The 57,671-nt window shown below is 69.4% G+C and carries 45 protein-coding genes and 1 pseudogene (1 of these 46 running past the window's edge); 27 read left to right on the forward strand and 19 right to left on the reverse strand.

The genetic code is table 11. The features are described from left to right. Positions 1-83: 83 nt before the first annotated feature. The 3 genes from ACIHFD_RS60420 to ACIHFD_RS60430 all read right to left on the reverse strand — a co-directional run bounded on the left by ACIHFD_RS60420 (position 84) and on the right by ACIHFD_RS60430 (position 2,557). On the reverse strand, positions 84-914 hold the full coding sequence (locus ACIHFD_RS60420; protein WP_397374652.1) for a hypothetical protein: 831 nt from the start codon (positions 912-914) through the stop codon (positions 84-86). Between the two features lie 73 nt (positions 915-987). Next, positions 988-1,998, reverse strand: a complete 1,011-nt coding sequence (locus tag ACIHFD_RS60425; RefSeq protein ID WP_397374653.1) for a CU044_5270 family protein — start codon at positions 1,996-1,998, stop codon at positions 988-990. Beyond that, on the reverse strand, positions 1,991-2,557 hold the full coding sequence (locus ACIHFD_RS60430; RefSeq protein WP_397374654.1) for an RNA polymerase sigma factor: 567 nt from the start codon (positions 2,555-2,557) through the stop codon (positions 1,991-1,993). Before ACIHFD_RS60430 ends, ACIHFD_RS60425 begins: the two co-directional genes overlap by 8 nt. Before the next feature lie 225 nt (positions 2,558-2,782). Here ACIHFD_RS60430 and ACIHFD_RS60435 point away from each other — a divergent pair, with 225 nt between their 5' ends. Then, positions 2,783-3,802, forward strand: a complete 1,020-nt coding sequence (locus ACIHFD_RS60435; protein WP_397374656.1) for a LacI family DNA-binding transcriptional regulator — start codon at positions 2,783-2,785, stop codon at positions 3,800-3,802. Here the strand turns inward: ACIHFD_RS60435 and ACIHFD_RS60440 are convergent. Then, the gene (locus ACIHFD_RS60440; protein WP_397374658.1) at positions 3,799-5,421 is read right to left on the reverse strand and encodes a glycoside hydrolase family 43 protein; all 1,623 of its coding nucleotides are present in this window, start codon (positions 5,419-5,421) and stop codon (positions 3,799-3,801) included. The two genes, ACIHFD_RS60435 and ACIHFD_RS60440, sit on opposite strands and share 4 nt — an antisense overlap. A gap of 127 nt (positions 5,422-5,548) precedes the next feature. Between ACIHFD_RS60440 and ACIHFD_RS60445 the strand changes: the two genes are divergently transcribed. From ACIHFD_RS60445 to yicI, 4 genes are read left to right on the forward strand one after another with little or no spacing between them, the layout of a single operon-like run. Next, a complete protein-coding gene (locus ACIHFD_RS60445; RefSeq protein WP_397374660.1) occupies positions 5,549-6,898 on the forward strand; it encodes an ABC transporter substrate-binding protein in 1,350 nt (449 codons plus the stop codon). Between the two features lie 51 nt (positions 6,899-6,949). Continuing rightward, positions 6,950-7,876, forward strand: a complete 927-nt coding sequence (locus tag ACIHFD_RS60450) for a carbohydrate ABC transporter permease (RefSeq protein ID WP_397374661.1) — start codon at positions 6,950-6,952, stop codon at positions 7,874-7,876. Further along, on the forward strand, positions 7,873-8,757 hold the full coding sequence (locus ACIHFD_RS60455; RefSeq protein WP_397374662.1) for a carbohydrate ABC transporter permease: 885 nt from the start codon (positions 7,873-7,875) through the stop codon (positions 8,755-8,757). Before ACIHFD_RS60450 ends, ACIHFD_RS60455 begins: the two co-directional genes overlap by 4 nt. 7 nt (positions 8,758-8,764) lie before the next feature. Next, a complete protein-coding gene (gene yicI, locus ACIHFD_RS60460; protein WP_397374663.1) occupies positions 8,765-11,002 on the forward strand; it encodes an alpha-xylosidase in 2,238 nt (745 codons plus the stop codon). Positions 11,003-11,009: 7 nt separating this feature from the next. On the opposite strand, the gene ACIHFD_RS60465 is transcribed toward yicI, so the two are convergent. Together ACIHFD_RS60465 and ACIHFD_RS60470 are read right to left on the reverse strand one after the other, a co-directional pair. Beyond that, the gene (locus ACIHFD_RS60465) at positions 11,010-12,626 is read right to left on the reverse strand and encodes a CocE/NonD family hydrolase (protein ID WP_397374665.1); all 1,617 of its coding nucleotides are present in this window, start codon (positions 12,624-12,626) and stop codon (positions 11,010-11,012) included. After that, positions 12,623-13,201 (reverse strand): TetR/AcrR family transcriptional regulator, encoded by a 579-nt coding sequence (locus ACIHFD_RS60470; RefSeq protein WP_397374666.1) that lies wholly within the window; start codon positions 13,199-13,201, stop codon positions 12,623-12,625. The genes ACIHFD_RS60465 and ACIHFD_RS60470 overlap by 4 nt, the downstream gene beginning before the upstream one ends. 71 nt (positions 13,202-13,272) lie before the next feature. Here ACIHFD_RS60470 and ACIHFD_RS60475 point away from each other — a divergent pair, with 71 nt between their 5' ends. Beyond that, positions 13,273-14,799, forward strand: a complete 1,527-nt coding sequence (locus ACIHFD_RS60475) for a carboxylesterase/lipase family protein (protein WP_397374668.1) — start codon at positions 13,273-13,275, stop codon at positions 14,797-14,799. Between the two features lie 33 nt (positions 14,800-14,832). Here the strand turns inward: ACIHFD_RS60475 and ACIHFD_RS60480 are convergent, their stop codons facing one another. Further along, positions 14,833-18,429 carry a LamG-like jellyroll fold domain-containing protein gene (locus ACIHFD_RS60480; RefSeq protein WP_397374669.1) on the reverse strand — a complete coding sequence of 1,199 codons (3,597 nt, stop codon included), beginning with the start codon at positions 18,427-18,429 and terminating at the stop codon, positions 14,833-14,835. Positions 18,430-18,567: 138 nt separating this feature from the next. Continuing rightward, the gene (locus tag ACIHFD_RS60485; RefSeq protein WP_363982578.1) at positions 18,568-19,584 is read right to left on the reverse strand and encodes a LacI family DNA-binding transcriptional regulator; all 1,017 of its coding nucleotides are present in this window, start codon (positions 19,582-19,584) and stop codon (positions 18,568-18,570) included. A gap of 197 nt (positions 19,585-19,781) precedes the next feature. Here ACIHFD_RS60485 and ACIHFD_RS60490 point away from each other — a divergent pair, with 197 nt between their 5' ends. From ACIHFD_RS60490 to ACIHFD_RS60505, 4 genes are read left to right on the forward strand one after another with little or no spacing between them, the layout of a single operon-like run. Beyond that, positions 19,782-21,050 carry an extracellular solute-binding protein gene (locus ACIHFD_RS60490; protein ID WP_397374670.1) on the forward strand — a complete coding sequence of 423 codons (1,269 nt, stop codon included), beginning with the start codon at positions 19,782-19,784 and terminating at the stop codon, positions 21,048-21,050. 5 nt (positions 21,051-21,055) lie between these two features. Next, positions 21,056-22,006: a carbohydrate ABC transporter permease gene (locus ACIHFD_RS60495; protein WP_397374671.1), complete on the forward strand. Its 951-nt coding sequence runs from the start codon at positions 21,056-21,058 to the stop codon at positions 22,004-22,006. Then, positions 22,003-22,809 carry a carbohydrate ABC transporter permease gene (locus ACIHFD_RS60500; RefSeq protein WP_364252504.1) on the forward strand — a complete coding sequence of 269 codons (807 nt, stop codon included), beginning with the start codon at positions 22,003-22,005 and terminating at the stop codon, positions 22,807-22,809. The genes ACIHFD_RS60495 and ACIHFD_RS60500 overlap by 4 nt, the downstream gene beginning before the upstream one ends. 17 nt (positions 22,810-22,826) lie before the next feature. Next, positions 22,827-24,494: an amylo-alpha-1,6-glucosidase gene (locus tag ACIHFD_RS60505; protein ID WP_397374672.1), complete on the forward strand. Its 1,668-nt coding sequence runs from the start codon at positions 22,827-22,829 to the stop codon at positions 24,492-24,494. Between the two features lie 3 nt (positions 24,495-24,497). Here ACIHFD_RS60505 and ACIHFD_RS60510 read toward each other — a convergent pair whose 3' ends face one another. From ACIHFD_RS60510 to ACIHFD_RS60530, 5 genes are all read right to left on the reverse strand, one after another. Further along, complete coding sequence (locus ACIHFD_RS60510) at positions 24,498-26,303, reverse strand: RICIN domain-containing protein (protein WP_397374673.1); 1,806 nt, start codon at positions 26,301-26,303, stop codon at positions 24,498-24,500. A 164-nt stretch (positions 26,304-26,467) separates the two neighbouring features. Beyond that, positions 26,468-27,709, reverse strand: coding sequence for an MFS transporter (locus ACIHFD_RS60515; RefSeq protein WP_397374674.1), 1,242 nt, complete (start codon positions 27,707-27,709; stop codon positions 26,468-26,470). 47 nt (positions 27,710-27,756) lie between these two features. Next, positions 27,757-28,317 carry a TetR/AcrR family transcriptional regulator gene (locus ACIHFD_RS60520; protein ID WP_397374676.1) on the reverse strand — a complete coding sequence of 187 codons (561 nt, stop codon included), beginning with the start codon at positions 28,315-28,317 and terminating at the stop codon, positions 27,757-27,759. Next, complete coding sequence (locus ACIHFD_RS60525) at positions 28,314-28,901, reverse strand: sugar O-acetyltransferase (RefSeq protein ID WP_397374678.1); 588 nt, start codon at positions 28,899-28,901, stop codon at positions 28,314-28,316. The genes ACIHFD_RS60520 and ACIHFD_RS60525 overlap by 4 nt, the downstream gene beginning before the upstream one ends. Before the next feature lie 164 nt (positions 28,902-29,065). Continuing rightward, positions 29,066-29,845 (reverse strand): TetR/AcrR family transcriptional regulator, encoded by a 780-nt coding sequence (locus ACIHFD_RS60530; protein ID WP_397374679.1) that lies wholly within the window; start codon positions 29,843-29,845, stop codon positions 29,066-29,068. A gap of 85 nt (positions 29,846-29,930) precedes the next feature. On the opposite strand from ACIHFD_RS60530, the gene ACIHFD_RS60535 reads away from it, so the two are divergent. Together ACIHFD_RS60535 and ACIHFD_RS60540 are read left to right on the forward strand one after the other, a co-directional pair. Further along, positions 29,931-30,875, forward strand: coding sequence for an ATP-binding cassette domain-containing protein (locus tag ACIHFD_RS60535; RefSeq protein ID WP_397374680.1), 945 nt, complete (start codon positions 29,931-29,933; stop codon positions 30,873-30,875). Continuing rightward, positions 30,872-31,690, forward strand: coding sequence for an ABC transporter permease (locus ACIHFD_RS60540; protein ID WP_397374681.1), 819 nt, complete (start codon positions 30,872-30,874; stop codon positions 31,688-31,690). The genes ACIHFD_RS60535 and ACIHFD_RS60540 overlap by 4 nt, the downstream gene beginning before the upstream one ends. A gap of 152 nt (positions 31,691-31,842) precedes the next feature. On the opposite strand, the gene ACIHFD_RS60545 is transcribed toward ACIHFD_RS60540, so the two are convergent. Further along, entirely contained in the window at positions 31,843-32,016 is a 174-nt protein-coding gene (locus ACIHFD_RS60545) for a CsbD family protein (RefSeq protein WP_350732907.1), read from the reverse strand. A 231-nt stretch (positions 32,017-32,247) separates the two neighbouring features. Between ACIHFD_RS60545 and ACIHFD_RS60550 the strand changes: the two genes are divergently transcribed. The 6 genes and pseudogenes from ACIHFD_RS60550 (at position 32,248) to ACIHFD_RS60575 (ending at position 37,722) form a co-directional block, all read left to right on the forward strand. Next, positions 32,248-32,379, forward strand: coding sequence for a hypothetical protein (locus tag ACIHFD_RS60550; protein WP_397374682.1), 132 nt, complete (start codon positions 32,248-32,250; stop codon positions 32,377-32,379). After that, positions 32,379-33,311, forward strand: a complete 933-nt coding sequence (locus tag ACIHFD_RS60555; protein WP_397374683.1) for an EamA family transporter — start codon at positions 32,379-32,381, stop codon at positions 33,309-33,311. The genes ACIHFD_RS60550 and ACIHFD_RS60555 overlap by 1 nt, the downstream gene beginning before the upstream one ends. Before the next feature lie 59 nt (positions 33,312-33,370). Then, positions 33,371-33,580 (forward strand): annotated as a pseudogene (locus ACIHFD_RS60560) (GntR family transcriptional regulator); the annotation flags it as partial. Positions 33,581-33,614: 34 nt separating this feature from the next. Further along, positions 33,615-33,866 (forward strand): hypothetical protein, encoded by a 252-nt coding sequence (locus ACIHFD_RS60565; protein ID WP_397374708.1) that lies wholly within the window; start codon positions 33,615-33,617, stop codon positions 33,864-33,866. A gap of 237 nt (positions 33,867-34,103) precedes the next feature. After that, on the forward strand, positions 34,104-36,278 hold the full coding sequence (locus tag ACIHFD_RS60570) for a beta-L-arabinofuranosidase domain-containing protein (protein ID WP_397374684.1): 2,175 nt from the start codon (positions 34,104-34,106) through the stop codon (positions 36,276-36,278). 139 nt (positions 36,279-36,417) lie between these two features. Continuing rightward, a complete protein-coding gene (locus tag ACIHFD_RS60575; protein WP_397374686.1) occupies positions 36,418-37,722 on the forward strand; it encodes a family 43 glycosylhydrolase in 1,305 nt (434 codons plus the stop codon). Between the two features lie 155 nt (positions 37,723-37,877). Here the strand turns inward: ACIHFD_RS60575 and ACIHFD_RS60580 are convergent, their stop codons facing one another. After that, a complete protein-coding gene (locus ACIHFD_RS60580; RefSeq protein ID WP_397374687.1) occupies positions 37,878-38,723 on the reverse strand; it encodes a DeoR/GlpR family DNA-binding transcription regulator in 846 nt (281 codons plus the stop codon). Positions 38,724-39,018: 295 nt separating this feature from the next. Here ACIHFD_RS60580 and ACIHFD_RS60585 point away from each other — a divergent pair, with 295 nt between their 5' ends. Genes ACIHFD_RS60585 through ACIHFD_RS60605 form a run of 5 tightly spaced genes read left to right on the forward strand, consistent with a single transcriptional unit; the run spans position 39,019 to position 44,327 of the window. Next, the gene (locus ACIHFD_RS60585) at positions 39,019-40,326 is read left to right on the forward strand and encodes an ABC transporter substrate-binding protein (protein ID WP_397374689.1); all 1,308 of its coding nucleotides are present in this window, start codon (positions 39,019-39,021) and stop codon (positions 40,324-40,326) included. Positions 40,327-40,355: 29 nt separating this feature from the next. Further along, positions 40,356-41,351, forward strand: coding sequence for a carbohydrate ABC transporter permease (locus ACIHFD_RS60590; protein WP_397374690.1), 996 nt, complete (start codon positions 40,356-40,358; stop codon positions 41,349-41,351). Then, complete coding sequence (locus tag ACIHFD_RS60595; protein WP_350732893.1) at positions 41,348-42,199, forward strand: carbohydrate ABC transporter permease; 852 nt, start codon at positions 41,348-41,350, stop codon at positions 42,197-42,199. The genes ACIHFD_RS60590 and ACIHFD_RS60595 overlap by 4 nt, the downstream gene beginning before the upstream one ends. A gap of 54 nt (positions 42,200-42,253) precedes the next feature. Then, entirely contained in the window at positions 42,254-43,114 is an 861-nt protein-coding gene (locus tag ACIHFD_RS60600; RefSeq protein WP_355208712.1) for a ketose-bisphosphate aldolase, read from the forward strand. A gap of 1 nt (position 43,115) precedes the next feature. Then, the gene (locus ACIHFD_RS60605; protein WP_397374691.1) at positions 43,116-44,327 is read left to right on the forward strand and encodes an ADP-dependent glucokinase/phosphofructokinase; all 1,212 of its coding nucleotides are present in this window, start codon (positions 43,116-43,118) and stop codon (positions 44,325-44,327) included. A 378-nt stretch (positions 44,328-44,705) separates the two neighbouring features. On the opposite strand, the gene ACIHFD_RS60610 is transcribed toward ACIHFD_RS60605, so the two are convergent. Further along, the gene (locus ACIHFD_RS60610; protein ID WP_397374692.1) at positions 44,706-45,065 is read right to left on the reverse strand and encodes an MEKHLA domain-containing protein; all 360 of its coding nucleotides are present in this window, start codon (positions 45,063-45,065) and stop codon (positions 44,706-44,708) included. A gap of 279 nt (positions 45,066-45,344) precedes the next feature. Between ACIHFD_RS60610 and ACIHFD_RS60615 the strand changes: the two genes are divergently transcribed. Both ACIHFD_RS60615 and ACIHFD_RS60620 read left to right on the forward strand, forming a co-directional pair. Then, a complete protein-coding gene (locus tag ACIHFD_RS60615) occupies positions 45,345-45,650 on the forward strand; it encodes a CHRD domain-containing protein (protein WP_397374694.1) in 306 nt (101 codons plus the stop codon). Between the two features lie 278 nt (positions 45,651-45,928). Beyond that, positions 45,929-47,179 carry an MFS transporter gene (locus ACIHFD_RS60620; RefSeq protein ID WP_363982508.1) on the forward strand — a complete coding sequence of 417 codons (1,251 nt, stop codon included), beginning with the start codon at positions 45,929-45,931 and terminating at the stop codon, positions 47,177-47,179. Between the two features lie 353 nt (positions 47,180-47,532). Here the strand turns inward: ACIHFD_RS60620 and ACIHFD_RS60625 are convergent, their stop codons facing one another. After that, positions 47,533-47,925, reverse strand: a complete 393-nt coding sequence (locus ACIHFD_RS60625) for a hypothetical protein (RefSeq protein ID WP_397374695.1) — start codon at positions 47,923-47,925, stop codon at positions 47,533-47,535. On the opposite strand from ACIHFD_RS60625, the gene ACIHFD_RS60630 reads away from it, so the two are divergent. Continuing rightward, a complete protein-coding gene (locus ACIHFD_RS60630) occupies positions 47,903-49,675 on the forward strand; it encodes a right-handed parallel beta-helix repeat-containing protein (protein WP_397374697.1) in 1,773 nt (590 codons plus the stop codon). The genes ACIHFD_RS60625 and ACIHFD_RS60630 overlap by 23 nt on opposite strands. 279 nt (positions 49,676-49,954) lie before the next feature. Here the strand turns inward: ACIHFD_RS60630 and ACIHFD_RS60635 are convergent, their stop codons facing one another. Both ACIHFD_RS60635 and ACIHFD_RS60640 read right to left on the reverse strand, forming a co-directional pair. Next, positions 49,955-54,040, reverse strand: a complete 4,086-nt coding sequence (locus ACIHFD_RS60635) for a DddA-like double-stranded DNA deaminase toxin (RefSeq protein ID WP_397374698.1) — start codon at positions 54,038-54,040, stop codon at positions 49,955-49,957. 89 nt (positions 54,041-54,129) lie between these two features. Next, positions 54,130-56,502 (reverse strand): S1 family peptidase, encoded by a 2,373-nt coding sequence (locus tag ACIHFD_RS60640; RefSeq protein WP_397374700.1) that lies wholly within the window; start codon positions 56,500-56,502, stop codon positions 54,130-54,132. A 557-nt stretch (positions 56,503-57,059) separates the two neighbouring features. Between ACIHFD_RS60640 and ACIHFD_RS60645 the strand changes: the two genes are divergently transcribed. Then, positions 57,060-57,671: the 5' portion of an alpha/beta hydrolase gene (locus ACIHFD_RS60645; protein ID WP_397374701.1), read on the forward strand. Its footprint extends 699 nt past the window's final position; 612 of the gene's 1,311 nt are visible here — the first part of the coding sequence; the start codon lies at positions 57,060-57,062; the stop codon falls past the right edge of the window.

Below are 57,671 nucleotides of genomic sequence, written 5' to 3' on the forward strand. Positions count from 1 at the left end.
TTTTATTTATTTACTGTTCTAACCTCCGCCCCCCCCCCCCCCCCCCCCCCCCCCCCCCCCCCCCCCCCCCCCCCCCCCGACGCTCAGAGCGCGAAGTCCAGCGCGAACTCCTGGTACACCCGCTCCGCGATCGCCCGCGCCCTGGGCGCGTACGCCGGGTAGAAGGTCTTGCCGCACTCCAGGTCGGCCAGCGCCGCCGTGACCTCCTTGTCCAGGTACGGCTTGGCCTGCTCAGGCGTCAGCCGGGGCAGCACGACGGCCCCCTTCGGCAGCGAGCCCTTGCTCTGGGCCCTGGCGACCTCGGTGGCCTCCTTCGCGAAGGTGGCCCGTCCCCGGTCGGCCAGCACCGACGGCCTGGTCTCGGCGACCTTCAGGCAGCCTCCGAACTCCTTGCCCAGCGCGGCCACCTTGGCGTCGGCGTCGAGCTCGCGCAGCCCCTTGGCGAGCGCCGAGTTCACGTCGGCGAGGAAGTCGTCCTGCGAGGTCACCGTCTTGCCCAGCACGGTCTTGACGGCCTTGGCGAAGCACTTGTCGTCCGCCGCCCGCCAGGCCTTGAGGTCCTTGGCCGACAGCGACATGAGGAGCTTGTCGTTCCTGCTCTCACCCATGTCCCGGTCGACCGCGGGGTCGCCGGGGAAGACGAGCCTGGACCAGACGCCGAAGCCGTACTTGGCGCGGTAGGCCCGCATCGCCTCGTGGTCGCCCGCGAGCCGGGCGCGCTCCTCCTTCGTCCGGTCACGCTTGATGACCTTCTCCGGCAGGTACGTGAGCCCCTGCTCCTTCATGCAGGCGGCCCGCATCGACTCGATCCTGGCCTTGTTCTCGTACGCGGCCTCGGTCCCCGGCGTGGCCGTGGCCAGGCCGCCGAACGAGGTCGCGAGCAGGGCGGTGGCGACCGCCTTGGCAACGAACATGATGATTTCCCTTCGTTTCCGGACATGCGAAACAGAACTCCCGGCGCGAAAGGCGCCGGATCGGGGGAAGGTCTCAGCAGGGGATGCGCAGCCGCGACGCCTTGGGCGACACTTCCGGCAGCGCGGTGACCAGATCGACGGTCAGCACGGCGGTGCCCGTCACCGTCCCCTCGCGGGAGGTGTAGACGCCCTCGGGCATCTTGACCTGGATGTCCCTGGTGTTCACCGTGCGTTCGCCCAGGTAGTGGTAGGTCTGCCGATCGAAGATCAGCTCGGAGCGGCGGCCGTCGCCCTCGTCCATGGCCACGGCGACGCCCGGCCGGCCCGCCGCGTCCACGGCATCGCCGATCAGGCGGATCCCCTTCAGCTCGGACGCCACCTGGAAGAGCGCGGCACTCAGGCTCGGACGCACCACCGACTCCGCGACCAGCTGCTTGAGCTCGGCCCACATCCGCGCCGGATCCCGGCCGGTCCGGGCCGCGAGCTTCGCGCGTACCGCTTCGACGTCGGTGGGCCAGGCGCCCAGCCGCACGTAGGCACGTTGGCCGGGGCAGGAGGACTCGTACAGGGTGTCCTCGGCGCCTCTGTCCCACAGCCACCGGGGCACCGGGTCGCCCGTGACGGACTCGGCCCGATCCCGGAGCAGCCAGGACTTGCCGGGGTCCGCGGGTTCCCAGCGCTCCTCGACCGCCGTCACCACGTAACCCAGCACCGGCCCGCCCGACGGGTCGCGCGTGTTGCGCGGGTCCTGGGTCCGCCTCTTCGTGTGCACGTACTGGCCGGGCCCGGGCACCAGGTCCCGCTGGTCGGCGGCGGCCTTAGCGGCCCGCTCCAGCACCGCCTGGGCGTTGGCCGGCGGCGTGGCCGACCCGCCCAGGACCACCTGCCCCGCGATGATCACAGCGGTGAGCGCCGTCGCCAGCAGGCCGACGGCGGCCAGCCGGAAGGCGTACCGGCGCCGTGGTCGTGTGCGCGGTGGGGCCGCCGCCCGGGCCAGCAGCGCGACGCGGGCGGCGGCCAGGTCACGCTCGGTGGCCTCGGGGGTGTCCGCCCACAGGCGGTCGAGCTCCGCCATCTCATCCATGATCGGTTCCCTCCAGGGCCTGGCGGACCTTCTTGCGCGCCCGGTTGAGCCGCGAGCGGACCGTCCCGACCGGGATGTCCAGCGCGACGGCCACTTCCTCGTACGTCAGCCCGACCCACGCCACCAGCAACAACGCGTCCCGGTCCCCGGTGCGCAGCCGGGCCAGCGCCGCGACCAGCGGCCGGTTGACCGCCAGCGTCGCGACGCCGTCCTCGACCAGGCCGCCGCCGATCTCCGCCGGGTCCAGGCCGCCACGCGCGTACGCCCGGTACCTGGCCAGCTCCCGGCGGTGCCGCTTGCCGATCACGTTCGAGGCGATGCCGTACAGCCAGGGCCGGGCATCGTTCTGGCCGGGCTGATAGCGGTGCCGGTGCTCGAAGGCCGCCAGGAACGTCTCCGACACCACGTCCTCGGCCGCGTCGGCGCCCAGCCTGCGGGCGGCGTAGCGGTGCAGCGCGGGGGCATGGCGGTCGAACAGCACGGCGAACACCTCGGGCTCCTCCCGGGACCTGCGGATCAGGTCCGGGTCGGCGGCCTCGGCCGTCGCCGGTTCTGCCATGAAACGGTCAGCTCCTTCATGCGGTGCCTTCCTCGGTGGGCACGGTCGCCTGTACTTACCGCCATGGCGCGAAAGAGTTCACGGACGACTCCGATGCCATGACCGCTTTGGGCGGGAGCGCCCGGCGGATGTGGCACCATCGAATCGGCACCGCGGCGCGCGGGCGGGTCGCTCGCGCCGCGCGGGCAGACGGGCCAGCACGGTGGAGGCCGGGAAGCGAAGGACATGAATCGGGCACCAGGCATGGTGGATGTGGCACGCGAGGCGGGCGTGTCGCACGTGACCGTCTCCCGCGTCCTCAACGACCACCCGTCCGTCCGCCCGGAGACCCGGGCTCGTGTCGAGGCCGCCATCGAGAAGCTCGGCTATCGCCGCAACAGCGTCGCCCGCGCGCTCAAGAGCCGCCGTTCCTCGACGATCGGGGTGGTGCTCGCCGGGGCCGAGCTGTACGAGCTGCCGCGCATCCTGCGGGGCGTGCAGACGGCGGCGCAGCGGGCCGGCTACTGGGTCAATATGGCCAGCTGGCAGGGCGGCACCACCAGAGACCTGGCCGAGACCCTGCAGCGGCTCACCGACCAGGCGGTCGAGGCCATCGCGGTCATCGCCGACCGGCCCATGGTGATGGACGCCCTGGCCGACATCGTGACCGGCGTGCCGATGACGGTGGTCATGTCCGGCAACGTGCCCAACCCGGACGTCGGCTTCGTCGAGCTCGATCAGGAGCTGGGCGCGCGGCTCGCCGTACGGCATCTGGTGGAGCTGGGGCACCGCCACATCGTCCACCTGACCGGCGCGCTGCGCACCTTCGACGCCCGAGCCCGCGTCGAGGGTTGGCGGGCCGCGCTGGAAGAGGCGCCGGAGGCCGGCGGCGAGTTCTTCGAGGGCGACTTCACCGGCAACAGCGGCTACCGGCTGGCCCACTACCTCGTCACCCGCCGCACCGGCGAGCCGCCGACGGCGATCTTCGCCGGCAACGACCAGATGGCCATGGGGGTGCTGGCGGCCTTCGCCGAGCTCGGTGTGAAGGTGCCCGGGGACGTCTCGCTCGTCGGTTTCGACGACATCGCGGGAGCGGCCTATCAGGTGCCCGCGCTGACCACGGTCCGCCAGGACTTCGTCGCTCTCGGCACGCGCTGCATCGAGCAGGCGCTGCGCATGATGCAGGGCGAGCCGGCCTCGTGCGAGCGGATCGCTCCCGAGCTCGTGATCCGGCGCAGCACGGCGCCGCCCAAGCCGCCCCGCTAGGCGGCCGTTTCGGGGTCGGGTTGGTAGTCGAACCAGTGGACCCGCGCCCGTCCGGCGCTCGCCTGGCCGTTGCCGGTGGCGTACAGACCCAGATAGACCCCGACGAAACCGCCCGCGCGCTCGGTGCTGAAGAAGGACCGTTCGATCGTGGCCAGGCTGATCCACTGCGCCGCCGTGAGGTCCCTGACTCGGAAGGTGTAGCCGGCCTCGTCGCCGTCGACCGCCAGCAGCACCTCGCCGGTCGAGACCGGGACCGAGGCCCGGCGGGTGCTCGTGCCCGCCTCCCGGACCGTCAGCACGACCTGCGCCTGCCCGCCGCCGTCCACGGTGAGGGCGAGCGTGGCGTGGTGGTCCTGGTGCTGGAAGACGGCCAGACCGGCCTCCTCCGACGGGCGGGCCGCGGCGAAGCTGATCCGGGTCCGCACGCCGAAGCGGACGTGCTGCTGGCGCCGGCCGAGGAAGGCCGGCACGCCGGTGGAGCTGAGGGCCTCGGGGGCAAGGTCGAGGTCGAGGCCGGACCCGTCGGCCGTGGGCCTGACGCGGTCGCCGGCGGGACCGCGCAGGCTGTTCCACTCCAGCCCGCCGAAGTGCGCCCGGCCGGCCGGAACAGTGGTGTCGCCGTCCGGTCGTCCGGCCGGTACGGCGGTGTCGCCGTCCGATTGTCCAGCCAGAACGGCGGCGTCGCCGTCCGGTCGGCTGGACGCGATCGACGGGAGCCGCTCCGACAGCCGCACGGCTCCCGACTCGGGGGCGAAGACGGGCCCGTGGGCGGTCCAGGTCACGGGCACGAGGAAGACCTCCCTGCCCAGCGTGTGGGTGCCCGCGATCGGCCGCACGCCGAGCGTCACCGCCCACCACTCGCCGACGGGGGTGTCCACCAGGTCGGCGTGGCCGACGTTGTGGATGGGCTCGCCCGGGCCGCGGTGCCGGTGGGTCAGCAGGGGGCTGCGCGGGTCGGTGACGTAGGGTCCGGTGACGGTGCCGGAACGCGCCGCGGTGACGCTGTGGTTGCTCTCGGTGCCGCCTTCCGCGGCGATCAGGTGGTACACCCCGTTGCGTTTGTACAGGTGCGGCGCCTCCACCCACGCCCCGCGCACCGCGCCCTGCCACAGCACGTGCGTGGGGCCGACGAGCTTGAGCCGGTCCAGGTCGAGTTCGCGCATCCACAACTCGCCGGGACCGCCCTGGACCGCGTCGCGGCAGGCGGTGAGCCAGCACCGGCCGTCGTCGTCGAAGAACAGCGACGGGTCGATGCCCTCGGCCTCCAGCGGCACGGGGTCCGACCACGGCCCGGCGGGGTCGTCGGCGGTCACGACGAAGGTGAGGCTCCCCTGCCGGTTCACGGCCACCGTGGAGACCACGTAGAAGGTGCCGTCGTGGTGACGGATGGTCGGTGCCCAGACGCCGTCGGAGACGTCCAGGCCCTCCAGCGCGAGCAACCCAGGCCGGTCCAGCACATGCGTGAGCTGACGCCAGTGCACCAGGTCACGGCTGTGGAAGAGGGGGAGTCCAGGAAAATAGGTGAATGACGAGGTGACCAGGTAGAAGTCCTCGCCGACCCGGCAGATCGACGCGTCCGGATAGCACCCGGGCAGGACCGGGTTGCGGAAAGCAGGCACGGGGGGGCTCCGAGAGGTCTCACAAAGAGGGGGCTTGACAGGATGACAACGTTAACATCAGGTTAGATCCCAACGCACGACCCGGCATTCCCGCCGAGGCGCACCACCCCTCGCCCAGGAGATCGTCATGACCCCACCGACCCCGCCCCGACGCCGCCGACCCCGGACGAAGCTCGGCGCCGCGGCGCTGGCGCTCGCCCTGGCGGCGTCGCTGGCCGCCTGCTCGTCCGCCGACACCCCCTCCTCGGAGACGGCGAGCGCAGCCGGGCCGGTCACGCTGGAGTTCTGGACCTGGAGCCTGAAAGGCAGCGATCCGGCGGCCAAGGCGATCGTCGACAAGTACCACCAGGAGCACCCCAACGTCACGATCAAGCTTTCGGAGGTCGGCGGAACCGCCGACACCGCCTCCAAGCTGCTGGCCGCGGACAAGGCCGGCGACACCCCCGACGTGGTGCAGCTGGAGTACCGCGGCCTGCCCGCCCTGGTCGTGGCCGGAGCCGTCAAGGACATCACCGCCGACGTGGCCGGCGCCCAATCCGGCATCGACCCCAACGTCTGGGCCTTGACCACGTTCAACAAGCAGGTCTACGGCGTGCCGCAGGACATCGGGCCGATGATGCTCACCTACCGCAAGGACCTGTTCGACAAGTACGGCGTCAAGGTCCCCACCACCTGGGCCGAGTACGCGAAGGCCGCCGAGCAGATCCACAAGAAGGATCCCGACGCCTACATCGCCGCCTTCGCCGCCACCCAGTTCGAGTTCTTCGCCGCCCAGGCCGCCCAGGCAGGCGCCCAGTGGTGGAGCACCGACGGCAACGCCTGGACGGTCGGCATCGACGGCGAGCCGTCCCTGAAGACCGCCGACTTCTGGGAGGACCTCGTGAAGCGGGACCTGGTCAAGGTCGAGCCGCTGCTCACGCCGGAGTGGAACGCCCAGGTCAACAAGGGCAAGATCCTCAGCTGGGCAGCCGCCTCGTGGGCGCCCAGCGTCATCCACTCCGTGGCACCCGACACCGCCGGCAAGTGGGAGTCCGCGCCGCTGCCGCAGTGGACGCCGGGCCAGACCGCCGTCCCGTTCCTGGGCGGGTCCGCCTACCTGGTGCCGTCCAAGTCCAAGCACGCCAAGGAGGCCGCGGCCTTCGCCGCCTGGCTCGGGGCCTCCGGCGAGGGCTCCAAGCTGCTCCTCAGCCTTGACATCTTCCCCGGCGGCAACGCGGGCCGCCAGGCGACGCTGACCCACGAGCCGCCTAAGCTGATGCCGCAGCAGAAGGACTTCTACCAGGTCACCGACCAGGTGATCAAGAACACCACCATCCCGGTGACCTGGGGACCCAACGTGAACGTCGCCCAGAGCGCCTTCGGTGACGCGCTCAACAAGGCCGCGCTCGACAAGACCTCCTTCCGCGCGGTCTTCCAGGCCACGCAGCAGGCCGTCGTCGCCGACCTGCAGAAGTCCGGCTACACCGTCACCAAGTAAGACGCCGAGGGCCCGGCCGGGCCCTCGGTTCGACCCCTCCCTGGACATCTCATGCCCGCCAGCTCCACCGGGCGACGCCTGCGCGTCCGCGCCGTCGCCACCCCGTGGCTGTTCGCCATGCCCGCGATCGTCTTCTTCGCCCTGTTCCTGATCATCCCGATCTGCTACGCCGTCTACCTGAGCTTCCGCGGCTTCCGCATCGAAGGCGGCGGCGCGTTCGGGCGGCGGGTGGAAGCCTTCATCGGGTTCGACAACTACGCCGCCGCGCTCTCCGACCCCGAATACGTCGCCGGGCTCGGCCGGGTCCTGCTCTACGGCGTCATCGCCATCCCCAGCGTGCTCGGCCTGGCCCTGCTGTTCGCGCTGCTGCTCGACACCCCCAGGGTGCGGGCGCGCGGCTTCACCCGCACCGCGATCTTCCTGCCGTACGCGGTGCCCGGCGTGATCGCCAGCCTCCTGTGGGGCTTCCTGTACCTGCCCAGCACCAGCCCGCTCACCTACATCGCCAGGCAACTGCAGGCCGGGCCGCTGGACTTCTTCGGCTTCCCCGCCCTGTACTTCTCGCTGGCCAACATCGCGCTGTGGTCCGGCGTCGGCTTCAACATGATCATCATCTTCACGTCGCTACGCGCCATCCCCACCTCCATCTACGAGGCGGCCCGCATCGACGGGGCGAGCGAGTGGCAGATCGCCTGGCGCATCAAGATCCCGCTGGTCGCCCCCGCGCTCGTGCTCACCGGCCTGTTCTCCGTGATCGGCACCCTGCAGCTCTACAGCGAACCCGCCACGCTGCGGCCGATGACGACCACGATCAGCGCCACCTGGGTGCCGCTGATGAAGATCTACCAGGAGGCGTTCATGAACGACAACCTCGGCGGAGCCGCCGCCGCCTCCGTCGTGCTGGCCCTGGGCATCCTCGCCATCTCGCTGCTCCTGCTGCGCTTCTTCCAGCGCCGGACCTTCGGGGACAACGCATGACCGCCGTGCCCCGTACCGGTGACCGCCAGTTCCACCGCCGCCGCCCAGCGTCGGCGCGGCGGCCGCGCCTCCCGCTGATCGTGCTGCTGCTCGGCGCGCTGTACTGCCTGACCCCGGTGGCCTGGGTGGTCATCGCCTCCTCCAAGACGCCGCGCGAGCTGTTCACCACCTTCTCCTTCGCGCCAGGCACCGGCATCCTCGACAACCTGGCCAACCTGAGCGCCTACGGCGACGGCCAGTTCTGGAAGTGGGGGCTCAACTCGCTGCTCTACGCCGGCGTCGGTGCGATCCTGTCGACGATGGTGTCGGCCATGGCGGGCTACGCGCTGGCCAAGTTCCGCTTCCGCGGGCGTGAGTTCCTGTTCTCGGTGATCCTCGCCGGCGTGCTCGTGCCCGGCATCGTGCTGGCCGTCCCGCAGTATCTGCTGATGGCCGCCGTCGGCCTGGCCGGGACCCACTGGTCGGTGCTGCTGCCGGTCATCATCAACCCGTTCGGCATCTTCCTGTGCCGGGTCTTCGCCGCCGCCTCCGTCCCGCAGAGCACGCTGGAGGCCGCGCGTCTGGACGGCGCCGGGGAGACCCGGATCTTCGGGGCCATCGTGCTGCCCATGATGGTGCCCGGGCTCGTCACGGTGCTCCTGCTGCAGTTCGTCGGCATCTGGAACAACTTCCTGCTGCCCTTCATCATGCTCTCCGACCAGGACAAATACCCGATCACCCTGGGCCTGTACACGTTCCTGGGCAAGGGCGCCGGGGACAGCGACCTGTACCCGCTGGTCATCATGGGCTCGGCCGTCTCCGTCATCCCGCTGATCGCCCTCGTTCTGGTGCTGCAGCGGTTCTGGCGCGCCGACCTGCTGGCCGGCGGATTGAAGGGATGACCCACCGATGAAGTTCACCGACGGGCTCTGGCAGCTGCGCCCCGGCGTCACCGCGCTGTACGCGGCCGAGGCGTACGACATCGCCACCGAGGACGGCGCGTTCACCGTGACCGCGCCCACCACCGTCATCCACCGCCGCGGCGACACCCTCAACCGGCCGGTCCTCTCGCTGAGGCTGTCGTCACCGCTGGCGAACGTCATCCGCGTCCGCATCGACCACCACATGAGCGACGAACGCGGCTTCGACCTCGTCGGCGCCGAGGACGGCCACGGCATCGTCAAAACGGACGACGCGACCACGCTCACCAGCGGCGCGCTGAGCGCGACCATGGCACCCGGAGCCCCCTGGAACCTGTCGTTCCACGGTGACGGGCGTCCGCTGACCTCCAGCGGTCACAAGTCCATCGGTTACTTCCGGCTCGCCGGGGACGCGCAGGTCGATCCGGCGCCGGTCGGCGGCGCCCGCGCCTCCGTCCACCTCGCCCAGCAGCTCGCGCTGGACGTGGGCGAGGTGGTCTACGGGCTGGGGGAGCGCTTCGGGCCGCTGGTCAAGAACGGCCAGACGGTGGAGATCTGGAACGCCGACGGCGGGACCTCCTCGGAGCAGGCCTACAAGAACGTGCCGTTCTACCTCACCAACCGCGGATACGGCGTCTTCGTGAACCACCCGGGGCACGTCTCGTACGAGATCGGGTCGGAGACGGTGCAACGCGTGCAGTTCTCGGTCGCGGGGGATAGTCTCGAATACTTCGTGATCTACGGGCCCACCCCCAAGCAGATCCTGGAACGCTACACCGCGCTCACCGGCCGCCCCGCGCGCCTGCCCGCCTGGTCCTACGGCCTGTGGCTGTCGACCTCGTTCACCACCGACTACGACGAGCAGACGGTGACCTCGTTCATCGACGGCATGGCCGAGCGCGACCTGCCGCTGTCGGTCTTCCACTTCGACTGCTTCTGGATGCGCGAGTTCAACTGGTGCGACTTCCAGTGGGACCCGCGGGTCTTCCCCGACCCCGAGGGCATGCTGGCCCGCCTGCACGACAAGGACCTGCGCGTCTGCGTGTGGATCAATCCGTACATCGCCCAGCGCTCACCGCTGTTCGCCGAGGCCGCCGGGCAGGGCTTCCTCCTGAAGCGCCAGGACGGGTCGGTCTGGCAGTGGGACCTGTGGCAGGCCGGCATGGGACTCGTCGACTTCACCAACCCCGACGCGACCCGCTGGTTCCAGTCGAAGCTGCGCGCGCTGCAGGACCAGGGGGTCGACGCGTTCAAGACCGACTTCGGGGAGCGCATCCCGCTCGACGTCGCCTACTTCGACGGCTCCACCCCCGAACGCATGCACAACCTCTACACGCACCTCTACAACACGGCGGTGTTCGAGGTGCTCGAAGAGCGCCGGGGCCGGGGCGAGGCGGTGCTGTTCGCGCGGTCGGCGACCGCGGGCGGCCAGCGGCTGCCGGTGCACTGGGGCGGCGACTCGGGATCGACGTACGGGTCCATGGCGGAGAGCCTGCGCGGCGGCCTGTCACTCGCGTTCTCCGGGTTCTCCTTCTGGAGCCACGACATCGGCGGCTTCGAGGGCACTCCCGACCCCGGCGTGTTCAAGCGCTGGGTCGCCTTCGGGCTCATGTCCTCCCATTCGCGGCTGCACGGCTCCACCTCCTACCGCGTTCCGTGGGCCTTCGACGAGGAGGCCGTGGAGGTGACCCGGCTGTTCACGAAGCTCAAGCTGCGCCTGATGCCGTACCTGTTCCAGGCGGGCGTCCAGGCGCACGAGAGCGGGACACCCGTGATGCGGCCCATGGCGATGGAGTTCCCCGGCGACCGCAACGCCGCCCACCTCGACACCCAGTACATGCTCGGCCCGGACCTGCTCGTCGCGCCCGTCTTCACCCCCGACGGGACGGTGGAGCTCTACCTGCCCGACGGCACGTGGACGAACTACCTGACAGGGGAGCGCGTCGAGGGCGGGCGCTGGCGCACCGAGCGGCACGGCTTCACCTCGATGCCGATCTACGTGCGCGAAGGCGCCGTCCTGCCCGTCGGCGCCAGGGACGACCGGCCGGACTACGACCATCTCGACGGCCTGACCCTGCGCGTCTACCCGGGGCCGGACGGGGAGACCACCCTCACCGTCACCGATCACGCCTCCGGCGAGCCCGCCCGGTTCACCGTCACCCGCTCCGGTGGCGAGGTCCGGGTCTCCTCCTCCCTCGCCTCCGGCTGGACGTACGAACTCGCCTGACGCGCGGTCAGCGCACGGGGAGGAGCACCGCCGACGGGTGTTGCGGGTCGTGGAAGACCTGCTGGTCGGCGGTGCGGAGGGTGGTGGCGGTGGCCCGGGGTTCGCCGGTGCCGGGGTTGCGGTTGTAGCGGGGGAAGGCGCCGCTGGAGACCTGGACGCGGATGCGGTGGCCGCGCTTGAAGCGGTACGCGGTCGGCCACAGGGTCACCGTGGCGGGGGTGATCTCGTCGGCGCCGGTGAGGCTGATCAGGCCGTCGCAGACGTTGGTGGAGCGGCCGTCGGCGTCGACGTCGCACAGCCGGACGAAGACGTCGGCGTGGGGGAGGCTGGAGCGGAAGAAGATCTCGGCGCTCACCTCGCCGACGACCTCGGCGTCCTCCTCCAGTACGGACGTCGTGTACGTGAGGACGTCGGGCCGGGCCTCCAGGGCGGCGTTGTCGACGCGGCCGGCCTTCTCGCCGAAGGCCATGCGGACGCCGCCGAGGGCCGGGGTGGGGTCGGCCGGGTCGTAACGGTAGCCGTCGGGAGACGAGCCGGCGGGAACCTCGGTGGACAGGGCGCCGCCAGGCTGGAGATGGAAGCGCCGGGGCTCGTATCCCGGCGGCGGCCAGGACGGGAAGTCGCGCCACTTCTCCTCGCCCATGACGAACAGGCGGACCGGGGCGCGCTCGGCCGGCTCCTCGCCCCGGGCCAGCGCCAGGCCGAAGTCGAGGGCCTCGGCTGCGGCCGTCTGCCCGACACCCATGGAGACGTGGGCCCAGGGGCCGACGGTGAGGCGGGCGAGGGGGTGTCCGGCGTCCTGCAGGGCCCGGTGGTCGCGGATCTGGCCGGGCAGGAAGATGTCGTACCAGCCGCCGACGCTGCTCACCGGAACCTGGATGTCCGAGACCCGGTGCCGGTGGTCCAGGCCCTGCCAGAACGGGCTGCCGGCGTCGTGGGCGAGGATGTTCTGGATGTAGTCGTCGTGGTGGCCCAGGGCGGCGGTGTCGGCCTGGGCCAGTGGCAGCGTACGCAGGGCACGCTGGACCTTCTTGGCCCGGAGCAGCTGGCGCGGCATCCCGAGCGGGCGTTCCTGGCCGGCGACCTGGACGCCCCAGACGAACGGGGTCTCCAGGGAGAAGGCGTCCCCGCGCAGGAAGTCCAGGGTGAGGGCCGATTCGGAGACCCCGGGGATCATGGCCTTGACCTGGGGAGGTACGGCGTCGGCGACCGCCCACTGGACGAAGCCGAGGTAGCTGGAGCCGTACAGGATCATCGACTCGCCGAACCAGGGCTGCCGGATCACCCAGTCGAGGGTGTCGAGCCCGTCCTCGCGCTCGCGGCGCAGCGGGTCGAAGGGGCCCTCGGAGCCGAAGGTCCCGCGGGTGCTCTGGATCAGCACCTGGAAGCCCCGTTCGGCCAGCGGGCGGGCCATCGGGTCCGAGGTCAGGCCGGCCCGGCCGTAGGGGGCGCGGATGAGCGCGGTCGGCAGGCCGTCGCCGCCGGACTTGGGCGCCCAGCGGTCGGCCAGCAGGACGGCTCCGTCGCGCATCGGCACGCGCAGGTCGCGCTCGATCGTCAGGTCCCTGGTGAGGGGCGGGGGCAGGCGCAGCAGGCGCTGGACGAGATGGCTGTTCAGGTTCATCGCGGGCGACCTCCGGGGGTGCGGGCGAGGGTGGTCGAGAGGCGCAGCAGGCGGTCGGCCAGTTCGTCGGGGTCGAGGGGGTCGTCGGCGTCGATCAGCCAGTCGTTGACGATCGTGCCGGTCCCGCCCGAGATCAGCGCGGCCAGGTCCTGCGCGGTGGCGTCGTCGAGGTCGCCGAACACCTCGCGCAGGCCCGTCACGGTGATGAGCGAGCCGAACAGCCTGTTCAGGTCCCGGGTCATCGGGAACGCGCAGGATCCGGTGAGCATCGCGCGGTAGAAGGGCCGGTGCCGGGCGAAGTGCCGGGCCATCGCCAGCATGCGCGCGCGAGGCGGTGCGCCCTCGTCCCCGGCCTCGGGGAGGAGCTCCCGTTCGACCAGGTCGGTCGCGGCCGCAACGAGGAGCGCGTCGCGGTCCCCGAACTGCAGGTACACCAGCTGCCGGCTGACGTCCGCGGCGTCGGAGAGCTCGCCGACGGGAAGGGCCGTGGTGCCGCGCTCGGAGACCAGGCGTACGGCGGCGGCCATGAGGGCGGCACGGGAGCGGCGCACCCGGCGGTCTTGTCGATCCTGCACGCCCGCAACTCTAGACATGTGTTAAAAAATGGACAACAGTTAAATCAGTCGATTTAGGAAAAGGAGCCGCCATGTCCGCAGTCGAGGAGCCCGAGGTCCGTACCGCCGCCGGCGTGGTACGCGGCCGCACGGAGGACGGCCTGGCCGTCTTCCGCGGCATCCCGTACGCCGAGCCCCCGATCGCCGCGGCCCGCTTCCAGGCGCCGCGGCGCGTGCACGGCTGGGACGGCGTACGGGAGGCGTTCACCTTCGGCCCGCCCGCTCCGCAGGACGCGAGCATGGCCGGCCGCGGTGGCGGTGACCTCTTCAAGGGCACGGGTGACGACTGGCTGACGGTCAACGTCTGGACGCCCGACCCCGACCCGGCCGCCCGCCGCCCGGTGATGGTGTGGATCCACGGCGGCGCCTACAAGCACGGCTTCTCCGGCAGCCCCGGCTACGACGCCCGGCACATCGCCCGCGACGGCGACGTGGTCTTCGTGTCGCTGAACTACCGCCTCGGCGTCGAGGGCTTCGCCCATATCGACGGCGCACCCGCCAACCGGGCCCTGCTCGACCAGGTCGCCGCCCTGGAATGGGTGCGGGAGAACATCGCGGCGTTCGGCGGCGACCCCGGCCAGGTGACCGTCCTCGGTGATTCGGCCGGCGCCGGGTCCATCGCGGCGCTGATGGTCATGCCGAGCGCGGCGGGCCTGTTCCGGCGCGCCGTCGGGCAGAGCCTGCCGGGCACATTCTTCTCCGACGCCCTGGCCCGGGACGTCGCCGCGGCGATCGCCGCCGAGGCGGGCCTGCGTCCGACGGCCGGGGACCTGTCGGGCGTGGATCCGCGGGAGCTGCCGGCGATCGGGCACGCCCTGGAGTCGAAGATGCGGCAGTACGAGGACCGCTGGGGCTCGTTCGCGCACACGCTCACCGCCTTCTCGCCCGTGGTCGACGGCGAGGTGCTGCCGGCCGCCCCCTGGCAGGCGCTGGCGGGCGGCGCGGGACGGGACGTGGAGCTGATCATCGGCCACACCCGCGACGAGTTCCGCACGTTCCTCCTCTTCGCCGGACAGCTCGGCAAGATCACCGAGGAGCAGGCGGGGGAGACGCTGCGCCGCTTCGGCCCCGGCGAGGACGGCGAGCGCGCCTACCGCGCGGCGTTCCCCGGCGCGTCCGCCGAGGAGCTCCACGAACTCGTGCAGACCGACTGGCTGTTCCGCATGCCGACGCTGCGCCTGGCCGAGGCGCAGGCGGCCGGGGGCGGCAGGGCCCACCTGTACGAGCTGACCTGGCAGTCCCCGGGCAACGGCGGGGTGATGCGCGCCTGCCACGGGCTGGACGGCCCGCTGCTGTTCGGCACCTACGACGCCCACCTGGGCCCGGCGGCCATCGGCCCCGAGCACACCGCCGAGGCCCGCGAGCTGACGGCGCAGATCCGCACGGCCTGGACGTCCTTCGCGACCTCGGGCGATCCGGGCTGGCCCGCGTACGACTCCGAACAGCGCCTGACCCGGATCTTCGACACGGTGCCGTCGGTCGCGGCGTACCCCGAGGAGACCTCGCGCCGCCTGTGGCAGGACCACGTCTTCGAGGCGCTTCCCCTGCTGACAGCCTGAGAGACCGGGCGTTCCCGCCCGGTCTCTCAGGGGTCACCTGGCGAGAGGCGTCAGTGCGATCCTGTCCACGATGGGGGCGTACTTCGATCGGAGCAGGACGTCGGGGAACGTGCCGGAGCTGTAGGAGTCGCCGTCGAAGTCCGGCAGCTCCTGCGAGGCGAAGGCGATCGTGTTGGCTCCCTTCGTGAGCTGGACCGGGATGGTCAGCTCCCAGAAGTTGCCGGCGTGGAAGGAGTGGGGGAACCAGGCGCGCCGCGGCTCGGCGCCGTTGACGGAGACGTCGGCGTGGCGGGCCAGCGGGTCGGGGTTGTAGTGGGAGGCGGGGGACTGCTCGGGGTTGGAGTAGCGGACGGTCATGGCGTAGGCCCCGTTCCTGGGGGCGGTGACGTCGAAGGTGAGGGTGCTGGCGTTGCCGGGGGCGCCGCCGACGTCGGTGACGGCCTTGCCGCCGCCGGCCAGCGGGTAGGCGGCGACCTTGGCGGTGCCGGCGAGCCGGGCGGCCTCGGCCTCGTACCAGGTGGGCTTGAGAGTGCCGTCGGTGTTGGCGACGCGGAGGCGGTCGAGGCGGAGCGTGCCGGACCGGCCGGTGAGCGTGATCTTGTTGATGCCGCCGGACAGGAACGCCTTGACCTTGGTGTCGGCGTTGACGCCGGTGAGGCGCCGGCCGTTCACGTCGAGCCAGGCTCGGCCGCCGCCGAGGGTGTCGACGGCGAGGGTGGATTCGCCCTCGTCGGGGGAGTAGACCCAGAAGGTCGCGGTCTGGTCCTTGCCGATGGCGGCGTGGCCGGTCTTACGCGTGTAGCCGGCGCGGGCGCCCTTGAGGGTGGCGTACTCGGCCTCGTAGATCGTCTCGGCCGCCGCGGGGTTGGCGAGGGAGAGGTCGATCTTGTCGACGAGCGCGTCGCCCTTGGTGGCGCGGGTGCCGTCGAGGCTCCTGGCGGCCAGGGTGAGGACGTGCTCGCCCTTGGTCAGCCTGACCTCGGTGCCGGCGTGGTCCCAGACCAGCCAGCGGTAGCCGAGGGGCAGGTGCAGCTCCTGCTCGGCCGCGCCGTCGACCCGGAGGAAGACGTTCGTGGGGCCCTGCTCCTTGACGGCGTCGGCGGTGTTCATGGAGTTGGCGAAGACGGACAGGTCGTAGGTGCCGTCCCGCGGCACCGAGATCTTGAAGTCCAGGGTGAGGTCGGAGCCGGTGCGCAGGCCGCCGACGTCATGGCCGCCGGAGGTGTAGTACTGGCCGACGTTGGACGGCGAGCCCTGCGGGCCCTCGCGGCGGTAGGCGCTGCCGGTGTGGGCGGCGTCCTCGGCCTCGTACGTGGCCTGCCAGAGCCTGGTCGGCGCAGCGGGGGAGGAGGCGTCGCGGCCGGGGCTGAGGATGATCTGGTACGCCGACGACTCCTTGAGCCTGGGCAGCGCCCGGCCGAAGTCGAAGGCCACGGAGCCGCCCTCGACCCGCCGGTCGAGCTCGGCGAGGACCTCGGGCTGGGCGGAGTCGCCGAGCTGGCCGGTCCACGGGATCTCCTGGACCAGCGCGTGCACGGCGCCGCCGAACAGCGCGGTGTCCACGTTGTCGAACCGGATGCCGGCCTTGCCCGACGTGCCGCCGAACAGGACGCGGGCCTGCGCCTTGGCCCTGTCGAGGGTGGCGACACCCTGGAGGGTGTAGCTCACATCGGGGCGCGGCGGCGTGACCTTGACCGTGTCGCCGGTCATCTGGCCGTAGGCGTTGAGCAGCCACCACTGGCCGTTGCCGCGGCCCGCCTGCACAGCCGAGTCGGACAGGTTGCCGTCGATGTTCCAGTACGCGATGTCGGCGTCGACCTTCGACTCCTCGATGGCCGAGGCCCACTGGATCATCTGGCCGGGCACCGAGGTGTGGTAGTTGTGCGCGTACTCGTTGAGGTTGATCGGCAGCCGCTTGTCGCCGAGGATGGCGCGCTCCCAGCCGCGGTACCTGGCGACGTTCGTGCGGATGGCGGCCGGGTTGCTCAGCTCGTGCCAGGTGACGACCTCGGGGAGGGTGCCCGCCTGCGAGGTGTGCCGCAGGAAGTCCTGGACCCTGTCGTAGAGCACGCTGGTGTTGGGGCCGGCGATCCTGGCGTGCGGCATCTTACCCTTGATCAGGGCGTGAACCTCGTCCCACGCCTTGAAGTAGGCACGGGGGTCGCTGAGCCAGCTCACCCGGTCGTAGCTCCACTCGCCCGTGCCGAACATGTTGCCCTCGGGCTCGTTGAACGGAACGAAGACGATGTTGTCCTGATATTTCGGGTCGAGCTTGAGGACCTGGTCGACCTGCTTGGCGATCTTGGCCTTGAAGTCGTTCAGCCTGGCCTCGGGGGTGCTGCCGGGCCACTGGTAGGGGAAGCCGCGGTAGATGTCGGTCATGTAGATGTACACGTCGCCGCCGGTGCTGTCGGCCAGCGGCTTGACCACTTCCAGGGCGTCGGCGCCCGGGTGTTGCGGGCCGTCCTGTGCCTTGGTCGAGACCGTGCGCAGGTTCATGCCTTCGAGGAGGTTGCGGGCCGGGACGCCGTCGCCGTAGACCCCGTACAGGGTGCCGGACGCGCCGCCGTGGAAGGCGCCGGTCTCGGCACCGAGGTCGACGGTGAGGTTGTTGCCGATCACCTTGACCGTGGCCTGGACGGGGGTGCCGTGCGCGGTGCCCTTGACGGTGAACTGGCCGGGCTCGGCATACCGGGCCGGATCGACGGCCTCCCAGGTGATGGGGACGCCGCGGCGGATGCCGTCGGTGAAGTCGGCGCTCGCGGTCTTCGGCAGTTCCGGCGCGATCTCGGAGTACGTCGTGACCTCGAAGGAGGTCTGCTCGATCTTCGTGAGCGTGGCCAGGTGGTCGCCGGCCAGGGCGGCGACCTGCCCGGCGTCCATGGCGGCGTCGTACACGCGGAAGTCGTCCAGCTCGCCGTCCAGGAACGGGTGGCCGCCCCAGAACGGCCTGCCCAGGAAGCCGGAGGTGGTGTTGCCGTCGGCGTGCATCACCTTGGCCAGGTCGATCTCCGCCGTGGTGCTGCCGACGGCGGCGCCGTTGACGTAGTAGGTCAGGGTCTTGCCGTCGATCGTGGTGACGAGATTGACCCACTGCCCGGCCGGCAGTTTCTGCGTGCCGGGCACACCCACCTCGGTGTTGCCGTTGACCGGCTTGATGGACGAGCGGGTGGTCGCGTCGCCGGCGAAGGAGGGGGTGACGAAGGTGGCGGTTCCGGCGTCCTTGCCGAGGTTGTAGACCCACTGGAAGTCGGGGCCGCCCGACCACTTCAGCCAGGTCGAGATCGTCATGGCGTGGCGGTCGCGGAACAGGCCGCCCGGGATCGTCACGTAGGGGGCCGTGGTGGAGCCGGTCGCCCCGCCGGGCAGGGACAACGCCTTGGTGCCGTCGGGGCCCTCGGCGGTGGTGGCAGCGCCGGGGTTGGCCAGGGTGCCGTCGAGGCCGGAGGGAGAACGGTCCGTGACGGTGCCGCCGGACAGGTCCCCTTCGAAGTCGTAGTGCAGGACGAGGTTCGGGGCCGCCGCCTGTGCGGCGCCGAGTGCCGGTAAGGCGGCCGCCGGGATCGCGGTCAGCGCGAGCGTGGCGGCGAGGACGGCGGTGCGTGCCCGCCGGGATGAGGGTTGAGCCATGCGTCTTTCCCGTTCGGGGAGTGCCGGGGATGTGGTCGAATCGATTCGACTGGACCATAAGCGTCTCCCGGCACGGCGGTCAAGAGCCGGAAACGTGGACGACATGCCGCCGTCACGCGGACGGCGGCTCTGGGCCGATCAGCCGCGCGGCCGGGCGGGGCCGGTGGTGCCGCGCAGCGAGATGGGCGGGGCCACCAGCAGGTGGCGCTGCGGGGTGCCGGGGTCGGCGACGCGCTGGATGAGCAGCTCGACGGCGCGCGCGCCCATCTCGTCGGCCGGGACGTCGGCGGCGGTGAGCGGCGGGTGCAGGTTCTCGGCCCAGTGCTGGGCCGCGACACCGGCGATGGAGAAGTCGCCGGGCACGCTCAGGCCCGCTTCGGCCAGCCCCCGGTACATGCCGGACACCGCCGCCTCGTTGATGGTGGCGACGGCGGTCAGCCCCGGATGCTCGGCGAGGAGCTGCTGCAGGCAGGCCTGCCCGGCCTGGGCGTCGTCGGCGCAGCAGACCCGCACGCCGCGCAGGCCGCGCTCGGCGATGGCGCGGTCGAAGCCGGCCTGCGCCCGGTGGCCGGGGCCGTAGCCGGCGGCGACCAGCTCGGCGTTGCGGTTGACCAGCGCCAGCTGCCGGTGGCCGAGGTCGGCCAGGTGGTGGACGCACTTGGCGATCAGCGTCTCGTAGTCGATGTCCACCCAGGACATGTCCTCCGGGTGCCGGGTGCGGCCGATGCCGACGAACGGCAGGCCGAGCTCCTGCAGCCGGGCGACCCGGTCGTCCTCCAGCCGGATCTCCATGAGGATGACGCCGTCCACGCGCCGGCCGGTGACGACGCGCTCGAAGGAGCGGTCGTGCTCGCCGCCGGAAGGCGACAGCAGGACGTCCAGGTCGGCGCGGGCGGCGGCGTCGACCACGCTGGCCACGAAGCCGAGCTGCATGTCGGTCAGCCGCTGGCTGGCCGGCGGGATGACCAGGCCGATCGTGCGGGTGCGGCCCTCCTTCAGCGCCCTGGCCGAGGCGTTGGGCCGGTAGCCCAGCTCGTCGATGACCGTCAGGATGCGGCGCTTGGTCTCCTCCGACACCGGGCGCTTGCCGGTGAGCGCGTACGAGACGGTGCTGCGCGACACTCCCGCCCGCTTGGCGATCTCTCCGATGTTCACCCGTGCTCCTCGTCCGATTCCGCCGGTCGGCGACCATCGTAGGTCGAACCGGTTCATGACGTGGCACTCCGTCGCGACGTCCCCGCCCATTGACGCCTACGGCGGAGCGGGCCTATCTTCGGTCGAACCGATTCGGCGAATCGATTCGACTTCGTTCCGAAACAACCTCGTCACGCGTGTCAGCGGAGGTCAGCTCAATGAGATCAGCGGCAAGGAGCCGGCGTGCGGCCGGCGCGAGTCTGGCGGCCCTGGCCGCCGTGGGCGGGCTGGTCGCCTGCTCGTCATCGTCCGACGGCGGCCCGGCGACCGCCGGTCAGGCCACCGGGGGCGGGACGTACACGATCTGGGACCCGTACCCGCAGTACGACAAGAGCTCGGAGTGGGTGAAGCTGCTGGACAAGTGCGGCACCGACGCCGGGGTCAAGGTCGAGCGCACCGGCTACGACACCAGCGACCTGACGAACAAGGCGCTGCTGGCGGCCCAGCAGGGCAACGCGCCGGACGTGCTGATCGTGGACAACCCGGTGGTCTCGACGCTGGCCGAGGCCGGCGTCCTGACGACCACCGAGCAGAACAAGCTCGACGTCTCCGCGATCGCGCCGAACCTGCTGGCCGCAGGTCAGAGCGGCGGCAAGACGTACGGCGTCCCGATCGGCGCCAACACCCTCGCCCTCTACTACAACAAGGACGTCCTGAAGAAGGCCGGGGTGGACATCGCCGCGGTGAAGGACTGGCCCTCGCTGACGGCGGCGCTGGAGAAGGTGAAGGCGGCCGGGAAGAAGGGCATCACCTTCTCGGCGATCGGCACCGAGGAGGGCAGCTTCCAGTTCCTGCCCTGGTTCTGGGGCTCCGGCGCCGCTCTCACCAAGCTCGACTCGCCCGAGGGCGTCTCGGCCGTGGCGCTGTGGAGCGACTGGCTGAAGAAGGGGTACGCCCCCAACTCGGTCATCAACAACACCCAGACGACGAGCTGGCAGGAGTTCGCCACCGGCGACTTCGCCTTCGCCGAGAACGGCACCTGGCAGCTCGCCAACGCCAAGAAGACCGGCTTCGAGTACGGCATCATCCCGGTCCCCGGCAAGGCAGGCGGCACCGCGCCCGCGCCCACCGGCGGCGAGTTCGTCAGCGTCCCGGTCCAGTCCGACACCGGCCGCTACGCCACCTCGCAGAAGCTCGTGACCTGCCTGACCAGCACCGACAACTCGCTCGCCACGACCACCACCCTGTCCTACGTCGCGCCCACCGACGCGGTGCAGGCCAAGCAGGTGGCGGCCGGCCCCGAGCTGAAGGTGTGGGTGGACGCGGTCAAGGCGGCCAAGGGCCGCACCAGCGACGACCTGGGCACCAAGTATCCGAAGATCTCGGAGCCGATGTGGGGCGCGGTGCAGGCGGCGCTGAGCGGGTCCAAGTCCCCGCAGGAGGCGATGACGGCGGCCCAGGCGGCCGCGGCGAGCGCGACCCAGTAGCCGGCATGAGCCGAGTCATACAGGAACCCGTGCGTTCCGCCCGGACGACGGCCCACGGTCACCGGGCGGCACGCGCGCGGTCGGGCCAGTGGGCGGCCTGGGCCTTCCTCGCCCCGGTCGTGCTCTACCTGCTGGCCTTCTACGCCTATCCGCTCTACCGCAACGCCGAGCTGAGCCTGCGTAATTACACGGTGCGCTCGTTCGTGCAGGGCGACGCCCCGTTCGCCGGGTTCGCCAACTACGCCAAGGTCTTCGCGGACGCGACCTTCGGGCCCGCGCTGTGGCACACGGTGGTGTTCACGCTGGTCTCGCTGGCCTTCCAGTTCGTCATCGGGCTCGCGCTGGCGCTGTTCTTCCTGAAGAACTTCCGGCTGTCCGCCACGCTCAGGGGGCTGTTCCTGGTGCCGTGGCTGCTGCCGCTGATCGTGTCGGCCTCGACGTGGTCGTGGATGCTCAACAGCGACTCCGGCGTGGTCAACGCCGTCCTGGACTGGTTCGGGGTCGGGCCGGTCAACTGGCTGACCTCGCCGGACTGGTCGCTCTGGTCGGTCATCATCGCCAACATCTGGATCGGCATCCCGTTCAACCTCGTCGTCCTCTACTCCGGGCTGCAGGCGATCCCGCCGACCATCTACGAGGCCGCCGCGCTGGACGGGGCGGGCGGGTGGCAGCGGTTCTGGAAGGTGACGTTCCCGCTGCTGCGGCCGGTGTCGGCGATCACGCTGCTGCTCGGCCTGGTCTACACGCTGAAGGTGTTCGACATCATCTGGATCATGACCAAGGGCGGGCCGAGCGGGGCCTCGACCACGTTCGCCACCTGGTCCTACCGGCTCGGGTTCGGCAACCTGGTGCCCGCCTTCGGACCCGGTGCCGCCGTGGGCAACCTGCTCATCCTGACGGCGCTGGTCTTCGGGCTGGTCTACATCCGCGCGCAGCGCAGGCAGGCCCTGGCATGAGGCGCCTCAAGACCGCGATCGGGCTGGTGCTGACCGCCGTGATGCTGTTCCCGGTCTACTGGATGATCAACGTGTCGTTCACCCGTGACCAGGACATGCGCAAGAGCCCGCCGAACTGGTTCCCGGTCGACGGCACCCTGGACGGCTACCGGACGGTGCTGGACCGGCAGTTGCCCTACCTGGGGGTGAGCCTGGTGGTCGGGCTGGGGACGGTGGCGCTGACCCTGCTGCTCGCGGCGCCGGCGGCGTACTCGCTGGCCAAGCTGCGCCCGCGCGGCGGCGGAGCGCTGAGCTTCGTGCTGCTCGTCGCGCAGATGATCCCCGGGATCATCATGGCGATGGGCTTCTACGCCGTCTTCCTGTCCACCGGCGTGCTCAACACCGTTCCCGGGCTGATCGTGGCCGACTCCACCCTCGCCGTGCCGTTCGCGGTGCTGATCCTGACCACGTTCATGTCCGGCATCCCCGAGGAGCTGCTGCAGGCCGCCCGCACCGACGGCGCCGGGGTGGTGCGTACGTTCGTCTCGATCGTGCTGCCCGTCAGCCGCAACTCGCTCATCACGGTGTCGCTGTTCGCCTTCCTGTGGGCGTGGTCGGACTTCATCTTCGCCTCCACCCTCGACCAGGGCGGCGACCACCAGCCCATCACCCTCGGCATCTACCACTACATCGGCAACAACAACCAGGAGTGGAACGCCATCATGGCCACCGCCGTGATCGCCTCCGTCCCGGCCACGATCCTGCTCGTCGTCGCCCAGCGCTACGTCGCCGCCGGCGTCACCGCGGGCGCCGTCAAAGATTGAGAAGGGACCCTCGCTCCATGACCGTCGCCGCTTCAGGCCCGGTGTTCTCCCTGCGGGAAATCCCGTTCAGCTACCGCGGATCCTGGTTCGGCTTCTCGCCCGTGGTGGCGGAGAAGACCTACGCCGAGGACGTGCACCTGGTCTCGCACCAGACCGGCATGCACGCGATCCTGCGACTGATCCCCACCGCCGAGACCGCCGTCACCGCCACCCCGCACCAGCTCACCTGGAGCGGTGGCGGCGGCCGGATCGACCTCGCCTACGAGAGCGCCGACACCGTACGCGTGCGCGGCCGCGGCCTCGGGCTCCGCCTGCTGGCGGCCGACCCGGTCCTGACGCCGTTCAGCGGCCCGTACTTCTACCGGGACCCCGTCGACGGATCGTACGTCTTCACCGTCTACCAGACCGGCCGCCGCTACCGGATCACCCTCCTCGGCGGGCAGGCCGAACACCTCGGCGCGCAGACACTGGGCAGCGCCGAACGCGGTCTCGTCCTCGGCGGCGAATGGGAGATCGCCATCGAGGAGTACGAGACCGCCCGCGCCCCCTACCTGAGCGGCCACGCCTTCGAGCAGGTGGTGAAGGCCGCGCGGGCCGAGTTCGACGCGTTCGCCGCGGCGGTCGCGCCCTGGCGTGGCGAACGCACACCCGCCGCCGAACTGGCCGCCTACGTGCTGTGGTCGGCCACCGTACGCCCCGCCGGGTTCGTCACCCGGCCCGCCGTGCTCATGTCCAAGCACTGGATGGACAAGGTCTGGAGCTGGGACCACTGCTTCAACGCCATCGCCCTCGGCGAAGGGTTGCCCGACCTGGCCTGGGACCAGTACCACCTGCCCTTCGACCACCAGGACGCCGCCGGCGCGCTGCCCGACTCCGTCACCCACTCCGAGATCCTCTACAACTTCGTCAAGCCCCCCATCCACGGCTGGGCCCTGCGCCACCTCCCGCTACCTCCCGACCCGGCCGAGACCTACCGGCTGCTGGAACGCTGGACCACGTTCTGGCTCGACGCCCGGCGCGCCCCGGGCCGGACGCTGCCGCACTACCAGCACGGCAACGACAGCGGCTGGGACAACGCCACCACCTTCGACCCGGAGCGCGTCGTCGAGACCGCCGACCTGGCCGCGTTCCTCGTGCTGCAGCTGCGCGAGCTGGCCCGCCTGGCCCCCGATCCGGGCACGTCCGCCCGGTGGAGTACGCAGGCCGACCGGATGCGCGACGCGCTCCTGGCCGAGCTGTGGGACGGCGAGAAGTTCGTCGCCCGGGGCGCGCTCTCGGGGCGTACCTGGTCCAGCTCCAGCCTGCTCGGCCTCATGCCGATCGTGCTGGGGGAGGAGCTGCCGCACCCCGTCCGGGCGGCGCTGGCCGCCCGGATCGAGCGGCACCTGACCGCGTTCGGGCCCGCCACCGAGCTGCCCGGCTCGCCGCACTACCTGGACGACGGCTACTGGCGCGGCCCCATCTGGGCGCCCTCGACCGTACTGATCGAGGACGGGCTGCGCCGCGCCGGTTACCCGGACCTGGCCGACGAGATCAGCGCCCGCTTCCGCGCGCTGTGCGAGGCGTCGGGGTTCGCCGAGAACTTCGACGCCCGCACCGGCGAGGGACTGCGCGATCGCGCCTACACCTGGACGGCCAGTGCCTACCTCCACCTGGCCGCCGCCCACGAGAGGCGCAGGACGTGACGCTCAGCGGCCCCAGAGCCGCCAGGTCTGGTTGAGCGGACTGGCCTGGCCGGCCGGGTTGCAGGTCCACTGGTGGACGGGAGCCCTGGGCGCGGTCGAGATGGTGCTGACGTCGACGCACTTGCCGCTGTGGCGGGCGACGAGCTGGTGGTCCCGGGGATCGTTGCCCGCGTAGGTGACCCTGCGCAAGGTGAACTGCTGGTTCTGCGCTCCGCCCGCGCACGTCCACTGGCGCACCGGCGCGCCGTCGGCCGTGGAGGACGCGCTCACGTCGAGGCACTTCCCGCTCTGCTGGTTGACCAGCGTGTAGGTGTTCGCCACGCCGGCGACCGGCCGGAAGTTCCACAGCTGCTGGTCGCCGCCTTCGCAGTAGAACTGCTGCTGCACGTTGCCGTCGGCCGTGCCGAGGTCGGTGTTGTCCAGGCACTGCTGGGAGTGCTGCGCGACGGCGACGGACTGGAAGCCGGCGTCCGACGGCGGCAGCAGGGTGATGGTGAACGTGTCGTCGGCGTTGGTGTGCGGCAGGTTCAGCGTGGCGGCGTTGCCGGACAGCGTCAGGACCGTGTTCTGTACGGTGATCGGCCCCTGGACGGCGCCGCCGCCGTTGAACGGGATGCGCTGGACGACCGCGCGGACCTGGTTGTTCTGCACGATGCCGCTGGTGGCGTCGAGCCGCCGGAGACCGACGGCGACGTTACCGGTCGTCCCGCCGCCGCCCACGAGGACCTTGGCCGCGCCGGTCGTCCTGGTGGCGAAGGCGTCGTAGGACGTGCTCGGGGTCACCGAGACGATCTGGCCGGTCTGGGAGCCGTAGAAGCGGTAGACCCACCACTCGCCCTTGGGCAGGTGCTGGCCCGCGCTGTTGCGGACGAGCAGGTTCGCCAGATCGTTGTGCAGGTTGCCGGCGCTGGCCCAGTTCGCGCGCAGCCCGTCGGCGCCCGCCCGTTCCAGCCGGGCGATGTACCACGCGCCGTCTCCCGGGTTCTGCTCGTTGGCCGCGGCGTACTCGTTGATCTGGTACGGCCGCGGATGCGGGATGCCGCGCGCGTCGAGCGTGGCGTTGGCGGCCGCCACGTTGGCCACCGGGTCGCCGGGCAGGGAGTGCCAGCTGACGATGTCGGGGACGACGTTGTTGGCGCGGACGAAGTCGAGGTAGGCGTTCCAGAAGGGGTGCGTGGTGGAGGGCACGCAGGCGCAGCTGGGGCCGACGATGAGGTGGCCGGGGAAGGCGGCGCGGATGCGCTGGTAGCTGCGGCGCCACAGCTCGAAGTACTGGGCCTGCGGGCGGTTCCAGAACAGGGAGAGGTTGGGCTCGTTCCAGATGTCCCACTGCACGGTGATCCCGGCGGCCCGCACGTCGTTGATCAGGCGGGTGAGGAAGGCGTCGTAGTCGGACCAGTCGCCGTTGTCGCCGGGGAAGCGCGAGATCGGATACCCGTCGGCTCCCCACAGGTCGTGCGGGAGGATGATGAACTGGCCGCCGAGCGCGATCGTCCGGCGGGCCTGGGCCAGCGTCGCGTTCCACCTGCGGTCGTAGGCGCCCGAGACCCAGCCGCCCGGCGAGCCGAGTTGCGCGCCGCCGGCCCGCATGTACCGGAACTTCACGTCGCGGAAGAAGTGGTCCGCCGGTCCTGACGCGTTCTCCGTCATGCCGTAGATCCAGCCGGACGCGCGGTAGGCCGGTGCGCCGCCGGCCACGGAGAAGTCGACGCTGATGGATTCGTCCGCGGCCTGCGCCGGCGCCGGGGCGGCCTGGAGGGTGACGGCGATGAGCATCGCGGCCAATGCGCGGCGTGGGGTGATCTTCATCTTGGGTGGCTCCTTCGAGGGATGGGGGGAGGGCCACGAAGGGAATCGATTCGGCATACAGGGATGCAGGTATAACTAGGCGTTTCTAGGGATGTTAGCGAATCGATTCGATGAGATCGTAGATCTCCTTTCGGAGACGTGTCAACGGCGGCGGGCGCGGCGGTTCAGGTGCGGGTGCGGTTCACCAGGACGCGGGCCAGGACGAACGTGACGGCGCCGGCCAGGACGACGGAGAGCAGGCCGACGCGCAGGCTGGTGAGGTCGGCGACGAACCCGACGAGGGGAGGCGACAGCAGGAACCCTCCGCGCAGCAGCCAGCTGACGATGGTCAGGCCGGCGCCGGCGGGCAGGCCGGGCAGTTCGTCGGCGGTGTGCATGGCGGCCGGGACGAGGGTGGCGACGCCGAGCCCGGCGAGGGCGAAGCCGGCCAGCGCGGTCGGAACGGACGGCATGGCCAGGGCGGCGCCCATGCCGACCGCGGCCAGCGCCCCTCCGGAACGCACGACGGTACGCTGCCCGAAGCGGTCCACGACGCGGTCCCCGGTGAGACGGCCGACGGTCATGGCGACCTGGAGGGCCACGACGGCCAGACCGGCGGTGGCGGCGTCAGTGCGCAGGTCGCCGCTCAGGTAGAGGGCGCCCCAGGACGCGCCGGCGTCCTCGACGAGGGTGCCGCACGCGGCCAGCACGCCGAGCGCGGCCAGCATCCGTACGGCGGCGCCGGTGAACGAGCGCCGGCCGGCACGGCGGGCCGGCCGGCCGTCCTGGGTCTCGGCCCGGGCCGGGTGTCCGTCCTGGGCCTCGGCAGGGCGTTCGGCGTCTTCCGGGCCGGGGAGCAGGAACCGGTAGGCGACGAGGGCGGTCACGCTGAACAGCGTCGCGGAGATGCCCAGGTGGACCGCGAGGGGCATGTCGAGGCCGGCGGCGGCCGAGCCCATCAGGCCGCCCAGGACCGCGCCGATGCTCCACACGCCGTGCAGCGAGTTGACGATGGACCGGCCGTACAGACGTTGCACCCGCAGGCCGTGGGCGTTCTGCGCGACGTCGACGACCGCGTCGAGAGCGCCCACGACGAACAGCACGCCGCCGAACGCGACCCAGTTCGGCACAAGGGGGATGAACAGCGTCGCGACAGTGGTCACCACGATCCCCAGCGACGCCACGCGCGCGGAGCGGAAGCGGCGGATGGCGGCTCCGGCGAGTAGCCCGGCCAGCAGAGCGCCGATCGGGTGCGCCGCCAGCGCGGTGCCGAAGACGGCGTTGCTCAGGCCGAGCTCGGCCTTGATCTGCGGGTATCGCGGGACGATGTTGAAGAACACGGCGCCGTTCGTGAGGAACAGCGCGGCGACGGCGGCGCGGGCCAGGCGGGCCTGGCGAGTGGGCGTGGTGGGAGGGGCAGCGGACATCGGCGTTCCGATCGCGTAGGCGCGTCGCGTAGGCGCGGCGGAGGGGATCAGCGCAGGTACCGGTGGATGGCGTGGCGGATCTGCTCGGGCGTCATCGGGTCGGTCGAGAGGGCGCTGTGCAGCACGAGCCCTTCGATGAGCGCGTCGAGCTCGCGGGCGGTGGTGGCGTCGAAGTGGCGCTCCAGCGCCCGGCGGCTGCGCGCCATCCAGGCCTGGGTGACGACCCGCAGGGCCGGGTTGCGCGCCGCGGCCACGTACAGCTCCACGGTGAGGACGAGGTCGTGCCGCGAGCCGAGCAGGTCGTCCGAGACCAGCGTGATGACGGCCTCGGCCGCCGCATGGCGGTCCCTTGCGGCGCTCAGGCGCTCGTCGAAGACGCGGGCCACCGAGTCGGCGTGCCGGGTGAACGCCTCGGCGAGCACCTCGTCCAGTGACGTGAAGTGGTAGGTCATCGAGCCCAGCGGCACGTCCGCGGCGCGGGCGATCTCCCGGTGCGTCGTCCCGGCGACGCCGCGCTCGGCGATGACGGTGAGCGCCGCGTCGATCAGCCGGTCCCGCCGCCCGGGGTCGTGCCGGCGAGGCCGCCGCGGGGTGGCGGGGCCGCTCACGGCGTGGCCGGCTCGATCGTGCGGATCACGCGCGCGGGATTGCCCACCGCGACGACGTTCGCCGGGAGATCCCGGGTGACCACCGCGCCGGCGCCGACCACGGTGTTCTCCCCGATCGTGACACCGCCCAGGACGATCGCCCCGCTGCCCAGCCACACGTTGTCGCCGATGGTGATCGGCTCGGCGGCCTCCCACTTCGCGCGGCGGAGCTCCGGGTCCAGCGGGTGCGTCGGCGTCATGAGCTGCACGTAGGAGCCGATCTGCACGTCGTCGCCGATGACGATCGGCGCGACGTCCAGGGCGACGAGGCCGAAGTTGGCGAACGACCGGGCGCCGATGCGGAGGTGGCTGCCGTAGTCGACCCGCAGCGGCGGCCGGATCTCCGTGCCCTCGCCGATCGCGCCCAGCAGCTCGGTGAGCAGCCGGCGCCGCTCCCGCGGATCGCGGGCCGACGTCGCGTTGTAGGCGTCCATCAGGTCCATGGCGCGCAGGTTGTGCTCGGCCAGCTCGGGGTCGTCGGCGATGTAGAGGTCGCCGGCGAGCATCCGTTCGCGCATCGAGCGGTCATCGAAATCGGACATCATACGTACAAGCGTACACATCCAATGTACGCACGTACATATCGGCCCACATTGCCGTCCGCGGCCTTCCCGTCGACCCGGACGAGATCGACCGCCTGCTCGCCCTCGACGCCGTAGCTCCCGTCCAGCTGGGGCTGGGTCGCCAGCTCCACGCGATGGCTGGTTGACTACGAGCCTGGCCCTTCCTGTTCTTCCTGCCCCTCTCGGTGCGCCGGCATCGGAGACCCGGCCGTTGGCGGGAGGGCCGCGGCGATGCAGTCGAGGACGCGCTGGAGCCCGTACCGGAGCTGGTCGTCGCGGCTCAGGTGCGGCTGGCGCGCCTCCATCACGATCTTGGTGAAGATCGGGTACTCCCCGCTCTTCACCAGCCGGTCGATGTACGGGTAGCTCCGCGCCATCCATTCTGACTCGCTGAGCCCGCTGCGGCGGAATTCCCTGGCCGAGCTGATCTCCTCGCGGACGGTGCCCTCGATGTAGCCGTTCAGCATGGCGATGAGGCCGAGGTTCTCGTCGATGGAGACGAAGGCGTCGAGCACTCCCATCAGCCGTTCGATCAAGAGCAGCTGGTTGGGGCCGAAGCTGGGGAGCGACCGCTGCACGGTGGCGATCCACGGGTGCCTCAGCCACATGGCCCGCAGCCCGTCGGCGTAGCGGGTCAGGTCGGCGCGCCAGTCGCCCGAGGGCATGCCCGTGACGTCGATCTCGCCCATCACCTGGTCGGCCATGAGCTCGACCAGGTCGTCACGGCTCGGAACGTACCGGTAGAGGGACATCGCGCCGGCGCCGATCTCGGCGGCGATCCGCCGCATGGTGGCGGCCTCCAGCCCTTCGGCGTCGGCGATCCGGACGGCCGCCTCGGTGATCTGCGCGCGGCTGTAGACCGGTTTCGGCCCGCGGGCGGGGCGCTCGGGCCGCATCCAGATGCTCACGTGCTCGGCGTCGGTCACCGTTCAACCTCCTTGTTGCGTACATAGTACCCAGTGGTTTAGCGTGACCGCCGTAACCGCGTACAAAGTACCCAGTGGAGGAGTCATGCCTGATCCGATCGTGATCGCCGAAGGGCTGCACAAGTCCTTCGGCGACGCCCATGCCCTGCGGGGTTTGAACCTGAGCGTCCCGAGAGGAACGGTCTGCGGCGTGCTGGGGCCGAACGGCGCGGGGAAGACGACCGCGGTGCGCATCCTGGCGACCTTGTCCGATCCCGATGCCGGGCACGCCCGCATCGCCGGATACGACGTGGTCCGCGAGGCCGGCAAGGTGCGCGCCAGGATCGGGCTCGCGGGCCAGTACGCCGCCGTGGACGAGAAGCTCACCGGCCGTGGCAACCTGCGCATGTTCGGGCGCCTGTCCCACCTGCCCCGGCGCGAGGCGCACCGGCGGGCCGACGAGCTGCTCGAACGCTTCGGTCTGATGGACGCCGCCGATCGGCAGGTCGCCGGCTACTCCGGCGGCATGCGGCGGCGCCTCGACCTGATCACCAGCCTCATCCTGCGCCCCGAGGTGCTCTTCCTCGACGAGCCCACCACCGGCCTGGACCCGCGCAGCCGCGGCGAGATCTGGGACAACGTCCGCGAGCTGGTGGCGGACGGCACCACGGTGCTGCTCACCACGCAGTACCTGGACGAGGCCGACCGGCTGGCCGACGACATCGCCGTCGTCGACCACGGACAGGTGATCGCCACGGGCACACCCGACGAGCTGAAGGCCACGATCGGCGACCGCCTCGACGTCACCCTCGAAGACCCCGCCGCGATGCCCGCGGCGATGACCGTCCTGAACGCCCTCACCGGCACCGATCCCACGACGACGGGCGCCGATCGGCTCAGCGTCGCCCTGCCCGGCGGCGGCCTCCGGCTCGCCGACATCGTGCGCGAACTCGACCGCGCCGGAGTCGCCGCCGCCGACGTGAGCCTGCGCCGTCCCACCCTGGACGAGGTGTTCCTGCGCCTCACCGACCGCAAGGAGTCCGTCCGATGACCGCCCTCACCTCACCACTCGGTCGCCTGCGCTGGACCTTCCTCGACGGGCTGACCCTGGTCGGCCGCGAGCTGGGACGGCTGCGGCAAGAACCCGGACAGATCATCGCCGCGCTGGTCTTCCCGGTCATCATGGTGGTGCTGTTCGGGTACGTCTTCGGCAGCGCGATCCAGGTGCCGGACGGCGGCGACTACCGCGAGTACCTCATGCCCGGCCTGTTCGCGATGGTGACCTTCTCTGCGTGGTTGGGGGTCATGACGCGGATGGCCGGCGACGCCTCCCGCGGTGTGATGGACCGGTTCCGCTCCATGCCGATGGCGCGCTTGGCGGTGCCGTTCGGGCAGACCGGCGCCGACCTGCTGACCGGCCTGCTGATGCTGGCCATCATGGTGGGTACGGGCCTGCTGGTGGGCTGGCAGCCGCACCGCGGCCTGATCCCCACGGCCCAGGCGTTCCTGCTGATGATCGTGCTGCGGTACGCGCTGAGCTGGGTGGGCGTCTATGTGGGCCTGGCGGTGAAGAACGACCAGGTCGCCGACGCGATGGTGCCGCTGGGCCTGCCGTTCACGATGCTGTCGAACGCGTTCGTCCCGACCGACGGCATGCCGGGCTGGCTGCGCTTCCTGTCCGACTGGAACCCGGTGAGCGCGCTCACCGCCGCCTCACGAGAGCTGTTCGGCAACCCGGGCGCCCCGTCCGGAAACGTGGCCTGGCCACTCGCGCATCCGGTGACCGCCGTCCTGCTCTGGTCGGCCGCGCTGCTGGTGATCTTCGTCCCGCTGTCGCTCCGCGCCTACATGCGCAGAGGACGCTGAACGCTCCGCGTGTCCGAGCTGGAGGTAAGGACGCCCGTCGATCGCGGTCCCGGCCGGGCGTGGGTGGCGGGCCCGGCACACGAGGCCACTCGGGTCCGGCGGACGGCGGCGGAAGCCCATTCCAGAAGGGCTTCCGCCGCCGTTGCCGAACGCTATTTCTTGAAGGCGTCCTTCGCCTTCTCCTTTGCCTGCCGCAGATTGGCCTTGGCCTTCTCTGCCTTGCCTCTGGCCTGCAGAGACTCGTTGCCGGTGAGATCGCCGACACGCTCTTTGGCCATGCCCTTGATCTCCTCGGCCTTGCCCTTGGCCTTTTCCTTCCGGGACATATTCATCTCCTCCTGTGCGTACGAACGCACACGGTTTTCCGCTATCCAGGAACGAGTTCTTCCACTGCCCGGGCGGCAGGCGAATACACGCTTCGCGGGCCCAGGCCCCGCAGGCGCCCCGGCAGAGGCGAAATCGGACCTCCCTCACGGACCGGAATCGGCCCTGTCACTCCGTCCAATCCGCCAGCAGCATGGTCAACGCACGCGATGCCCCTGAGAGAGGAAGAGATCGTGGGACGGACCCTCGTGGACATCAGCCCGCCGCCGGCCGGCTACGGCGTCGGTGTGGAGTCGCCCTTGAGCCTGGCTGGGCAGCGGCTGATCTCCTGGAACGGCGCCACCACGTCGGGCGGTGAGGACTGATGCCGACGGCGATCCTGCTCGCCCTGGCCGCCGCCGCCCTGTACGGCGCCTCGGACTTTCTCGGCGGGCTGCTGTCGCGCCGCAGCCACTACGCGCTGGTCGGGCTTGTCGGGCAGTCCGCCGCCGCGATCGGCGGGCTGGCCGCCGCGCTTGCTGTCAGCGTCCGCCCCGCTATGGGCACGATCGAATGGGGGACCGGTGGGGCGATCGGATGGGGGATCGGCGCCGGGCTCGGCGGGGCGGTCGGCACGCTGGCTCTCTACCGCGGGCTGTCCCGGGGGCGGATGAACGTGGCCGGGCCGCTGTCGGCCGTCGGCGCGGCCGGTCTGCCCATCCCGGTCGACCTGCTGTCCGGCGGTGAGTTCACCTCGCTCTCGGTTGTCGGCGTCGGCCTGGCCATCCCAGGGATCTGGCTGGTCGCCGCACAGCCGGGCCGGCGCGGCGGCGGTGGGGTCGTTGAAGGGCTGCTGGCCGGGCTCGGGTTCGCCGCCCTGTTCGTCTGCCTCGACCGGGCCGGGGACACCGCGGGCCTGTGGCCGGTGGCCGCGAGCCAGCTGTCCGCCGTCGCCGTCCTGGCCGCCTTCGTGCTGGCCGGCCGCCGGAACACAGCCCGAACCGCCGAAGCCGGCCGGACCGCCGAAGCCGACAGGACCGCCGAAGTCGGCCGGACCGTTGACGTCGGCCGGCCCGCCAGGGCGGCGCGGGTGCCGTGGGCGGCGGTCTGGCCGGGCGTCCTGGGCGTGTGTTCGACCGTGCTGTACACCTTGTCCACCCGCGAGGCGACACTCGCCGTCTCGGCCGTGATCACTTCCCTCTACCCCGCCTTCACGGTCGCCCTGGCCGCCCTGGTGCTGCGGGAGCGGACCAGCCTGGCGCACGCCGCCGGGCTGCTGTTGTGCACGGCCTCCGTCGGTGCCTTCGCCGCCGGTTGAGCCTCGCTACGCTGCGACGGGTGAGCACGGTGAACTCGACCCTGGCGCACGATCTGCTGGTGGAGCTCGACCGGACCGGCGCCACGCCGCTGCACCGGCAGATCGAGGCGGTCCTGCGCGACGGCATCCGCACGGGCCGCCTGCGCCACGGCGCCTCGCTACCCTCCTCGCGCCGGCTCGCCACCGAGATCGGCGTCTCCCGCGGCGTCGTGGTCGAGGCCTACAACCAGCTCCTCGCCGAGGGCTACCTCACCAGTACCCCTGGCTCCTACACGCGGGTGGCCGCCGTTCGAACCCACCGGGGTGGCGGCCGGGCTGCACCTCGTGGTCTGGCTCCCGGACGGCATGGGGGAGGACGACGTGGTGGCGGCCGCCGCCGATCACGGCGTACGCGTCGCCGGCGTCGGGCCGTACCGGCTGGCCGGACCGGGACGCCAGGGACTGATCCTCGGCTACGGCGACCTGACCGAAGGCCGGATCGCCGAAGGGGTGGAGGCACTGGCGGCCGCGGTACGCAGCCTCGGCGCCGCGTCGTTCGAGCGCTCCAGCCGCTGATCTCCGCCACCGCTTTCGGCAGGCGCAATGTCGCTCGCCGTCTCTTGACGAGCCCGATGAGGTCGTTAACACTCCCGAAATGTGGGCCTGGAAAGAAGCGCGACGCCTTCGACCTGAGCCGACGTAACAGTCCCATCGACTACGCGGACCAGCTCCAGAGGCGTAAATGTTAGCGCTACCATTCCGCGGCCCACATGCCCTCCCCATCGGATCCCGAGCGACGAAGAGGACAGTGCGATGTCAGAAATGGTGCCCAGGCGCGAGGCCCTTCGACTGGCGGTGTTGGCGGTCGCCACCCCGTCCGCGCTCGCGTTGGCGACGTCCACCGGAACGGCCCGGGCCGCGGCCCGCATGGTGGCCCCGCTGCGGCAGAACGACCCCCCGGTGCCCGGCAGCTGGATCGTGAAGCCGTTCGCGAACAGCCAGGTCACGCTGGGCGCGAGCCTGTTCACCGCCAACCGGGATCGCATCCTGACCTTCCTGCGGTCCTATTCGGCCGACCGGATGCTGGCCAATTTCCGGGCCAACGCCGGTCTGGACACGCTGGGCGCGCAGCCGCCCGGCGGCTGGGACGACGCGACCGGTAATCTGCGCGGTCACTACAGCGGGCACTTCCTCAGCGCCCTCGCTCTGGCCTACGCGGGCTCCGGCGACGCCTTCTACAAGAACAAGGTCGACTACATGGTCACCGCGCTGGGCGAGTGCCAGAACGCGCTGGCCGCGAAGGTCGGGCAACCCGGCGGGCCGAGCCACCCCGGCTTCCTGGCCGCCTACCCCGAGACGCAGTTCATCCAGCTGGAGCAGTACGCGACCTATCCCACGATCTGGGCGCCGTACTACACCTGCCACATGATCATGAGAGGGCTGCTCGACGCCTACCAGTACGCCGGCAACGAGCAGGCGCTAGAGATCGTGCTCAAGATGGGCGACTGGGTTCACAGCAGGCTGGGCAACCTTCCGCGGGCCCAGCTCGACCGGATGTGGGGCATCTACATCGCCGGCGAGTACAACGGCATGAACATCGTGATGGCCGACCTCTACGCCCTCAGCGGCAAGGCGGAGTATCTCGCGACGGCCAAGTGCTTCGACAACACCGCCCTCCTCGCGGCCACCGTCGACAAGCAGGACACGCTCAACCGGAAACACGCCAACCAGCACATCCCCCAGTTCATCGGATACCTGTCCGTCTTCGACCAGAACCAGGAACGCCGCTACTTCGACGCGGCCGCGAACTTCTGGGACATGGTCGTCCCGCACCGCACGTTCACCGACGGCGGCCTGGCCGGTCCGTCCGACAACGGCGAGCTCTTCGGCGCACGCGACGTCATCGTCGGCACCCTGGGCACCAACAACGCCGAGACCTGCTGCAACTACAACATGCTCAAGCTGAGCCGGGCCCTGTTCTTCCACACCGCCGACCCGAAATACATGCAGTATTACGAACGGGCACTCTACGGCCAGATCCTCGCCTCCCGCCGCAACACCGACAGCACCACCAATCCGCTGCTGACCTACTTCATCCCGATGCGGGCGGGTTCGGCGCGCAGTTACGGCAACCTCGGCACCTGCTGCGGCGGCACCGGACTGGAGAGCCACACCAAGTTCCAGGACTCGATCTATTTCCGGTCCGCCGACGATTCGACGCTCTACGTGAACCTCTACATGGCCTCGGAGCTCAACTGGGCCGAGAAGGGCTTCGTGATCAGGCAGGTCACGAACTATCCGGCCGACCCCGCGGGGGTGACGACGCTGACGGTTACGGGCAACGGCCGGCTGGTGGTGAAGCTGCGGGTGCCGTACTGGGTGGAAAAGGGCTTCACGGTGCTGGTCAACGCGACCGACCAGCAGCTCGACGCCAAGCCCGGCGAGTACGTCACGCTCGACCGGCAGTGGCGGAGCGGCGACACGGTGAGGATCACGATGCCGTTCTCGCTGCGGATCGAGAAGGCGCTGGACATCCCGACCATCCAGAGCATCGCCTACGGGCCGGTGCCGATGGTCGCCAAGAGCAACCAGACCACCTACCGCCAATTCTCCTTCTACCGGGACTTCACCCTGTCCGGGGACCTCGCGCGCGCCGTCACGTCCACCGGGCCGATGAGCTTCACGGCGAACGGCCTGCCGCTCGTCCCCCTCTACATCAACAACACCGACCGCTACCACGCCTACTTCCGGCGCGTCGAGCCGACCGTCGTCTTCGGCAGGATCGACTCCGGCGTGCCCAACCGCGAGCGGGCGGATTCGGTGACGTTCCTCGACGCGGTCTGGAAGAACGCGCCCTTCGCGAGCCAGGGAGCGTTCGTGTCCACCGTGACCCGCACCGCGGAGGAGTGGGTCACGGCCGGCCTGATGACCTCGGCCCAGAAGGACACGGTGGTCTCCACTGCCACCCAGGCCAGGCTCCCCAGCTAGCGGCCGCACTCGGTGTCATCCACGCGAGCCGTCGATCTGACAGCGGCGATCAGAATCTCCTGACTGAAATGCCAAAAAATCCCTTCTCCGCGGCTCCGGAATGGCCTATACCCGTGAGTACGGATGATCGGAGGTCCCCATGCGGCTGCTCGGCCGGCTCTTCCTCGTGTTCACCGCGACCGCGGTCTGCCTACCCGCGGCCGGTGCGGAGCCGGCGGCGGCCGCCGTGGCCCCGACGGCCGTGATTCGCGCCGACTTCCCCGATCCGGACGTGATCCAAGTCGGCTCCACCTTCTACGCCTACTCCACCAGCAGCTCGGCCGGGCGCATCCAGGTCGCCAGCGCCTCGTCGGCCACCGGCCCGTGGACCGTGCGCGGGGACGCGCTGCCCGCCAAACCGTCCTGGGCGGGGAACGGCGGGTTCTGGGCACCCGACGTCTCCCAGCTTCCCGATGGCCGCTACCTGATGTACTTCACCGGTCCCAGCACCGCTACCGGGCGCATGTGCATCGGCGCCGCGACCTCGGCGAACCCCCTCGGCCCCTTCCAGCCGACCAGCGGCTCACCGCTCGTCTGCAACGCGGGCGAGGGCGGCGACATCGACCCGTCGAGCTTCGTCGACACCGACGGCAAGCGGTACCTGGTCTACAAGAACGACGGCAACGCCGTAGGCCGGCCCACCATTCTGTGGCTGCAGCAGGTCGGCGCGGACGGCGTCACCTTCGTCGGCGGCCGCACCGAGCTCATCCGCAACGACCGTCCCGAGGAAGCCGGGGTGATCGAGGCTCCCGTGCTCGTCAAGCGGCCCTCCCAGTACGTGCTCTTCTACTCGGCCGGCTCCTACGCGGGAAACAGCTATTTCACCGGCTACGCCGTGTCCCCGACTCTCACCGGGCCCTACACCAAGGCGTACCGGCCGCTGATGACGACGGCCACCTTCGACGGCGCCGTTCAGGGCCCCGGCGGGACCGACGTGCTCGGGAGCCGCGTCTTCTTCCACGGCTGGGTGGGCAACGCGCGCCACATGTACACCGCGGAGCTGGGCTGGGCCAACGACTACCCGGTCGTACGCGGCAGCCGGGTACGGTACGAGGCCGAGCGCGGCACGCTCAACCATGCCGAGGTGCGTACCGGCGCGGCCGGGGCGTCACAGGGGGCCGTCGTGGCAAAGATCGACTATGCGGACAGCTGGGTCGACGTCCAGGTGTTCGCGCCGGTCGCCGGGGCCTACACCGCGTACGTGGCCTATGCCGCCGGGTACGGCGACGCGCAGCACCTGGTGACGGTGAACGGGGGCACGCGGTTCACGCTGAGCTATCCCGACCGCGGCTGGGACAACTGGACGCAGGTGCCTGCCCAGCTCACGCTGAACGCCGGATGGAACACCCTGCGCTTCCAGTACCAGGCGCGTTGGGCGGAGCTGGACCACATCGAGATCGCCTGATCCATGCGGCCATCCGCTCATGGCTCCGCTCAGCAGCCGGCGCCCATCACCGGCCCATGTACCGGTAATGGGCGCCGGGACCGTCGACCGGCGTTCTCGAGGGGCCATGACGCGAAACGGCACCCGGACAGGCCGCCACCTGCTCGTCGCCCGATCTACTGGGGATCTTGACCGGCTTCGGGGGCGCCTTCGAGGGTGTCCGGCGTGATCAGCTCTACCCCGTTCTCCGTCAGCGCGTCCAAAAGGTCAGGCGGCGGCGTGGAGTCTGTGACGAGGAAGTCGGCGCCCCCGAGCTCGGACACCTGGGCGAAGAGCCGGCGATCGAACTTGGACGAGTCGGCCAGGATCGCCACGCGCGCCGCCCGCGAGATCATCTCTCGCATCATCGCCGCCTCGGCGAGGTTGCTCGTCGTGTATCCGGCCGCCGAAACGGCGCCGACCCCGATCAACGCCAGGTCGCAGCTGATGTCCAGCTCGCTTCCGTCGGACGCCCGGAAGCTTACGGGGCCGATGGTGGCCAGCGTGAGAGTGCGGACCGCGCCGCCGAAGACGTACACGTCGCGGACGGCTGAGGGTGGCAGCGCCGGGGGTACGAGCAGACTGTTCGTCACCACGGTCAGGTCCCGATGGTTGCGCAGGTTCCGGGCCACGGCGAGAGTGGTCGTACCGCCGTTGATCATGATGATCGACCCATCTTTGACCAGCGACGCGGCAAGTACCGCGATCTTCTCCTTCTCGCGTTCTTCCATCTTGAGCCGCACGTCCACGGCCCGGTCGACCCGAGATAGAGTGGCCTGACTGACCGCTCCGCCATAGGTGCGGACCAGGACACCGTCGGCGCTGAGCTGGTCCAGGTCCCGCCGGATCGTGTCGATGGAGACGCCGAAGCGCTCTGCGAGTGCGCTGACCGTGACCTGCCCGGCCTCCGCGACGTATGCCGCCAGCTGGGCCTTACGTCCTGCAGGTAGACGACGCTGCCGGTCGTCTTCGTCAAGGGTCACTGACCCTCCCATCTCTGCGGTAGTTGCGTTACTGATCAACGCAACAGAGGGGTGATACAGGCCTAGAACTGCAGACTACCGCACAACACTGCCTCTTTCAGGCGAGATGCTGCCGACTTCGAGGCTCCCGGCGCTGGAAGTCTCGTGATCCAGCACGACTCTTGCGGATGAATGCCGGACTGTGCGGTTCCAAGCGGGTTTTTGCGTTACTAGGTCTTGTGGGGTAGCGACACGCGTTGTTAATGTGGCGGAAACCGGCAAAGACCGGTAACACCTGTACAGCAAGGAGGTCGCGATGACCGGAGGCAGCACCCGGTTGCAGGGCCGGACGAGGCGACTACTCGGGGTGATGGCGGTGGCGATGATCGGCGCCACGGCCGTGGGGTGTGGTTCCGGCTCGGGAGCTAGCGCGGGATCGAGCGGCGACGGGACCGTCACTCTGGAGTTTGCGCAGTGGTGGGCGCCGGAGCTGCCGGCGGGATCGTTCGACAAGCTTATGTCGGAATTCACGGCCCAGAACCCGAACATCAAGGTCAAGCTGTTGAGCGGCCCCTACGCGTCCACGAAGCAGCAGTTGGTGGCCGGAGCGGCGTCGAGGACGCTGCCTGACGTCGTCGGCCTCGACGGCGCATGGGTGAGTGACTTCGCCAAGCAGGGCGCCATCGCGGACCTGTCCGCGCTCATGACGACCGCGAAGTACGACTCGAGCCAGCTCGCGAGCCAGATCCAGATCAAGGGGAAGACCTACATGATCCCCGTGGTCAACTTCGTCTACCCCCTGTTCGTCAACAATGATCTGCTCGCGAAGGCGGGGGTCAAGACGCCTCCGAGCACGCGCACGGAGTTCTTGGAGGCGGCCAAGAAGGTCAGCGCGCTCGGCGGCAACGTCAAGGGCTGGGCCCTGCCGCTCGACACCGCCGTTCCCAACGGCGTCCAGAACGACGTGATGTCATGGCTGTGGGCATCGGGCGGCAGCATGCTCACCAAGGACGGGAAGCCCGACCTGACCGGCCCCGGCGTCAAGAGCACCGTGGAATACGTCAAGAGCCTGAACGACGCGGGCGTCATCGCGCCCGGAGCGCTGACCATGAAAGAGCAGGACAAGGTCGAGAAGTTCTCCACCGGTCAGGTCGGCATGGTGATCGATTCCTTGGCGCACATCGGGCTGATCAAGAAGAACAATCCGAAGCTGGACTTCACGGTGGTGCCGATCCCGGCCGAGGACGCCTACACCGGCAAGCGCGGCATCCCGTACGCGTCCTGGGGCATCGGCGTCGCCGAGTCCTCGGAGCACAAGGCCGAGGCGTTCAAGCTGGTCCAGTTCTTGATGGACAAGAAGGCTAATGCGCAGCTGAGCACGTTGGCGAACGGCTTCCCCGGCAACAAGACGGCCGAGCCTGACTTCAGCGCGAGTGACCCGCTGTTCAAGACGGCCTTCGACATCTACAAGGCGGGCTATCCCGCCAACGAGTTCGTGGGGCTGCCGAAGTCCGAAGACCTCATGCGCAGCTTCGATGAGCAGCTGCAGCTCGCGCTCACCGGCAAGCAGAGTGTCGACGACGCCCTCAACAAGGCGCAACAGGCCTGGGCACCGGTGCTCTGACCTTCCGTACTTCGTGGGCCGCGCCGACCGTGCGGCGCGGCCCCCGAACCAAGGAGACATCGATGGAAACCGCGAAACTCGATCCGGCGGCCTCCCCGGGAGCCGCAAAATCGGCATCGGAATCCTCTGCGGGCCGACGGAGAAGGACGCGGCCTTTCCCCGTGCAGGGTGTCGTCCCGTACGGCTATCTCTCGCCGACGCTGATATTGATCTTCGTACTGATGATCATCCCCATCGCGATGGTGGTCAGCTACTCGTTCAAGGACAACGTGATCGTCGAGCAGAATCCGGTCTTCGCCGGGCTCGCCAACTACACCACGGTGCTCACCGATCCGGACTTCCTGGCAGCACTGAAGAACACGTTCATCTTCATCACCGTGAGCACCGTCGCTCACCTCGGCCTGGGACTGGCCTTCGCGACGATGCTCAACACCCCGTTGCTGGGCGGAGTGACGAAAGCCATCTTCCGCATCGTCTACATCCTGCCCTGGCTGTTCACGGTCGCCGTGATCGCGGTCATCTGGCGGCTCATGCTGGACCCGTCCGGGGTGGTCAACTACATCCTGACCACGATCGGCGTGATGCGCGAGGAAGTGAGCTGGCTCTCCGAGCCGAACACGGCGCTCTGGGCGTTGACATTCATCAACATCTGGGCCGGCTTCCCCTTCTTCATGATCAGCATCCTCGCCGGGTTGCAGGGAATCTCGCCCGTTCTGTACGAGGCGGCCTCCGTCGACGGCGCAAGCACTTTCCGCCAGTTCCGCAACGTGACGCTGCCACAGCTGAAACCGGTGCTCCTCAGCATGGCCGTGCTCGATCTCATCTGGACCTCCCAGCAGTTCGCCCTCATCTGGATGACCACCGGTGGTGGCCCGCTGAATGCCACCGAGATGCTCAGCACGTACACCTACAAGCAGGCCTTCAGCAGTTACGAGTTCGCCACCGCGTCCGCCGCCGCCGTCATAGTCCTGCTGCTCACGATGATTCTGGCCTTCTTCTACGTTCGCCTGCAAAAGGAGAGGTGATCACCGTGCTCACCCGCAAAAGGCGGCGCCTCGGCGCGAAGATCGCCGTGCTCGCAGGCCTGTGCGTCGGCGCGGCCTTCGCCGGCCTGCCGGTCGTGTGGATGCTGTCGACGTCGTTCAAGACCAACGGGGAAGTCTTCCAGGTTCCGCCGCGGCTGATCACCGAGAACTTCTCGTTCGACGCCTACAAAGTGATCCTGGCCGACGCGACCCAGTTGAGGTTTTTCATCAACAGTTACATCGTCGCGCTGTCGGTGACCGTGCTGACATTGTTCGTGGCGATTCTCGCGGCGTATGGATTCAGCCGCTACAACTTCCCGCTGAAGCGATCCGTCAACGCCGTGATCGTCACCGTCCAGGCGGTGCCGCCAATCACACTCGTCATTCCCTATTTCGGTCTCGTGGTGGCGCTCGGCCTGTACAATACTTATCCGGGGCTCATCCTCACGCATATGGTGTTCACCTTGCCCTATGCGATCATCATGATGACCGCGTACTTCAACACCCTGCCGCGAGAGCTGGATGAATCCGTCAAGGTGGACGGGGCGTCGAGCTGGACGGCTCTCTGGCGGATCCTGGTGCCCATTTCGGTGCCCGGGCTGGTCGCCGTCGGCGTCTACACCTTCATGATCTCGTGGAACGAATACCTGTTCGCGCTGACGCTCACGCGTACCGATGACATGCGAACCGTTCCCATCGGCATCCAGCTCCTGATGGGCCAGCACTCCTACGAGTGGAACCAGATGATGGCCATGAGCATCCTGGGGTCCATCCCGGTGCTCGTGTTGTTCCTCCTCTTCCAGCGGCGATTCATCGGCGGCCTCACCTCCGGCGCGGTCAAGTCCTGACACATCGTCCCCGTCCCGAGTGACAATCAATTAATCAGAAGGAGAAATACAGCAATGCTGACGACCGGCAAGGTGCTCTTGGCTGTCGCGAATGAAAGAAACTTCGCCGTGCCCGCCTTCAACATCAGTGACTACGCCATGTTCAACGGCATCGTGGACATCAGCGAGGAGAAGAACGCGCCGCTTTTCATCGGGATCCACCCCGACGAGGTGCGGCACATCGGAGTGGACGTGATCGCCGCGATGACCCAGCGGGCCCATCGCTCGTCCGTGCCGATCGCGATTCACTGGGACCACGGCGCGACCTATCAGGAGATGCTGACCGCGATCCGGATCGGCTTCACCTCGGTGATGATCGATGCCTCGATGAAGTCGTTCGAGGAGAACATCGCGATCTCCAAGAAGGTCACGGAAACCGCGCACGCGGTCGGCCTGTCGGTCGAGGCGGAGCTGGGGACGATCGGCAAGACCGACAGCGAGGCCGAAGACGGCAGCGACGCGATCATCTACACCGACCCGGCGGACGCCGTGACCTTCGTGCAGGCGACGGGCGTGGACAGCCTCGCCGTGGCCATCGGCACCTATCACGGCCTCTACCCGAAGAACCTGAAGCCGGAGCTGAAGCTCGACCTGCTGAAAGAGATCAAGGACCGGGTCCAGATCCCCCTGGTGCTGCACGGCGGCTCGGGCAATCCCGACGACGAGATCGCGGAGTCGGTCAAGCTCGGCATCAACAAGATCAATATCTCCAGTGACATCAAGGCCGCCTACCACATGAAGATGCGCGAGGTCCTGGCCGATGAGGGCCTGCGTGAGCCGAACTCCATCCAGCCGCCGTGCATCGAGGCGATGAAGGTGGTGGCCGGGCAGAAGATCGACCTCTTCGAAGCGGCCGGCAAGGCATCTCTCTACTGACATGACCAGCCGTGTAGTCCTGGGCTTGGGGGGATGCGTCGACTACGAACTCAAGCTGTCCTCGTCGATCTTGGAGCAACTGGTCGGCGAGTATCGGATCCGCGATGCCGAGCTGACTTCGTCGGTCACCGTGACCAACGAGCGTGAGCTGGTCATCTCGATTCTCACCTACCTCAAAAAGGGCGGAGGAGGCGAGCACTTCGTCGCCTCCTCCGAATGCCTGGACGCATTCGCCGGGCGGTTCCCCAAACGAACGACTCTGGGCGGGACCTCTGTTCGGGCGGCGATGGAGATGAGCCGGCTCGGCGTACCGTCCACCCTGCACCTGGTCAGCCTCAACGACATCGTCCGCCGCCTGCTGCCGGCAAGCTGCGACTACATCTGTAGCGGCGACCACGACACCCTCTATCCGCACCTGATCGTGCAGTACGACCAGGGCATGCGGGTTCGAGCAGGTGACATCGACATCGACACGCCGTTTCCGAACAGACTGATCTACGTCAACGACCCGGACAACGAGTCCATGCTGCTGAGTGATGAGCTGGGCTCGTTGCTCGGCGACGCACGGGTCTTTCTGATCTCGGGATTCAACGCGATACGGGACCGGCGAACACTCGACCGGCGTCTTTCCACGCTGAGAAGGCACATGCGACAACTGCCGGCCGAGGCGGTCGTCTACTACGAGGATGCCGGATTCCACGAGCCGGGCCTCAGCCAACGGGTCCGCGACGCGCTTCTGGAAGTCATCGACGTTTACGGACTGAACGAAGACGAGATGCAGTCCCACCTGGGCTACGCGGTCAACCTGCTCTCCGTGGCGGAGGTGGCACGTGCCCTCGAATCGCTGCAGGCCCTGATCCCCGTGGAGACCTTGGTGGTGCACACCAAGTACTGGTCGGCGGCATTCGGCGAAAGAGCCGGCGAGTACGCGGAGCCACTGAACGAGGGCATCGTGATCGCCAGCACCCGCTACTGCCACGGCGATGAGTACACGAACCACCAGTACGAACTCATGCAGAACCGGCCGAGGCGAACGGAGGCGGTGGAGTTCGCCGCGGCTCTGGAACGCCGAATGGGCGAGGTTGTTCGTTGCCTGCCCGGCTTCGAGCTCGACGTCGCCGCGCCCACGACCATCGGGCTCGGCGACGCGTTCGTCGGCGGTTTCCTCGCCGCGGTCTCCCAGAGGGGTTCAAGCGGTCAGAGCATCTCGTGAGCTGATCCGCGCCCGCGTCTCCCGGCCGTACGTCGCCGCGGCCAACGGCGGAGTCGCGCGCCGCGTCAAGCGTCAGACGCCGACGGCCAGGACCTCCAACTGAACGTTGTCGATGTCCCGGAAGATGACCACCGAGTAGACGAAGGGCTCGAGGCGCTGGCCCGAGGTGACGTGATCGGGCGTCAGGTCGTCGTCTTCGACTGACGCGTGAGAAAGGGTTCAAGGTCAACGTCGGTGAAGCTCGCCTGCGACCCGTCACTGGACGTGGGGACCGGCAGACCGCACAGCTTCTGGGCGCTGCCACGCTGCCACCGCATCGAGGGCGGGGCGCGGTGAGCACCAGGCCCGCGGCCCCATAGATCTCCGCCGTGCCGGGCGTCAGGCGTCCGGCGGGCGTCGGAAGGTCGCCGCCTGGCCCACGAGCAGGCCGTCGCCGTCCACCAGGTTCCACATTGTCACGTCCTCGATCCAGAACCGGCGGCCGGACTTGGCGATGCGCTGTCCCCGATAGCCGGTCGCGAAGCCGTCCCGACGCACGGCGTCCAGGAGCGCCTGGCGGTCCTCCCGCCGGTCCGGCTCCGCCGAGAGCCGCCGTGGCCTCGGGGCCTGCCAGCGGGGTGCCGACGAAGCGCAGGTGGGAGCGCGCCAGCAAGTCGAAGAAGTCGGAGTCCACGGAGCAACCGTTCTTTGCCGCGTCGGAGGGGATCTTGCGTCCAATGTCACCTGGGCACACTTCACAAGAAGTGGATCGGAAAATGGAATCCCGCGCTTTCCATTCGGTGGGCAGGGGTCGGATGTCGTGGCAGCGCGTGCTTGCGGGCGCGACGGCGGCAGGGGCGGTAGCCGTGGTGGTCACCGGCTCGGTGATCGCCACCCCCGCGGCCGCCGCGTCCCAGACCACCAGGGTGACCGCGCACAGCCAGACGACCAGCTCGCCCAAGTACTACTTCGCCGCCGGGCTCCTCGGCCGGAACGAGGTGCCCGAACGGGGGCAAGAAGGTCAACGACCCCAACGGCGTGGCCGTCGCCAAGTTCCGCATCAGCGGCGACCGCTTCTACTTCTTCGTACAGTGGAGGAACACCGGCAGGCCGACCGCCTTCCACATCCACCGGGGCAAGGCGGGCGTGAACGGCCCCGTCGTCATCGACCTGCTGTCCAACGGCCGCATTCGCGGCAACACCGCTTCCGGCTCCGTTCGCGTCAAGAGCAGCCTGCTCAGGGACATCAAGAACAAGCCCAAGAACTGGTACGCCAACCTGCACACTTCCCAGTTCCCCGATGGCGCGGTCCGTGGCCAGCTCCATAAGGGCGGCCGCTGGTAGACCGATCTCTAGCCCCCGGCTGACTGTTCTCGCATGCTTCAGGGCCTCTTGACGATGACTGGATACGCGTGCGCGGGAAACGGGGGGCGGTGATCCGCCTTGGACCGGCTCGGGAACGGATCCAGTGATCGTTCACTCTTCATCAAGTGATCCTGCGTAACTTCACGGGAACAGCGCTGATCCGCTATGACGAGGCGCGCGAGGGCCCACGGAGCCTGACCGATCTGTGACATATCGCCGCACGGAACCACCACACTCGCCCGCAAGGAGGGCTCCCTTTGCTCAACAGTGCCTACCGAGCGCAGTGCGAAGCCGAGGAAGCGCGCCACACGCCGGACTGCGCCACCAGGAACACGAAGCTCACCCTGCTCGCTCTCGCGCTCGGCACCTTCGCCATCGGCACGGGTGAATTCGGCAGCAACGGCATCATCCAGCTCTTCGCCGCGGACATGGGCATCTCGATCCCGCAGGCGACGTACGCCGTGACCGCCTACGCGGTCGGCGTCATGATCGGGTCCCCTGTCATCACGATCGTGGCCGCCCGGCTGAACCGCAAGCAGTTGCTCCTGGCACTCATCCTTCTCTTCATCGTCGGAAACCTGCTGTCGGCGCTGTCCGCGAACGTCGGCATGCTGATCGCGGCCCGGTTCATCACCGGCACGGTGCAAGGCGCCTACTTCGGTGCCGGCGCCGTCGTCGCCGCCTACGTCTACGGTCCGGGCAAGGGCGGAAAGGCGTTCGCAACCGTCATGGCCGGCCTGACCATCGCGACGATCGTCGGCTCGCCCCTCGGCACCTTCGTCGGGCAGCAGGCCGGCTGGCAGGCGCTGTACGTCGTGGTCGCGGTGATCGGCCTGGCCGCCGGTGCCGCCATTCTCCTCTGGGTACCCGCCACCTCCGACCTCGACGGCGGGCCCATCGCGCAAGAGCTGGGCGCCCTGCGCCGCCCGATGGTCTGGGTGATCATGGTCGTCGCCGCGCTCGGCATTTCCAGCATCTTCGCCGTCTACACCTTCATCGGTCCCTATGTCACGGACGCGGCACGGGCCGATGAATCGCTGATCCCCGTGGCGCTCGCCGTGTTCGGCGTCGGCATGGCGGTGGGTAACCAAGTCGGTGGCCGCCTTGCTGACCGCTATGCGTACCGGGGTCTCGTCCTGGGCTACGGGAGCGTCCTGCTGTTCCTCATCGCGATCGCCGCAACAGGCGAAACGATCTGGCTGCTCATGCCTGCCCTTTTCGGAGTCGGCGCGACCATGATGCTCGCCATCCCGACGATTCAGGTGCTGCTCACCAAGAACGCCCCCGAGGCGCCCACATTGATGGGGGCGCTCAACCTCGCATCGCTCAACCTGGCCAACGCGCTGGGAGCCGTCGGTGGCTCGATCACGCTCGGCGCGGGCCTCGGCACCCTCTCGACGGCATGGGCGGGCCTGGTGCTGACGGCCGCCGGTCTCCTCCTGTTCGCCATCACCGTCCGTCATGCGGTGCCGCCGCGGCGCGTCGAGACGACAGCGGCGGCGGCTTGAACCGCTCGAACGTCATGGTGTGCCGATTGGAGCGCCTGGATGCCGGTCGGAGAAAACGCGCGAGCCACGAGTGCCGCGGCTCGTCAGTACGCCGGCGGATGTTCGCTACGCGGCGACCGAGCTCGACGCGCGCGATTGCGAGTCGCAGTCCGTCACCGTGGTCGGAGGTGCCAACTCACCTGATCCGGCGGCACGACCTATGCCACGGAGTAGTGAGTGTTGGCGTTGCGTACCGAACTCAAGGTGGTGCAGCGCACGCTGAGGCATGACGGCGTCGTGCTGAGTCGACACGCGGGTGTCGGGTCGCCGACTACCTCGAACTCAACGCCTACGCCGTGCCGGGAGGGGACATCTCAGGGACGGTGATGTCTGTCGCTGTCCCTGATCAGCAGGACGCCGTCATCGGCCCTGCAGTACTCTCTCAGCGTTTGATCTTGAGGGTAGGCGCGAGCGCTGTCTACAGCGGCGACGGCCGGCGGTCGAGTGCGGCCAAGGCTGGTCAAGACCTGGAGGAGAACAGGAATGCGAAGAACCTGGCCAGTGGCGTTGGTGGCCCTAGCCACGGTTGTCATGGGCGGCGCGACGTCGGCGAGTGGCGACGCGGTCGATTCGGCAGCCGATTCGACGACGGCAACGGCAGCGGTCTGCGGCAGCTCGTCGCTGAACGGCCCGACCACACCGCCCTCCGGCGCGGTCGTGGTCCCTGCGGGCGACAACAGCGGCGTGAACTTACGCCAGGCGAACACCACGTACTACTTCGAGACCGGCACACACACGCTGGGCACGGACCAGTACGCCCAGATCATGCCCGGCAACGGCGCGACGTTCATCGGCGCGCCCGGCGCGGTACTGGACGGGCAGCGGCTGAACCGGTACGCGTTCACTCAGCAGGCGACCGGCGTCACGATCCGGTACCTGACCATCACCGGATTCGTCGCGCCGCGCGATCAGGGTGTGGTCAACCACGACTCCGGCGACGGCTGGGTCGTGGAGCACAACACGATCCGCAACAACTCCGGCGCGGGGCTGATGGCCGGGGCCACGAACAAGATCCGTGGCAACTGCCTCAAGGACAACGGGCAGTACGGCCTGAACGCGTACAAAGAAGGCAACACCATCACCGGCCTGGTTGTGGCGGACAACGAGTTCACCGGCAACAACACCGACGACTGGGAGCACCAGGAACCTGGGTGCGGATGTACCGGTGGCATGAAGTTCTGGGCGGTGAACGGTGCCGACGTGACCGGCAACTGGATCCACGGCAACCACGGGCCGGGGGTCTGGGCGGACACCAACAACAACGACTTCCTCATCGAGGACAACCTCATCGAGGACAACGAGTCGCTCGCGATCTTCTACGAGATCAGCTACAACGTCGTGATCCGGAACAACACCATCCGCCGCAACGCCTGGGCCTCCGGCGCCGAGCGGGCAACGAAGGGCGACCCGTTCCCCGAAGCGGCGATCTACCTGTCCGAGGCGGATGGTGAGCCCCGCGTGCCAGCGCGGACCAGCAAGATCGAGATCACCGGCAACCGGCTCGAGAACAACTGGGGCGGGATCACCGCGTGGGCGAACGCCGACCGGTTCTGCAACAGCCCGGCCTCGACGACCGGCGACTGCACGCTGATCGTCGGACCGACCAACACCTCACAGTGCTCGGCTCCTGCCATCGCCAGCGAGCCGCTCTACACCAACTGCCGCTGGTGGACGAAGAACGTCGACATCCACCACAACACGTTCGCCTTCGACCCCAGCGCCGTCAACGGCGGCTGCCCGACGCAGTACTGCGGGCACATGGCACTGCTGTCCAACTGGGGTACGTACCCGGACTGGTCCCCGTACAAGGGCGCCGTGATCCAGCAGTCGATCGTCCACGACTCGCACAACTCCTGGCACGACAACACCTACACAGGACCGTGGCAGTTCAGGGTCACCGACATGGGCAATCGCATCGTGCCCGGGCTGTGGGTCGGCCCCCAGTACGGCCAGGACGCCGGCAGCACGTTCGACGGCGGCACGCCCGTCCCGCCGGCGATCGCCGAGCAGGACTTCGAGTCCGGCTCGACGACCTCGCCCTACGCCCCGTGGTACGGGGCCAGCCTGGCGCACCAGACCGGCGGCGCGCATGGTGGCACCGGCTCGCTGCAGATGACCAGCGCCCAGGCGTCTGGCAGCGCGGTGGCGCTTGACAACTTCCCCGGATACAGCGGTGTGGTCGCCGGTACGAGCTACCAGGTGTCGCTGTGGTACCGGGAGGCCGTGGCGACCATGCCTGCCGTCACGTGGAATGTGCGGTGGCGCGACGAGTCCGGCACGGTGCTGCGTACCGACGCCATCTCCCTGGCCCAGAAGACCGCCTGGACCGAAGCAGCCGGCACGTTCACCGCGCCCGCAGGCACGACCCGCGTCGACTGGACCTTTGTCTGGAACGCGAGCACCGCCGGACCCGCGTTCCAGATCGATGACGTGGCAATCCGTCCCGGGAAGCTTTAGCAAAAGACCTGAAGAACATGAGCCCGGTGACGCCGCTCCGCCCGCCTTCCTGGGAAAGAGCGGCTGTAACACGGAACCCCGTGTTACAGCCGCTCTGATGGGAGCATCAACCCCCGAGAAGGCGCGTGAAGCACCCGTTCTGAGGTCCCCAGCGAGTGACGATCACCAAAGATGATCACTCGTGGAGGATGCCGGCATGGCCGGGACCGACCTTCGCACGGCCGCCGGCCTCGACGACCGCGCGTTGACCCGCTACCGGGTCAACGCGCGGCGACGGGTTCAGTCCAGCCAGCGGCCGACGCCACGCACGGTGACCTCAAGCAGCTCTGCCGGATTCGCCGGGTCGGGGTAGTAGATGATCATGGTCGTGCCGGCCGGAAGCAACATCTTGATGGCTTGGACGCACCCGGCCACGACCTGTCGCTGCTGGTCGGGTGCGGTGCCGTTGATCGGCACCGCGTCACAGACACCGCCACGGTTGTTCATGACCAGCCGGAGCGTGTTCTCGCGTAGCTTCACCTCCCGCGTGGCGACGCGATAGGCGAGCTGTGTCTCGAGGTGCCATGCCGGGGGAGCCATGGGCAGCCCGAACTCCTGCCTGTACAGCAGGCCGAGACGGTCTTCGAGGGCCGCCAGGTCGTCGTGCAGCCCGCTTTCGACCGTATAGTTCGCCCATTTCTCGAGATCATCGATCGGTGGCAGGCTCGCGATCGGCAGTCCGCTCGCATCGAGCACCCGCCCGGACTCGTCGACGATATAGCCCTGATTGTTCAGCAGCTTGATCGACTCGCTCACGTTCCTGAGCTGTTGCGCGGTAGCCGCGTACGGGCACTGCCCACCGTCCTGAACGCATCCGATCGGAAGGATGCGCAGGAGTGATGTCGCCAGGTCGGACTCGTGAATCGCCGAGAGAATGGTCCGGTCGGACAGGTGCTCGCGCAGGTACATCGTTCCCCATTCCGAGTTGTACTCGGCGAACCGCAGCTCCTCCGGGACGAGCGACTCCACGAAGGTGCCCTTCCACTGGCTCGAATACTTGTCCCAGTCGGGATCTTCGGACAGGTCCAGGGCGCCGGTGATGCAGTCCGAGAACTTCTTCCCCCCGGTCACGACGCCTCCCTTGACGGCGTTCTTGCACTTGTTCGCCAACGACCATTGGGAGGCGCCGTTGAGCAGGTCCAGTCCGGTCAGGGCCATGTACTCCTCGGCGAGGCGATGGGTTTCGGTCTCCCGGTCGGAGATCCCCCTTGCCGCGAAGTAGAAGAGCGGGCTCAGGACGACGGACATGCAGGCGTCCATGGCCTTGCCGACGAACTGGCTCCTGCAGTGCTGGATCCGTTCCTGGGCGTAGCCGTCCGGGTCGTGGAGTGGCCCCTTGGGATCGTTGAGGATCTTTTCGACGTAGGCGTTGCAGTCGTTGTATCCGGGCAGGCCGTCCTCGGGCCCCCACTTGCAGTGTCCGTACCACTCGGCCTTGAGTTCGCTCAGCCGGGCCTTGGCCTCTTCCCGATAGTCGTCGAAGACCTCGGCAGCGATGCGAGCCGCTTCTGACGCGCTCTGGCCGGCCAGGATCTGCGCCTTGTACGCGGTGTCGTAGGCGGCGAAGGCGCTTGCCGCGTCCTTTGCCGCCGAAGCAGCCGAGGCGCGTGCCCAGCGGGCCGAGAGGGACGCCTTCCCGGCCGACTGCTGGGCCTGCTTGGTCGCGGCGGCGGCGGTGCGAACGGCCTGCGCGGCTCGTTCGGCGGACGCGGCGGCGTCGCGGGCTTGGGCGACGGCCTCGGTTGCGTACGTCCGCGCCTGGTCGGCGGCTTTGCCGGCGTCGTCCGCGTAACCGATGGCCTCCTCCGCCGCACCGCGGGCCTCTGCCGCCGCGGCCTGCGCGGTGCGCGCGAACTCGACGGCGCGCTCCGCGATCTGCGAGGTCTCGATCATCAAGGAGGTGGCGATGTAGTTGTGTGTGGCCGTGGCGTAGTCGCGTTCGGCCGCACGGTGCCGATCCACCTCCAGGAACTCGACCTGCATCGCCGTCGTGCCGGCGAGCGCGATCTGGGCGCCGTTCCGCACCTCGGTGCCGTAGGAGTCATCCCCGGCGATCGCGCCGACCCTCGACCGGATGTCGATCGTGTACGTGGTGTTGTGCGTCACTTCCAGGAACTTCTCAAGCGCGTCCGGATCGTCCGAGCGCAGGGCGGTGTTCGCCGCCTTCTCGGTCTCGGCGTTGCCGGCGCTGCGGGCGTCGGCGAGGATCCGCCCGACCTGCTCCCGCTGTTCGGCGGCTCGCTCGGGGTAGTCCGGGTCGTTGAGGAACGCGATGACGCCGGGCCATCCGCCATCGAGAGTGTGCTGGGCAGCGGCTCTCATGGCCGGGGTGCCGGTGACCATGAGACCGGTCAGCGTTGTGCGGTCGTCCTGCTCCTCGGCGGCTGCGAGCCCGCTCCTGACGAACTGGAGGACGAGGACGTCATCGTCCTCGCCGAGAGCGGACATGGCCGCCGAACTGGTCCACGTACCGGGCACGGTCGCGAAGTACCGGGCCACTTCCCGCGCCTTGCCGACCGCCAGTGCGGGATCGGTCCGCGTGTCGGCGGCCTCGGCGATCAGCGCATCGATCTGCGGAGTGTGATAGCGGCCCATCGGCACTCCGAAGCCGCGAGCGTCCTGCAACTTGGCCTTGGCGGCTTCCGCACTGATGTGCCGGGCGAAGGACAACTCGAGCTCGAGCTCGCTCTTGAGCCGTTCGGCGTCTGCCTCGCGCGCCGACTTGTAGACGGCTTGGGCGGTCTCGGCCGCCTGCAACGCGTCCTCCGCCGCACGGTAGGCATTGTTCGCGTGCTGCGTCGCCAGCTCGGCCGCGTTGACGGCGCTGCCCGCATGCTGGGCCGCGCTCGCCGCGGCGCTCGCCGCCGCCTCCGCATAGGACACCGCTCGCGTCGCGGCATCTCGCGCCTTGCCGGCCGCGTCCTGGGCGATGTCCGCTTGACGCACCGTTTCCGCGGTGGCGCGCTTCGCCCGTTCCGCGCTTGCTCCCGCCCGCGCGGCCGCGGCGAACGCGGCCCGCGCCTCGGCGCTGGCTGCCCCCGCATAACGGCCGGCGGCCTCGGCCGCGCGTCCGGCGGCCTCGGTGTTCGCCCGCGCCGAATCGGCGGCGGCGACCGCGGCATATGCCTGCTGCGTCACGGCGGTGATCTGGTTGATGGGCGAGATCCAGGCGGAGATCTGCGGACCGATCTGCTGCATGATGCGGTTGTGCATCTCCGCCGTGGCGGCGGCGGTCGCGTTCAGCTCCGCCGCCGACGCGGCCGCCCACGCCTCGTCGGACTTCGTATGCGCCCGCGCCGCCGCGGTCGCCGCGCGTCCGGCGGCTCCGGCGGCCGCGCGCGCGGCGTCCGCCGCCGCCCGCGCGGCTTGTACGGCGACGCTGGATGCCACCGCGGCGCGGTCGGCCGCCTCAGCCGCACGCTGGGCCTGACGCTTGGCCTCCGCCGACTCCTGTCCAGCCAGCGAGGCGAGGCGTTGTGCCTCCAGCGCGTCGTTCTTGGCCGCCAGGGACTCGGCCTTCGCGCGCTCCGCCTGCGCGACTGCGGAGATCGTCTCGAATGCCGCACGGCGAGTCGCCTCTGTGGCGCTCGCCCGGAGATCGCCCAGGGTCTGGTTCTCGTTGTCCCGGGCCTGGGCCACCCCCCAGTCGATCTGGATGAATCGTTCCTGCATCTCCAGGGTGCCGTCCTGGAGCGCCCGGTTCGCCGCGGCCTGCACCTCCGGGCCGCCGTCAGCCATCGCACGATTGACGATCGCCCGCAGGTCCAGCCTGTACGGCAGCCGCCATCCCGACTCGATGAACTGCCCCAAGGCCGTACGCGACCCGTTGCGCAGCACCGCGTTCGCGGCAGCCTTGACCTCCGGTCCGCCGGCCGCCTTCATCTCGTTCACGCTGGCGCGCAGGTCGATCTCCCGAGCGGTCTCCCAGCCGCCGTCGAGAAACGCCACCACGGCACCGGAGCTGTCCGAGATCAGGGCGGCGTTGGCAGCGGCGGACACCTCGGGGCCTCCGTGGGCCTTGATGCGGCCAACCTGCTCACGATCGTCCTGCGTCGCGAGCCGGGGAAGCTGGGCGAGGAAGGCGCAGATCTCCGCCTGCCCTCCGAGCAGCGCATCCTCCGCGGCCGGACGGACGTTCACACCGCCCGTGACCCAGGCCTCCAGGACCACCTGGCGTTCGCATGCCGGCGCGCGAGGTGGGTCCGCCGCCACCGCGGCCCGTGCTTCGACGATCGGGCTGCTCACGAGAAGCAGCGAGAGCACGGCGCCGACGACACTCGTCGTCTGCCATAAAGCCCTGCCGCGCCACGCGCGAATCGCCTTCATCGCAGTCTCTCCACCTGTCCTGTCGATGCTTCCAAAGGAATGGGCTGGACGGCCGACCGGCTGTCACCTGCCGGTCGGCCGTTCCGTTCTCAGCTGACGACCCGCAGTTCCAGGAGGGTCTCTCGGCAGTTGTCCGGATAATCCGGGTGGTTCTCGTCGCAGGTGGTGTCCGTACGTCCGAACTGCTCGCTCTCGTCCCGCTCGACGCGCTTGGTGCGCTCCGCGCCGGACGTCACGTTCACAACAGTCGCGTCCACGTCATGGCCGGCTCCCGGTGAGCGGCTGTCCCCCTGGACCTCGTAGACGTTCGGGATCCGGAGCTTCACGTATCCCGCGGGTCCGATGACCTTGAAGCACACCGCCGTCACGCCGAGGTGCGGCTCGCCGACCTCGGTCTGGCCGTTCAACAGGCCCGGGAACACCTTGATCACACCGACCCCGTTCTCCGGGGACGCGGTGCACGAGACCCAGATGATCCCGCCGTTCCCGGAGATCAGCTGGAAGTTCTTCGCCTCGGCCTCGTCCGTACCCCAGTCGTCCTGACCGGACGTACCTGCGAACTCGTGATGGAAGTCCACGGGATAGGCGAAGTTCTCGACGATGGAGTCCGGGCGGATGACGGGCCACACGGTTTCCAGGATCGGCCGCCCAGGCGGATAGGCCCGGCCCACGAACCACGCGATCCCGTCCATCGGCCGGTAGAGGAGCAGATGGCTCTGCCCGCCCGACCCCTGGAAATCGAAGGCGATGATCCGGTCCCTCGTGCTCTTCAGGTCATAGCCGCCGATGCCGGTCGAGCTGTGGAACACCGCTCTGAACGTGGTGCCCGCGCCGTGTTGGAGGACCCAGGCCGTCTCCGAGCCCGGACGGTAGAGCAGCAGATGATCCAGCTTCCCCGAATTCTCGTAATCGAAGGCGATGATCTGATCCGCCGTGCCCTTCAGGTCGTAACCACCGATCCCGCCGGCGGCCGAGGAGTAGACCGGAGCGTAGGTGCCGTCCGCGCCTCGCTTGAGGATGGAGACCATCCCGGCCCCCGGCCGGTACAACACCAGATGATCCAGCTTCCCCGAGCCCTCGTAATCGAAGGCGGTGATCCGGTCCGCCGTGTTCAGCAGGTCATAGCCACCGATGCCGGCCGAGCTGTGGAACACCGCTCTGAACGTGTTGCCCGCGCCGTGCTCGAGGATCCAGGCCGTGTGCCCGCCCGGACGGTAGAGCAGCAGATGATCCAGCTTCCCCGAGCCCTCGTAATCGAAGGCGATGATCTGATCCGCCGGGCTCTTCAGGTCATAGCCGCCGATCCCACTGTCGGCCGAGGAGTAGACCGGCGTGAACGTGGCACCACTGCCGTGCTTGAGAATGTGCACTATCCCGGTCGCCGGCCGGTACAACACCAGATGATCGAGCTTCCCGGAGCCGTCGTAATCGAAGGCGGTGATCCGGTCCGCCGGGTCCTTCAGGTCATAGCCGCCGATCCCACCGTCGGCCGAGGAGTAGACCGGCGCGTAGGTGCCGTCCGCGCCCCGCTTGAGGATGGAGACCATCCCAGCTCCCGGCCGGTACAACAGCAGGTGATCCAGCTTCCCCGAATGTGCATAGTCGAACGCCACCACCTGGTCGCGGGCATCCTTCAGGTCATAGCCGCCGAGCCCGGTCGAACTGGGACCGTACGTCCGGAAGGTGGCGGTGGGCTCGGCCGCGACCAGGCTGATCCAGCTCGCCAGGTCGTCCACCCGCACCGCGTCGGCGCCGCGCGGCCCGTCGCCGGCCGCACCGAGGCAGCCCCCCTGCCCCGCGCCGATGCTGAGCCCGACGAGCTCCGGACGGCTCCCGCCCGTACGGAACACCGGGGCACCCGCGTCGCCCTGACAGGCGCTCGCCTCGCCGCCGCTCGCTCCGGTCCAGCCGAACGAGCCGGCGGCCACGGTCCCGGCGGTGACCGGCGCGGCATGCAGCCGGTTGGGCGCCCACTCCTCAGCGGTCCGGCCATAGCCGGCGACCTGTAGCGCGTCCCCCGCGGCAGGGACGGTGGCGCTGACTGCGAGAGGTGTCACGTCGAGTACCCGCAACGACAGCCGGACCAGCACGACATCCCGGTCATGGTGCGGGTGGATCCACTCCACGGGCAGCACCCGCCCGCCCGAGCCGAACAGGTCCGTCCTGCCGACCGTCACCGTCGTCGCCTCCGTCGGTGCCCCGCTCTTGACGGGCTGCCCCTCAGCGGCGAAACAACTGGTGGCCGTGATGACCCACTGCGGGCTGACCAGGGCTCCCGTGCATGCGTGCTTCTCACCGACGTTCACCTTCGCCACGAAACCCCACGTACCGTCGGCGACCGGGCTCCCGCCCCGCACCGCATACGCCGGCGTCGCCCCCGCCCAGAGCACCGCCGAAGAGATGGCCATCAAGAACGAGAGGGCTGTGATGTGTAATAACCGGATCATTCGCTGGAGGTTCACGGCACGATTGTGAGATTCGCGATCTCTGCGAACCAGGGCATCTACCGGACATAAAGCGGCCATTTGCCCAGCGGAGACCTCCTTTGCGCTCGTCATGTGCGCCTCGGTGTCACTGCGCATCCCACAGGAGAATGGGTCACCCAGCTCGGACCTGCAGGACGGTGGCACGTCAGCGAAGTTCCTCATCCGTGACCGAGACGCCAAGTTCACCGCGGCCTTCGATGCCGTGCTGGCCGGAGCGGGAGTACGCATCGTCAAAAGCGCACTCGCACGGTCGTCGACGCTGTCGTCGATCCCGCCACTGCGGTATCCGGTTCAGCCGTTCGGCCGACCGGGATCGTACTTCCGGTCGATGATCTCATCGAAGCGGCCGGGAACCATACCCTGTTGTGAAGCGATACATGACGATTGGCATTGTGGTGTCTGTCGCTATACCGGTCCTGGCGGGCGGCGCGTTCGCCCCGGCCCAGGCCTCTGGGAGAACCTCCGCCTCAGACTCCGGCAGAGCCGGCGTGTCCTGGCGTGCCTGCGCGGACCAGCCAGGAGCCGAGTGCGGCGTGGCCGAGGTGCCGCTCGACTGGAACGCCCCATCGGGTGCCAAGATCAAGCTGTCAGTCGTGCGCCGCAAGGCCACGGATCCCTCGGCCCGGGTGGGCACCCTCTTCTACAACCCGGGCGGGCCGGGAGTGCCCGCCGCTCTGCTGGTGCGCGACTACGCCGCCGACACCTTCTCCGAAGAGCTACGCCGCCGCTTCGACATCATCGGCATAGACCCGCGTGGAGTGGGGGAAAGCATCCCGGCGCTGCGATGCGGCCGGCCCGTCCACAAACCTGAGATCAGCCAGTTCCCGAAGGACAAGGCCGGATACGACCAGCTCGTCGACTGGAACGCGGCCACCGGCCGCAGCTGCCTCACCTCCACCGGACCGTTGCCGGCACACCTGGACACGGCGAACGTCGCGCGCGACTTCGACGCGGTGCGGGCCGCCCTCGGCGAGACGAAGATCAGTTTCTTCGGCAAATCCTACGGCAGCATGCTCGGGGCACAGTACGCCCGCCTGTTTCCCGGCAGGGTACGCACGATGGCACTGGACGGTGCCGTCGATCAGGCCATACCCGCATCACGGCTGGTCACCGACGCCGCAACGGCCGTGGAGGACTCCTTCGAC

The organism is Nonomuraea sp. NPDC051941, assembly GCF_044593615.1.

Excerpts from the sequence above, each read along its gene's own strand:
- ACIHFD_RS60540 (WP_397374681.1), top strand. The coding sequence starts at position 30,872 with ATGACCGCCCTCACCTCACCACTCGGTCGCCTGCGCTGGACCTTCCTC.
- ACIHFD_RS60500 (WP_364252504.1), top strand. The coding sequence starts at position 22,003 with ATGAGGCGCCTCAAGACCGCGATCGGGCTGGTGCTGACCGCCGTGATG.
- ACIHFD_RS60455 (WP_397374662.1), top strand. The coding sequence starts at position 7,873 with ATGACCGCCGTGCCCCGTACCGGTGACCGCCAGTTCCACCGCCGCCGC.
- ACIHFD_RS60555 (WP_397374683.1), top strand. The coding sequence starts at position 32,379 with ATGCCGACGGCGATCCTGCTCGCCCTGGCCGCCGCCGCCCTGTACGGC.
- ACIHFD_RS60585 (WP_397374689.1), top strand. The coding sequence starts at position 39,019 with ATGACCGGAGGCAGCACCCGGTTGCAGGGCCGGACGAGGCGACTACTC.
- ACIHFD_RS60525 (WP_397374678.1), bottom strand. The coding sequence starts at position 28,901 with ATGATGTCCGATTTCGATGACCGCTCGATGCGCGAACGGATGCTCGCC.
- ACIHFD_RS60490 (WP_397374670.1), top strand. The coding sequence starts at position 19,782 with ATGAGATCAGCGGCAAGGAGCCGGCGTGCGGCCGGCGCGAGTCTGGCG.
- yicI (WP_397374663.1), top strand. The coding sequence starts at position 8,765 with ATGAAGTTCACCGACGGGCTCTGGCAGCTGCGCCCCGGCGTCACCGCG.
- ACIHFD_RS60475 (WP_397374668.1), top strand. The coding sequence starts at position 13,273 with ATGTCCGCAGTCGAGGAGCCCGAGGTCCGTACCGCCGCCGGCGTGGTA.
- ACIHFD_RS60465 (WP_397374665.1), bottom strand. The coding sequence starts at position 12,626 with ATGAACCTGAACAGCCATCTCGTCCAGCGCCTGCTGCGCCTGCCCCCG.
- ACIHFD_RS60425 (WP_397374653.1), bottom strand. The coding sequence starts at position 1,998 with ATGGATGAGATGGCGGAGCTCGACCGCCTGTGGGCGGACACCCCCGAG.
- ACIHFD_RS60535 (WP_397374680.1), top strand. The coding sequence starts at position 29,931 with ATGCCTGATCCGATCGTGATCGCCGAAGGGCTGCACAAGTCCTTCGGC.
- ACIHFD_RS60545 (WP_350732907.1), bottom strand. The coding sequence starts at position 32,016 with ATGTCCCGGAAGGAAAAGGCCAAGGGCAAGGCCGAGGAGATCAAGGGC.
- ACIHFD_RS60635 (WP_397374698.1), bottom strand. The coding sequence starts at position 54,040 with ATGAAGGCGATTCGCGCGTGGCGCGGCAGGGCTTTATGGCAGACGACG.
- ACIHFD_RS60480 (WP_397374669.1), bottom strand. The coding sequence starts at position 18,429 with ATGGCTCAACCCTCATCCCGGCGGGCACGCACCGCCGTCCTCGCCGCC.
- ACIHFD_RS60505 (WP_397374672.1), top strand. The coding sequence starts at position 22,827 with ATGACCGTCGCCGCTTCAGGCCCGGTGTTCTCCCTGCGGGAAATCCCG.
- ACIHFD_RS60510 (WP_397374673.1), bottom strand. The coding sequence starts at position 26,303 with ATGAAGATCACCCCACGCCGCGCATTGGCCGCGATGCTCATCGCCGTC.
- ACIHFD_RS60420 (WP_397374652.1), bottom strand. The coding sequence starts at position 914 with ATGTTCGTTGCCAAGGCGGTCGCCACCGCCCTGCTCGCGACCTCGTTC.
- ACIHFD_RS60495 (WP_397374671.1), top strand. The coding sequence starts at position 21,056 with ATGAGCCGAGTCATACAGGAACCCGTGCGTTCCGCCCGGACGACGGCC.
- ACIHFD_RS60605 (WP_397374691.1), top strand. The coding sequence starts at position 43,116 with ATGACCAGCCGTGTAGTCCTGGGCTTGGGGGGATGCGTCGACTACGAA.
- ACIHFD_RS60445 (WP_397374660.1), top strand. The coding sequence starts at position 5,549 with ATGACCCCACCGACCCCGCCCCGACGCCGCCGACCCCGGACGAAGCTC.
- ACIHFD_RS60600 (WP_355208712.1), top strand. The coding sequence starts at position 42,254 with ATGCTGACGACCGGCAAGGTGCTCTTGGCTGTCGCGAATGAAAGAAAC.
- ACIHFD_RS60575 (WP_397374686.1), top strand. The coding sequence starts at position 36,418 with ATGCGGCTGCTCGGCCGGCTCTTCCTCGTGTTCACCGCGACCGCGGTC.
- ACIHFD_RS60430 (WP_397374654.1), bottom strand. The coding sequence starts at position 2,557 with ATGGCAGAACCGGCGACGGCCGAGGCCGCCGACCCGGACCTGATCCGC.
- ACIHFD_RS60570 (WP_397374684.1), top strand. The coding sequence starts at position 34,104 with ATGTCAGAAATGGTGCCCAGGCGCGAGGCCCTTCGACTGGCGGTGTTG.
- ACIHFD_RS60515 (WP_397374674.1), bottom strand. The coding sequence starts at position 27,709 with ATGTCCGCTGCCCCTCCCACCACGCCCACTCGCCAGGCCCGCCTGGCC.
- ACIHFD_RS60435 (WP_397374656.1), top strand. The coding sequence starts at position 2,783 with ATGAATCGGGCACCAGGCATGGTGGATGTGGCACGCGAGGCGGGCGTG.
- ACIHFD_RS60450 (WP_397374661.1), top strand. The coding sequence starts at position 6,950 with ATGCCCGCCAGCTCCACCGGGCGACGCCTGCGCGTCCGCGCCGTCGCC.